The sequence below is a fragment of the Vibrio paucivorans genome, from assembly GCF_054053395.1.
Map to the genome: position 1 here is coordinate 1957099 of NZ_CM133230.1, position 57671 is coordinate 2014769.

The window sequence follows — 57671 nt, forward strand, 5'->3', positions numbered from 1 at the left end:
AAGAAATTACAGCTCAAGATTTACAGCACCACAACTGGGAACTGACTCAAATTGACGGCCAAGACGTTGTAACTAACGAAAAGCAGCAAGCACCTCGCTTAGAGATCGGCGAAAACATGACTGCAAACGGCAACGCTGGTTGTAACAACTTCTTCGGTCAAGGTGAACTGAAAGACAACAAATTCCGTGTCGAAAAAATGGGCATGACGATGAAAATGTGTGTTGGCGACGTAATGGACACAGAGCAAGCGTTCTCTCAAACGCTATCTGACTGGAGCGACATGACGCTAACTAAAGATACACTAACGCTGAAAAACGACGTTCACACGCTAACGTTCACATTGAATGACTGGAAAAACTAATTCAGTTTTTTCCTAATCCATTTTTAAAGGAGCCTTATGGCTCCTTTTTTGTGTCACTTAAGCCGCCTATTTACATCTTCTAACACCTCACCCAACAATTTTCTCCACTTGAATGAAATTATTTCTACTGAAATAAGGTCTATACGCCTGAAGAATCCTACGCTCTGTTTCATCCTTATTAAGGATAGTAATTGATTGAATCTATTATCGAATTACAATGAATCATAGGACTTAGTGAACTGTCTGTGTTTTTATGCTGACATCACATAATTAGAACAATTCAAAATGGACGAAAATATGAAAAAGCTACTCAGCACGGTAGGGCTTGCGGCCACGGTCTTTTCTACCTCTTCACTACTATCTACTTCCGCCTTCGCCACTGATTGGCAAGAAATTGAAGCCCAAGCTGAGGGACAAACTGTTTACTTTCATGCTTGGGGAGGCAGCCAAGAGATAAACCGCTATTTGCAATGGGCTGATACTCGCTTACAGCAGCAGTATGGTGTGACTCTAAAACATGTAAAAGTGACTGACATTGCAGAAACGACGACCCGTCTTATCGCTGAAAAAGCCGCAGGAAAGAATACTGGTGGCAGTGTTGATATGGTTTGGATCAATGGCGAGAATTTCAAATCGATGAAAGACAATGCGCTATTGTTTGGCCCATTTGTGGAATCCCTACCAAGCTGGCAATACGTGGATAAATCCTTGCCTGTCGATGTAGACTTCTCTGAACCAACAGAAGGGCTAGAAGCCCCTTGGGGTGTTGGCCAGTTGGTATTTATTCACGATAGTGAATCGCTCTACAATCCACCACAGTCTTTTTCAGAAATGCTCAGCTACGCTAAAGCTTACCCGAATCGTTTGACTTACCCTCGCCCACCGGAGTTTCACGGTACAAGCGTACTTAAATCTATGCTGATCGAGCTCACCGACAACGACCCTGCACTGGCTAAACCGGTTTCAGAGGCGCAATTCGATGCGGTCACAGCCCCACTTTGGAAATACTTAGATGAGTTTCATAAAGTGGCTTGGCGTGGTGGTAAGCAATTCCCTGCTGGCACATCAGAATCCATTCAGCTTCTCGACGACGGTCAAATCGACTTAGCGGTTACGTTCAATCCTAATGCGGTGTATTCCGCTCAGGCAAGTGGCAAGCTAGAAGAGTCGACCAAAGCTTACGCAATGCAATATGGCGCGCTATCTAACATTCACTTCCTCGCCATTCCATGGAATGCAAAGTCGAGTGCTGGAGCTCAAGTCGCGATCAACTTCCTATTGAGTCCAGAAGCACAATCACGCAAAGGTGACATCAACATTTGGGGCGATCCATCTGTACTGAGCAGCGACTACCTTACTGGCAGCGCAAAGAATACTCAGCAATTCAAATCGGTGGCAGAACCTCACCCAAGCTGGCAAGCCGCGATCGAAAAAGAGTGGTTAAAACGCTACGGAAGCTAGGTTGATTAACCATAAGAGCCGCACTGAGTTACTAAAATAAACAATATGTTAAGAGCCCTTTATATCGTCATCATCGCCATTTGTATCCTACCAACCCTACCAGGGTTGGTAGGAGTGTTGGTGTCTGCATTTGGCTATGTGCCGCCCATTGGGCTAAATCAGTTCTCTCTTGACGGATTTGCACAGGTATTTGATTGGCAAGGCATATGGCAGTCGATTGGCCTCACCGTTTGGTCTGCGATTGCCAGTAGTTACCTCGCCTGCTTGCTCACCTTTGCTATTTTGAAAGCGAGTTGGGGAACGCGTTTTTGGCGTAAAATAGAACTGTCACTGTCTCCCCTTCTTGCGATGCCTCATATCGCGTTTGCGATTGGATTTGCATTCTTGTTTGCGCCAACAGGCATGGGGGTTCGTGCACTTCACTCCCTATTTGGATTTGAAGCTTCAGCCAGTAACGTCGACGCTATGGCGTTGCTTGTGAAAGACCCTTACGCGCTTGGGCTGATTGTTATGCTTGCGCTGAAGGAAGTACCGTTCTTGTTGTTGATGAGTATTTCTATTCTGGCTCAACTCAACATAGAGCAGACAGAAAAAGTCAGTGCATCTCTTGGCTACAGTAAGTCACAGATGTGGTGGAAATGTATCTTGCCTCAGTGGTTCCGCAAACTGCGCTTCCCAATGTTAGCAGTGATCGCCTATTCTCTATCCGTTGTCGATGTCGCGCTAATTATTGGCCCGACTAATCCACCTACCCTAGCGGTATTGGTTTGGCAGTGGTTTAGTGACCCAGATTTACAGTTATTGCCTAGGGCCGCGGCCGGAGCAGTCGTATTGTTTGTAATCGCTTCGCTTTTGATTGGATTCGCTCGTGGATTTGAATGGGCACTGACGAAAGGGCTTCGCCGCTGGCAATATTCCGGCCGTTTCGGAGTTGCACTCCCTGGAAAGTCTATTTTTGCTGGGCTGCTATCATTAGCCATCATCATGTTGCCATTACTTACTCTATGGAGCATAGCTCAGCGCTGGCGCTTTCCTGATCTTTTACCAAGTCGATACAGCGAACGTTTCTGGCAATTCGAGTGGCAGGGGCTAATAAGCACAATCAATCAAAGTGTTTCTATCGCTCTGATTAGTGCGACGATTGCGTTGTTTCTGGCTGTCTTGGCTCATGAATATCGCATTAGATATCGCTTACAGGTACCCGGCTACATTATTGCTATCCCAATGTTACTGCCCCAGTTATCGCTACTGTTTGGTCTTCAAGTCGCCACGCTATACATAAGTAGCGATGCGTACTACTTATGGGTTAACTGGGCGCATGTTTTCTTCGCATTTCCATTCGTCTATCTATCGCTAGATGGGCCTTGGCGCAGCTTCAATCCTACGCTAACACGCGTCGCACTAAGTTTAGGAAAAACGCCACTTCAAGCTTGGTATAGCGTTAAGCTACCAATCTTATTACCTGCGATAGTGTTTGCTTGGGCGGTCGGGATCAGTGTCAGCCTAGCACAATACTTACCAACCCTAATGCTCGGAGGCGGAAGGATTAGCACCATCACTACCGAGGCCGTTGCTCTTTCTAGCGGGTTCGATCGCCGTGTCACCGCTATATACGCTATTTGGCAGGCAATTCTGCCACTATTATTTTTCTCCTTTGCGATAATAATCAGCCGCTTACAGGTTAGATATCGCCGTTTATCTATCAAAGGTCTAATTCCGAATGAGTCTTTGTCTCGAAAACCTCGCCATCCGTAAAGCCGGTGGCGATGCATTGTTTTCCTCTTTAAATATGGAAGTACAACCAGGGGAAGTACTTACCTTGATGGGCCCTAGTGGCTGTGGTAAATCCACCTTACTTGATGTGATCGCTGGCCATCTATCGGATGAATTTACTTACACCGGTTCAGTACGACTTAATGGGCAGTCACTGTGTGAGCTCGCCCCCCATCAGCGAGAAGTCGGGATATTATTCCAAGATGATTTGCTGTTTCCCCATCTAAACGTTTGGGAGAACTTGGCTTTCGCACTGCCAAACTCAGTCAAAGGCAGTGAGCGTAAAGCTCAAGCCATGCACGCGCTTAAAAGTATCTCACTTACTAAACTGGCCGAGTCGTTTCCAGACCAAATCTCAGGGGGACAGCGAGCCCGTATTAGCTTGACGCGTATGTTACTCGCCAAACCTAAAGTGGCACTGCTCGATGAACCTTTCAGCAAGCTCGACAAAGACCTACGAATCCAGTTTAGGGATTGGGTTATTGAGCAGTTAAAACAAGCAAATATCCCGGCACTTATGGTGACTCACGACGAAGACGACATTCCAGACAATGGAAAGGTTTTACACTGGCCTTGGGAGAACACACATGCTTGATAGTGTTAGTATTAAAGTGATTCGTTGGCCACTGGCTCAATCGGCAAAAGTGCTCAATCGATTCAACGTCACCGCCAATCAAGTTACCTTGTTCGGATTTGTTTTAGGCTGTTTGGCGTTTCCGGCGCTGATAGCCGAACGATACGACATTGCTTTGGTATTCATTCTGTTAAACAGAGTGTGTGATGGACTTGACGGTGCATTAGCAAGGATTCAGGGCATCAGTGATTCCGGCGGCTTTCTGGATATTAGCCTCGACTTTCTATTCTACTCGCTCATCCCATTTGGCTTTGTGTTAGCCAACCCAGAGAGCAATGCCATCGCCGGAGCATTCCTTATCTTTTCTTTCATCGGTACGGGAACCAGTTTCCTTGCTTTTGCCGTCATGGCAGGAAAACGCGGTATTGAAAACCCTGTCTACAAACACAAATCGCTCTACTACATGAGTGGCTTAACAGAAGGAACAGAAACCATTGGATGCTTCATCCTGTTCTGCTTATTTCCTGCTCATTTCGCCATTATCGCTTATGTTTTCGGTGCAGCTTGCTGGTTTACGACTTTCACTCGCATTTATTCAGGTTTTCACACTCTGAAGTGAGCAAAATTAGCCACTGCAAAGATATAAATATCCTTATATAACACCGGAAATTCATCAACCAAAAGCCAGCTCTAGCAAATAAAGCTTATCGCACTAATTTAAGAGCTGGCATCTTTTAAGGAGTTGTGAAATCTATTGTTATATACATCAGTAAGCCATCGCCGATAGTTTAAGCGGATATATACTAACCCTTATGCAAGCTCGCACTTTATACGTCATAGGGGTTCTATGAAGAGATTTTCAAATTATATTGTGACTCTTTATCTACTTTCGACAACAGTTCCACTCGTCTTACTTTTATTGTTGGTCTCCTACCTGAAATACCAAGAACAGCAACAGCTACATACCGACAGAATCAAAGAAGCGATAAATCTACACAAGAAGTCGGCCACGCAAGCAATCTACGCCAATGACAGAGCGATGGGGAAAGCGGTGGTCAACAATCTGTCCGCGATTGATTATGTCGCTTCCGCCACCTTATTTAGTACTTATTCTCAGGATATATTCGCCCGTACTCGGCTAGATTCTAACGTGGAGAGTTCCAGTGGCATGGCACTGGATTTGATGGTTGATGGTGAGCATATTGGAACACTCTCCATTCAAAGAACCGACGCCCTATTTCTGCAAGACGCTGTAAGTAGCAATGTCCTTTATGTGCTTTCAGCGCTCGGGGTGATTATTCTCGCATCCATTGTTTTTAGCCGTGCGATCATTCGAGCACTCAAACAGCCCTTTTACGAAGCTCAGCGCTATGGATATTTATCGATAAAAGGGCACACGGCACCAACTCCGCGACTTCATCTGTTTGAAGAGTTCAGTCAGCTATTTGCGTCCATGGACCGCCTACAAGACAGAATGCTCGATAGCTTAAACACAGCTAAAGCGGCCCGGAACCAGTATCAAACCACTTACAACCTCACGCAGGTTTGTCTGTTTGTTATCAACACGCAAGACAAAACCGTGACGCGAGCAAATCAAAAATTCATCAACGTATTTGGTTCTTGTGAGGTGGTCAATGCGGTCGGCAACAAACAAAAGAGAGAGCAGCTATTATGCCTGATTGCGTCTAACGAGTTTAAAAGTGGCGATACCCTAAAAATCGACCTCAATACAAAATCACGCTATTACAAAATCAATAAAGTAGACATTTCTCACCACAGTATTGAATGTTCAGGCTTAGAAGTAACCCGACTAGTGAACACACAAAAAAGGCTGGAAAAGAAAGTCCTGCTAGACCCATTAACCGGTGCATATAACCGTACGGGCTTTAGGCAAAAGATCTCTGAATTGGCGAAACGGCCCGAATCAAACAGCACCGTCTTGATGATTGACTTGAATGGGTTCAAATCCATCAATGACACATACGGTCATGCAGCGGGAGACCACACTCTTTGCCATGTTGCCAGCCGTCTGAAAACAGCCGCTGGCGACAGCGCTTCTGTCTATCGATTGGGTGGTGATGAATTCGTACTGGTATCGGAATCGCTGGTAAACAAAAAACAGATCCAGCAGTTGGCAATCAACATCGCCAACTGCATCGAAAAGCCTACCAACTTTAAGGGTACAGCGCTGAATGTGTCTGCCAGTATCGGTATTGTGTACCAGCAAAGTGCAGCGCAAATAAAAGATTCAACGACACTGGCAGACAAGGCTATGTATTATGCCAAATACCACCAGTTTCGTTTTGTGTTCGCAGATGAACTGCCGTCGGCGTAGTTATCTCACCCTTCGTTTTATAACGTAATATCAACACGCCTATTAGCGGCGCGCCCTTCACGATCGTTGTTATCTTCAATGGGCTGAGACGCACCATGCGATACGCTTTCAAGCTGCTCAGCGTTCACACCTTCAGAAACAAGGTATTGTTTCACTTCATCCGAGCGGCGCAGGCCTAACTGGAAGTTGTATGCCTCGCTCCCTGTCGAATCGGTATGACCCTCCACTTGCAGTTTCGAAGGCGTTGCCTGAATTTGCTTAATCAGGTTATTCAATACATACAACGAGTTATCGGTTAATTCCGATTTATCGAATGAGAAGTGGACCCTCGCAACAAGCTCACCTTGGTTGAGCTCAGAGTACTCCCCCTGCTTAGAAAAATACTCACTGCAGCTGCTCGATACCCCTATCGATTCCAATTCACTGGCTAGCATCTTTTGGCTTTCAGGTGGTACATCTTCCGATACCTGTAAAAATGTACCCTGATCTAAGTGAACCCGCACACCTTGTAGCGCTTTTGCGGTTATCTCGTATTGGCCATTGTCTGAGCCACAGTACAGCTGTAAGTCATTAGCTGCTAAAGGTGATGAAGCCAAGCCAACTAAGCTCGCCAACATGTTCAATTTAACGTTCATTGTGTCCCTATTTGGAGTTGAATGAGGCTGATGTAAAATAGTTCGTCACTTCTTTAGCCATTGCCAAGGTGGCCGATTTCTTCTGTGATTAATTCGAGGATGTTGTTTAGGATTTCGTCCCGATTCTGTGCCTCGTAAACATTGTCTTCGCCTGCACAATACATAAGTGCATCGTTGTCATTAACGTCGTAGTCAAAACCAATAACAGCAATTTTTGCTTCAATCTTGGTTCCATCAGGCGTGTACGCATCCGAAAGCCCACTACGGATAACATCACACATGTTGTAGTTAATCATTAACGTCCGACCAATTGTTTCAAAAGACGGTCGAGAACCGTACGAAGGTTCTCGGTATTTGCTCGGGCCCCAATCAGGATTATCTTCACCATCAGAAAGGATAATGAGCAGTCGTCTAGGGCTTTCTCCTTTTTGGAGCATCTGTGCAGCACGTATCGTTCCAGCCACTGATGAGGTCCCTCCTCCCGCTCGGAAGTATCGGATATCTCGACGGAACTGCTCAAAATCATCCGTTAGCTCAACATTGTTTGACCTATCAGCATTGCTATTGCTCACTTCTTGGCTTTTCTCAATGAAAACCTGTTCAACCGTTCGACCGTAATCAATACTGTTACCACTGAAAATCAGTTCACTAATATCTTTCTCGCGACCACCGATCATGTTGCGCGTATAAAAGTCGAAAGGTGCTATCCCGACATGGTTCGCTTCTTCTTGGTGGTTTTCATTGAACTTCTCCAACTCGGCCACCACCTCTTCAATCACGTCCATCAAGTCTTGGATCTTCGTTTGATTTCCGCCATTCCAACCATCGTCCATCGAACCTGAAAAATCCGCTGCAAATACCACATCTACTGCTTGATTCTGATATTTTCGCGCCATGGAAGCGCCCTTTACATCAAAGGTTTCATCAAAGCCTTCAAAGCCATCACTTTTGGGAAACCATGCTTGATGGCGAGTAACAACGTCGAGTTCATATTGGAAAAACCGCGGTTCGTCCTGTGCGAGACCATCCAAACACTCTGGAATATCCTCACAATTCAGTCGACGTACGTTGATTCTTTCTATTGAAGAAAGATCGCCTAGGTAATAGTTGACGTATCGGCTAGCAATTTGTTGGTTCACCGCGCTCCCTTGGCCCAACTCACTTTGCCCAATGTTGTCATCATTGTGCGCTGCAATCGCAAGCACAGTAACTTCTGAAGCATCTTCAATGCGGGCTTTAGACTGTATCGCCCGAGCTCCGTCACTGGCCAAAGCAAATAGCCCAAATAATGCAGGAATGATCATCACAAACAGTAACGCTGCATGCCCTCGCTGTTTAGAAATTCGCGTCATGTTATCTCCCAATAATCACAGATGACGATTGAACCCGAGTGTAGTCGCCATCCACCAACCGACCGAACCAGTTATCAGTTTGGTAACACAGCGTCACTCGGTACAAAGGCGCTTGCCTGCCCCATGACGTCACAACAGAAAGCTCCTCTAAATCAGCCATGTTGCGTGACAATTGACACTGATAGGCGCCAAACTGGAAACGACGTGGAGAGTTGGCTTCACCAATTCCTCTAAAAGATAAAGACTCGATCACAACACCAAATCGCTCAGCTTCATAAGTCCCTAACGTTCGGCGCAGGGAGTTTTCGGCAATCAGATACAAGTCATCGACATCTTGGCGTTGAATATCCTGCCCTTCAGAGAAAAACTGAGTTCGCTCTTTGAGCATATTAACTAACGAAAAGCTCAATCTATCGAGCTTACCGTTGTGCGACAATTTAATGATCACATCGCCGCTAAACGCTAACAGTAGGGCAAAAAACACACCGACAATCGCAAACTCTACGGTGAAGTTGCCTCGTTGCTTACGCTTTCCAGCCTGACGGTTACAGTTCAAATTCATCACGCTCATATTCCTGAATCACTATCACCTCTCGCGTTAGCAAAGAGCTCGTATCTAGAAAGTAAGTAAAGATGGGTGAAAAATCGTATTGAACACGATAAATGGCTATCGCACTTTGGAACGGCTCGCCACAAGCGACAACGGGTTGATCCTCATCACCCTCGCAGGCCTCTTCATATGCTTTAAGTGCTTCAATATCTTTGAGGAACTGAACCGACAGGCGGAAATTACTTTCCGACACCAGCGAGGTCCATAACGAGTCACTATCGTGAATGGTATTATGAAAGACCTGCTGGTAGTTCTGTTCCGACTTTTTAGCTTGCCTTGCAGCTTCAGATACCGACAAATCTCCGATGGCCGATACATAAGACAGGTAGCTCATTTCAACCCATGCCATACACATCAGCCAGAACGCCATAAAACCCATTACGAATTCAATGGTCGCAAGGCCTTTTTGCTTGCGTCGAGATGGCCTCTTTGTTCTCGCTTGTGTGTATCGATTTATTCGCATCATCATGGCATCGTTACTCCGCAGCGGCTGGGTCTAACGATTGCAATTGAGCCAGTTGCTCAACGTAAAGTGCAGCTTGTTTTCGGCTCCCTTTTGCTGCAACTAACCTCTTGGCCTGAGCTAACTCGCCACTTTTTACTAGCGCTAGCACTAAATTGGCTTGCATGGTGTCATCGGCAACCCCTTGAGTGTAAAGCGGCTGTAAACGAGCGACTGCGCTGGCATAGTCGCCTTCCAATATGTCCAATACCGCGAGGTTGTTGTCCACTTTTACGTCATCGTAGAAACGGCGTTTTGCCGCCACAAAATACTCCCGAGCGACGTCAAGCTCGCCTAAATGCGAATATGCAACTCCAAGTTGATTATTGATTTCGCCAGTACTTTGCACCTCAAGTGCTGATATAGCAGTATCAATGGACTGCTGGGTTCGACCTAGTTTGAATTGTGATTTTGCTTTCACTAACAGCACTTCATAGTTGTGTTGCTGCTGGCCTAATGGCTCTAGAACAAAAAGAGCTGAATCGTACCTTCCGGACTGGTAATAAGCCGACGCTAAGTTGATACGATTTTCCAACGTATCTTGCGCTGCCACCCGCTGTTTGTACAAGCTCACCAACTCAGTATGATTGTTGGTTTGCTGGTAGATCATCTCTTTGTTGTCATCATTCAGCGTAGTTTCGTTCGACACACAACCAGTCACTACAGCCAAGGACACGAGTACAGTAAAAATGTGTTTAAGCATTAGACATCATCCTCATTACACCTGGAGCTGCGATCAAAATAACCAATGGGATCATGATAAAAACGATCAATGGAATGGACATTTTGGCCGACAACTTGCCAATTTTTTCTTCTAGTTCAAGCATCTTCACTTCTCGAATATCCGCGGCCAACCCGGTAAGAACCTGATAGATCGAAGATCCGTACTGCAAACTTTGCTTCAAAGTCATCACGAAGCTGCGCATAGGGTTAGAAGGCACAGACGTATACAGCTCATCCAACGCCTGCTCTAATCCAACAACACGCGAGCGCTCATTCGTTCGACGTAGCATCTGCGCGAGGTGCCGATCAAATCCTTTCATTTCCTGAGCGAGGTAACTCATCGAAGACTCGATCGTCATACCGGTTTGCACACATACCGCCATTAAGTCGAGCAGATAAGGCAGTTGGTTAGATATTTTGTTGAGCAACCATTTTTTGCGGTAATTCAGATACCAGTCCGGCGCTACAATACACACAAGCGCAATACTTGAAATCGCTATGACCAGTGTTTCCATCGCAAGCGGGTGAGCACGGTGATAGAGCACTATGCCTACCACTCCTAACGCAAACCCCACTATTTTTACTGGCATATAAAAACGCGCGTAAGAGAAATCGTAAAATCCCGCAGCAACAAAGCGTTGCTGGGCTTCATCGACATTCGTAGTCAGCAGTTGAGAAAAGGAAACGTCTTTCAGCCCCCACCATTTTTTGCTCGAGGCGTTATCCTTGTTATGTGAAAAGCCCGAAATGACAGATCTACGTTTGTACGCGCTAAACACAATCATCACAAATGCGATCAAGGCAACGGCTGTAATCATCAAAAGTAGAAAAATATAAAGCTGGCGGTCCATTATGATTTCACCCCGCGCATTAGGCTCCAAACGATGAGCAGCCCGACACATTCACTGATGATCACGTAGTAAAGAATCGGCTTACCGTCGGGATGAAACATAACGTATTCATAGTTTTCCGGACTTAGGAATTGCAGCATAAACAGGAAGAAAAAAGGGATCGCTGCCACTATCTTTGCCGAGGTTCGCGCTTCAGCAGTTAACGCGTATTTCTTCTTTTCAATCGCTCGCGATTCAAACATCAATCGATTTAGGCGAGAGATCACCTCTTTTAGCTGACCACCACGTTGGAGGTTCGCTCTTAATGTGATGACAAAAAACTGAAACTCCGAATATGGAAACCGACTGCATGCTTTTCGAAATACGCTGTCTGGCGACTCTCCGAGCTGCAAGCGCTCCCCCATACGTTTAAACTCTTTGCCCACACAGCCATCAAGCGAGCGACCAACAAACATGATCGCGTGGGTGATACTTTCCCCGGCACTCACTGCACCCGCCAGCATATTGAGCGCATCAGGAAACTCTCCATCAAAACGCTTCTTTTCACGCTTACTCAGCCAAAGGTATCCAACTGGAATGCTCACGAGGAGTACAATGCTACCCACCCACTCCATAGGCGCGCGTAAAAAGTTGCTGTTGAAAAACATCGCCACAAACCAAACTGACACTAAGTAGGCGGTGATTTTTAGGCCTGCCATTTTGCCAAGCATGTTGGTGGTATGGCTGAGCACACGTTTGAATGACTTTGCGATGGAGTCTTCTGTTAGGCTTTTAAGATCAATAGCTTGTTTATCGCTCTCCATTGAAGACACCAACAGCGTAGTATTCGCTTCTGAAAGATACGTTTCAATGTTCTTACGCTTTTCAGCACGAAGAGTGCGCCACATTAGCGCACCTCCTGCTATAACAAGGAAAAGCCCCCAAATCATGCGACTTCTCCCTGCCTAAAGATCTCGGTCAGCTGCTTATCCAAACCGAAGTATTTGGCTTTCTCGACTAGAACGGAGCGCTGCATTAGGCCAGCAGAGATGTACCTACCTGTAATTTTTTGGTCTTCGCTAGAAATAGACATCGGCTCGAAACGGAAAATTTCTTCCATCACTACGTTACTGCCCTCAATGCCGACCACTTCCGAAATACTCATCACGCGGCGACTACCATCGTGCAATCGGCTGATCTGCACAACAATATCGACAGCGCTGACAATCATGCGACGAATCGCCTCCATAGGTAGCGTGCTGGTCGCCATCATTACCATGGACTCGACCCTAGCAAGCGCGTCACGCGGTGTATTGGCGTGTAACGTCGACATAGAGCCATCATGGCCTGTATTCATCGCCTGTAACATTTCAAATGCTTCTGCACCACGACACTCACCCACGATGATGCGATCGGGACGCATACGCAGCGAGTTAATCACCAAGTCACGTTGTGACACTGCACCCGAGCCTTCAATTCCCGACGTTCGAGTTTCTAAACGAACCACATGAGGCTGAAGCAGTTTTAGTTCCGCCGCATCTTCTATGGTGACAATACGCTCTTTCTCCGAGATGTACTGAGACAGTGCATTCAGCAAGGTTGTCTTACCTGAACCTGTTCCCCCAGAAATCAGCACATTCAAGCGACAGCGGGATGCCACCATCAGAATCTGCGCCATCTCTCGGCTCATCGCACCGTACTCGGTTAGGATTTCAAGATTCAAAGAGTGCTTTTTGAACTTACGAATCGAGATGGACGTACCATCAATCGCAATCGGTGGGATAACAATATTCACACGGCTGCCATCGGGTAATCTGGCGTCACAAGTAGGTTGAGATTCATCAACTCTACGCCCTACACGTTGCGCAATTCGTTTTGCAATTTGTACCAACTGTTTTTCGTCAATAAACCCTACTTTTGCTGGCTCGACTAATCCGTTCCTTTCGATGTAAATTTGTTGATGGCCGTTGATCATGATGTCACTAATGGTATCGTCATCCATCAGCGCTTGAAGCGGCCCTAAGCCATGCAACTCATCGACGAGGCTTTTTACAAAATCAGCCCTGACGACATTAGCAACAGACAAGCTTTCCTGTTCGATGATCAAGTCAACCGCGCTACTCAATTGAATAGCCAACTGTTCACGAGTCAGCGTATTCACTGCTTCAGCGTCAAGGGCATCGAATATCCTATCTCGGATAAACACGTATACAGAAACAAACTGCTCCATTGTCATTGACCTCTAAACAGGCGCTTGAAGATTGAATCACGCTTTTGCTTGATCGCTTCACCCAATAGCAAAGATGTCAGAGTGTTGAGGCTACTGCTGATGGCCTGTTTCTCTTGGAAAATAGCTTTCCCTTCCAGTACCCATTTACCCAGTTGAGGCTCGTAGGGGCAGACAACATCAAGCTTTCTATTTAAGAACTTCTCGACATCTTTGACGGTCACAGTTGCGCTGCGTTCATGCATTGTGTGGTTGAGAACCGTAATGCAACGCGTGGTTGAACCGAGCTCTTCCATCTTCGCTTGGATAAACGCAGCCTCACGTAGGCTAGAAACGGTAGGCTCTAATACCAACACTAAAACGTCAGCTTGTTGGCCAACATAAGTCAGGTCTGAAAGCGAGTTTGCAGAGCTCGACAGGTCTTCAACAATAAAATTGTATTGCCCTGAAAGGTTCTCAGAAATAGTGCGAACGTAGTCTTTCATTTCATGATCGGCGATGTCATTCGACTCAAGAGCCAATACATGCAACATCTCGTGGATCTTACGTGTCATGCTCAATGCATAGGTTTCATCCAAGCTGTTTGCCAGTGCGCCACGGCTAACCTCGCGCTTTTTGAACTGACTCACGGCTAGGAAAATATCGAGATTTCCGCCAGAGAAATTGTGTTCGACAACTAGGCAAGAGCTGTTTTTGTCTTTCGACAACTCCATAGACAGTGCTGCTGTGATAAAAGAAGCACCAACACCACCTTTAGCCCCCCATACACATACTTTTTTAGCTGCTCTACCCTTACCCAAGCCACTATTTTTGTTGCGGTTTTCGTTAACATTACGCACAAAGTCGATAAGCTCTTGCTTTGAAATTGGCCAAAATACGTAATAGTAGCCAAGCGACTTAAGGTTGCGGATAGTCGAAATAGAGTCTTCAGAGCCGATGACTATCACCGAAGCACTATTCGGTAATAAGTGGCTGATGCGGTGCATATCATCCATAACACTCTTACTCTTATTGAGCTCGACTATCACAATTTCGATGTTCTCTTCTCGAACATGTTGTTGAATCAACGAATCTTGATTCTCAAGCACGCTAGGAGCAGCAATGTCTTCAAACCGGTAGGCTTCTTCGATCAGCTGTTTGCACTCTTCAGTCTGGTGAAACAGGACCGTCGTCAGTACTTCTTTTTCTTTTTCCGCCGAGGATTTACTTTTAATTACGTCAACTAGATCAAACATTGTCACCTCTGAGCTTCAGCATTAGGGAGATTTCTGTGAGGGTGCGTCATAGATTGCCAACGAGCGTTCTGAACAAAGCAGCCATAAGGCTCTGCACCAAAATCACCAATACGTGGGTACTGACAAAATTCGACCTGAGTGCGATATTCGACCACTTCTAACATCATCGTAAAACGGCCAAGTGCTTCGTTTTCTAGGCGAATAGCATCGGCTGCAATCCCTTGGCGAATCAACGCATCTTGAAGCTTCCTAGCTTGTCGTTTGTCGCCTGAATAACTTATCGTCATGCCATTATGAGCAATCGCTTGCCAGTGCGTTGAAACGAAGTTTTCCACTTTTTCCGACATTTCCGGCTGGCTGCTAACCTTCAAAGTGTGATGAATCGGCGTGATGTCTACCGATGTACCATCGCGCTCTGCTACACCGCTGACACAACCTTGTAGAAGCGTTACAGCTGCCACCAGCAGCAAGACCACTTTAGTCATACTTGAATCCTCCGGTTGATAGGATATTTCCGACCCATTTTTCGCTTGAGGTTTGATAACCACTTTCAAGTCCAAAATATCGGCTCAGGGTGCTGGTTTTCTGCATCATTGGTAATTGAATTTGTGAGGCTTCAACGGGTTGCACTAAATTAACCGTGGCAACAATGATGAGCTCCATTTTGTTGCGTTTGGTTGAGCTTTTTCGAAACAGCGCACCGAGTACGGGAATGTCACCAATGTAAGGAATCTTGCTCAGTGACTCTTGGTCTTCAGAGCTTAATAAGCCAGCTAAAACAAAACTTTGACCATCACCCAACTCCACCGCTGTTTGGGCTCGGCGGGATTTGAGGGCGGGTAAGCTATATCTTCGATCTTCATATTGAGTATCGAGAGAGCTTACTTCTGGCATCAGAGCTAGCTTGATCTTTTCGTCGTTCAGCACTTTGGCCATTAGGTCTAGGCGAATACCAAACTCTTTGTATTCGATATTGGTCCCACCATCGACCACAGTGACAACAGGGATTTCCCCACCTACCAAAAAGCTGGCGTTCTCGCCGGAAATGACCGATAAATTAGGCTCTGCTAGCACATGGCCCACCGTGTCATCACCAATGGCGGTGATCACCGACAAGATATCCGAAGAACTGAAGTCTTTAATTGGATTAACAAAAATGCCCGGATTCGCTCCCGAGCTTCCATACTGCACACCAATTTCTTCCATAAAGCTTTGCGATACTTCGGCGATGGTCAGCTTTACGTTAACCTGCTTCGTAGTTACCACTTCGATATTATTGACCAGCCCTTCGAAGCTACGGCGTGTCATAAAACTGACTTCGTTATCATTTTGATCATCTAAATCGCCAGACCACTCGACCAGTTTCTCCTCAGACTTCTTAGCCAGCAACTCACCAACCATCACACCTAAATCATCTTTGAGCTGTTCGTTTGGCACCGTACCTGTCAATACAACTTGGTCACCAATATTCGAGACGCTGACCTCAACATTGGGGTAATGGATCTCAAGTTGCTGACGAATAGGCTCTAAGCTTTTATTGACTTGAATGTTCTTGGTTACAATGATTTCGCCATTCTCATTAAAGGCCAGTAACGCCGCTCTCCCCGTTTCTTTGGCATAGACCACGATGTTTCGGCTATCAATCACTTGATAGTCGGCGATTTCTGGCTGAGAGATAAAAACAGAAGAGACATCCTGTTTTACCGAAATGGTCTTTGCCTGCCCTTCATCCATCTTGACTAGTTTTTGTGCTAGTGCCGAATTTGAGATGAGCAAAACCAACCCAAGGGATAGCCACCTACCCAGGTTTATAGTCGTTTTCATTATGTTTCTGAGCTCTAGTTAATGGATAGTTCGCTCGCGCGAAATTCTCTTACGGCATTAAAGCCTGGGAGTACGTCACCAGCATTGGCGCTCATTGCGGCTTTGTCTGGTACCCCTAATGCATGATGGACTTCGAGATCCGCCACTTTTCGTGCAATGGTCAGTTTCGCGACTTGTTTTCTTTCAAGTTCTAGCACAAGATCCACGCTGCGAGACTCTGGAGAGTTACGTGTCGCTCCTGTGACCTTGGTATCCAGCTTGAGAATCTTGACGCCCATTAATACGGGCGAGACAGAGATTGATTCATTAGCCGCTCGACTTGAACTGCCAACATTCACTGCTGCGCGCGTTTTGGGAGAGGTGATGGCTACAACGTCGACATAACTGCCAACACTTAGATCTTGCCCGATCGCTGACTCAGCAGGGAAAGATAAATAAAACGGCACCTTGCCAGGCTCTATCGTGAGCTCAACGTACCCGTTATCACCAGGTTGGATGATAGACTCAGGGTAAACCAACTCTCCTTTCTCAAGCGGACGGGCATAGACAGATAATCTATCAAAATCGACTGACATATCCTGATTGACGCCCAATGCATTGGCTTGTAGTAACGTCACCCGCTCTAAAATGAAGTCTCCGCGTTCAATGCTTTCGCCAGATTCAACGTTTCGGCTTAATTTAACTAACACGATTTCAGGCTCTTTCTCGTCAATGATATGTGGTGTTTCGGGTTGAGCCGTGAGCTCGATAGATAACACGTACATCCCAAAAGCCAGTACTAAAAACGAGAGTAATAGTGGTATTTTTTTATTCATTAGATTTACGCAATTGAAGCAGCAATACAAAAGATTCCGGATACCCCTATCGGCAGTCCATAAGGAAGCCCTTCTTTAGGGTTAGTTACATTTCCGAACACTCGGTGACATCCCCAGTAAAAGGTCGCCAAAATACCACCCAATAACAGAATGATTACGATATATAGCAGAGACAATTCAGGTTTAATTGCAGTAGAATAGGCAAGTACCAGTTTGATATCTCCACCACCCAAGACATTTTTTGAATGTAGAACTAAGCCAATGATAAATATCAATATCGTTACATTTAGCGAAGCATAGCTTTCATTTAATATCATCAAAGATATTGCGGATACCGCAACAAAAACCACAATACAATTGGGTATTAACCGGTGAACTATGTCGGATAAAAAGATAAAAAGGGTGGCTATTATAAGCCCCCCTATTAACAACCATTTAAGATCCATCTACCTTACGATTGTACATTATCTCCGGCTTCACCAATGTGATCGCTAATAGTCGTCATTGCACCTTCTAATGCATCTTGAAGGCTACCATTAAATACTGCTAGTACGATTGCAGACATTGCAACACCAATGATTGCGTATTCGATCGCTGTTACACCGCGCTCATCATTTTTTAAAGCTAATAGTTGGCAAGCAAACTTATTCAACATGACAATTCTCTCTTATTATTTATGGTTTTACTCGATTATTAACACGTACAAAATTTCGAATATTACTTGTACGTTTTGTTTGTTTAATCAGCGCAGTCAAAATTCTAACGCTTGAAAACAAACGCAACGTTACCTGAAGCAAAATCACACGCATACAACCTGAAAGCTAAAATCACATTTTCACCAAGAAAATACCTATATACCATTGATTATCAACGATTTTCAAAAGTTGTGAAGTGCCTTTTTCACACCAACATATTTGGTTATTTACCGTTATCGAGAATGATTGAGAATATTTATGCATTTATATAGAAGTTCTAGCCACGCCTTGTATTTCATTAGTTATATTGATGTTTATATTTAATATGGCCGTGCTATAGTTGGGAGCAACATCAACAAACCAAACCGATAACGCTGTGCAATGGATAATCAACGGTCGACTTTTTGACGCCGATAAAAAACAGATAACCTACAAAGATAAATCCATTTCTTTAGGTTATTACGACACAAGGTTGTTATCGATATTATGCGAGAGTGAAGGAAAAGTAGTGTCGAAAGAGACACTTCTCGCGGCATGGGCGCCTAAAGTAGTATCTGATACCAGCATTACACGCTCTATTTCAACACTACGTTCTCATATTGGGGACGATGGAAAGCAACAGTTAATCTTACAAACTGTTGCTAAGAAAGGCTATTGCCTGAACCACGCGCATTTAAGCTTGAACCAAGATAATGTTCAACAAGATGAAGGCTATAATTCAGTCGTAAAAGTGGAAGTCGATTACGAAACTAAACCACAAGAAGAAATTAGTTTTGAAGATTCCATTATTACCACTAATAAAGCACATCAACATAGTCATATACAATTATTGAAATACACCAAGGTAATAACGTCGTGTTGCTTTTTGTTACTTGCTTTTTATATTACGTTTGATCGCCCTATTGGTATGTTCATATTTAAGAATAATCAGTTAAATTCTATTAACGCAACCAAGATTTTGGAAACAAATAGAAATACTTTCCGCCATACATTCTATGCCAAAGGGGATACATCAACACTCCAACCGATTGCTGAGTTATTAGATATTCAGGTCGAAAAACACTTAAACCTATACTTCAACATACAGCGTCATAACCTAAATGTTGCAGTGATTGATGTCGACAGGCCAGATAAGTCATTCACTATCACGGTTAAAAACCATCACACAGATCAAGCGTATACCGTTAACACGATAGAACACGCTATCAACGCTGAGTTTTGAGGCTCCAGGCGGATAGAATACCCACAATACCGGGTAGGCGTTGAAACGCTGTAGGAAAAGAAAAATAATGATTAAGAACAAGACAAACACTTTGTTGCTTTTCAGCAGTGCTGCACTTCTAGTAGCTGTCGTGTTGGAGACTTTCGTGGAACCGATTACTTTGCACGGTTCTAGCAAAATGTATGTATTCGATGCCGACTGCAAAAACTACAAAGTTACCCTAGTTTCGCACTTAGTGCTCACCGAAGACCAGTTCGATATAACGGCTTCGTTCGAAGAAAGCGGGGTCGACGGGTTATTTCATGTCAACTACCAGATACCGGTAAAGCGCTCTCTGCCGTTTTCACTGGACACAGTGAACATTCGCACTAATGTAGACACCAACAACATTACAGTGAACAGCTTATTTGAAAGCCATTGGTATCGACTTTCTTTAAGAGAAGGGAATCGTGTGTTCTTACACAAAAGTTTGAGCCACTACGATTTAGAGCTTGAACCGAAATCTCGTAATGTTCTATTCGACATTAATGGATATTGGTTCACCACTAAGCCTGCGATGTACTTGTAATCGCAGGCTCAGTTCGTATAAGGCGCTATATAGATTACGAGAACACCAACGCTTTTAAACTTGCTTCACTGTCAGAGTCAGCAAATTCAGGCGGGTTATCTAAGCGGTATTGGTATTCGAGCGTTGGCGCTTCTTCTTTCATGCTATCAATGAGAAACGCGCAATTCACTACTGGAGAGTTCACACAGGCAAGCACTTGGCCTCCTTCGCTAAGCAACTCAGGAAGCTTGCGTAGGATTCGCTTATAATCTTTTGTTAGGGCGAAGCTGCCTTTTTGGAATGAAGGTGGATCGATAACAATCAAATCGTAAGGACCGGATTTTTTTATCTTCCCCCAAGATTTGAAAATATCGTGGCCTAAAAATCCCACTTGATTCAAATTGTGCTGGTTTAGCTTATGGTTTTCACGCCCCTTATTTAAAGATGAACGCGCCATATCGACATTGAGAACTTTGTCAGCCCCACCCGCAATCGCCGCAACTGAAAATCCACAGGTGTACGCAAATAGGTTAAGTACATTCTTGTGCTTGGCCTGATTCTGAACCCATTCACGCCCTAAGCGCATATCGTAAAACAAACCAAAGTTTTGGTTTCGACCAATATCCAGTTGGTACTTCAGTCCGTTCTCAGTAACAACCGGACGTTCATCGAGCTCACCGACCAAAACTTCAGACGGTGCGCCTTGCGCGTATCGGTGTTGAATGAGAATACAAGAGCCTTGTTTTTTTTCCCACAATCCACTTTGACTAAGAGCAATGAGCCCAGCCTTTAAGGACGCTAAAAAACTTTCATCCACTTCCTTGAACACATTCACGATAAGTTGGCCTTGCAGCCAATCGCAAGTAAGCTGCTCTAGCCCTTGCCAACAACGACCTCTACCATGAAACAAACGGCGTACTTCGTTGGGAGCAGAGACAAGTTGTTCGGTGATATGTTCAAAAAACAATTCCAGTTGAGATGTTTGCATTGGTTTCTCGAAGTTAATGAAGTTAGTGTTGAATCGACGTAGGAAGCTTTGGCCAAGATAGTGCCCACGGTGTGAGCCAAGATTCGATCCCATTTGAAACAGGCTCACTTGTCCACAGTTGACCAAAGTTTTCAAAGGATCGCGGGTCACACACAAATTCGTGTTGCTCGCCACTATAAGCAATCCTCAGAGCAAACGCATGTAAATAACCACGATCTGCCTGAGAAGCGGAATTGTAAATTGGGTCACCCTCAATACCAGAGCCCACCGATTTAAGTGCGACACGGATTTGGTGAGTCTTTCCTGTGTATGGTTTACATAGAAACAGCCTTTGCCTTGGATCTCCTGCAAGTGAGAAAAATTGAGTCACAGCAGGGTTAGATTGAGAGCTCACTAATTTCCATGATGAACGACGTGAGCGTTCCATATCCCCAACAATAAGCCCCTGCTTCTTCTTCGGCTTTTTACTGCCTATCGCTAAGTAAAACTTTTCCACCAGCCTATCTGCGAACTGTTTCGATAGCTCGCTGGCCGCTTGAGCATTACATGCCAGAATCAACAGCCCAGAGGTCATCTTGTCTAAACGGTGCACTAAGTAAAGTTGTGAGTCCCCAGATACTTTGGCGACTTCTTGCAACAGCATAGTGTCGCCGTCATCTTTATGGACAGATACATTAGGGTGTTTATTGATCACCAGAAAGTCGTGATGAGTATAGAGAATATCGAACATTGACTCGCTCCAAAGCTAGAGCGAGGAGTATACCTAGAATTGCGTTAGATGCTAGTGTTTGCCTAGCCTGATATCTAGCGAGACAAACACTACCCAGCCATAGAACTTGCTTTAGGCGAGTTTAAATTTACCAATCAATTGCTCAAGCTCAGCCACTTTGTGATTTAGCCCAGACGTGCTTTCAGAGCTTCGATTCGCTAGGGTCAATGATTGTTCTGAAATGTCGCTAATAGCCGTAATATCCGCTGCAATCTCTTTGGTCACCGCAGTTTGCTCTTCTGCAGCCGTGGCAATAGAATTCACCATACTTTGCACATTGGCGGCACCAGCAACGATCTCTTCGAGCGCACTCACTGCTCCGTTACTTTGCTCAACACCTATCTCCACCAAACGGCAGTTGTCATCGGTGTAAGTGACCGCTTCTTGGGTCCCCGTTTGAATGGCTTGGATAATCCCTGACACTTCTTGTGTTGCTTTGGTTGTCCTTTCAGCCAGCGCTCGAACTTCATCTGCTACTACAGCAAAACCGCGACCAAATTCGCCTGCTCGCGCAGCCTCTATCGCGGCATTCAAAGCCAACAAGTTGGTTTGTTCAGCAATATCTTCAATTACTTTGATCACACTGCCGATTTGTTCACCATGAGAGCCAAGCTGATTCATTTGCTTCGACATATCCGTCATCTGTTGAGACACTTGCTGAATGCTTGCTACCATCTCGACGATGACGTTACGCCCTTCTTCTGCAGATGTTTCTGAGCGCTGTGCTTCTTCATAAGTAGCGGAACCTTGCTGCGCGACTTCTGATATCGTCAAACTCAACTCTTCTGCGGCAGTAGCAATTAGGCTTGCTTTATCCGCTTGTGCGGAAGCGCCATTTACAATATCGCTACTGATTGACGACAGCTCACCCGTCACCGTTTGAACCTGATCGGTCACCGAAGAAATAGAACCAATGAGATTCACAAGTGAACTCTGCATTTGGTTAATTGAAGCACCCAGATTTGCCAGTTCATCACCCGAGTCATCGACGATATTTTCTGCGGTTAGGTCACCACTGGCGACGCGCTGCGCTACCTGCTCCAAATTGGTTAAACGCGAGGTGATCGATTTGGACAAAATAAACGCGATAAGGCCACCTAGGATGAGCGCGATTGAGGACATAATTAAAATCGAGTTTTCGATCAAATTAAATGACTCATTAAGTTCTAGTAACGCCGTGTTAGTTTGCTGCTGCTCATTGGCAGAAGCTTGGTCAAGCAACGCCTCTATAGGCAATAGATACTGCTCGTAAAGGCCACGTAGTTCTCGAATATCGAACACTAAGTCACCTTGGCCAACATTCGGCACTATTTCATTTTCGAAAACTTGGGTAAAGCTATTCATCAGCGATTCGATACGCTCGATACGCTGGTAATCTTCACTTCCACGATTCTCTAAGCTTTTAGCTTTCTCAATCGCCTGCGCAAACTCTTTTTTATTGTCTCTGTAATCTTGAATGCCATTATCAACGCCGGTTACCGTTCCCATAGCGTCACGATATACATCTCCAGCTTCATCTATCAGCACCAAATACGTAACCGCTTCAGGCACATCATCGGTACGAATTTCCGTTGCGACATTGTGCGAACTGAGCACTTCAAACCATATGATGGTAACCAGTATTAATAGTAAGGCGAGGATGGAACCAAAGCCTGCATACAGTTTTTTTCCTACTGACAATTTCACGTGACACCTTCCCTAAGTAAAAAGTCATTCGCTAAAAGTGCGAGTTCATCTATTATTATCGGCGCCTATACTGATACCTTTAGCAATAAACTAATAATATGCTAATTAAATCATTGATATACCAGTACTACGGGTGTTGCTTGCTGTACGCTGTTGACCCAAATAGAAAGCACAAAAAAAGGCGAGAAACCTAAGTTTCTCGCCTTTTCGTATTTTATCTATCTAAGCGTTATAGCTTCTTAGATATGATACCTGTTAGAGCAATGATACCAATACCAACTAGCATGATGGCACCTTTACCGCTATCGAAGCCACTAGAGATACCAACGAATGCTACTACCGCTACCGCTACTGGGATTACGTACTTAACTAGGTTGTACCATAGACCGAACAGTGGGAACTTAACTTCACCGTCGTTTGTGATTTCTTTTTCAAGCTCTTCGCGAGATAGTCTCCAACCAGCGAAGATACATACAAGCATACCACCAACAGCAAGGAAGATTTTATCAGTAAGTAGGTCGAAGATATCGAACGCACCAGTACCGAATAGTGTTGGACCAACGCCGCCAAGTGACAGAGAAGCAAACACACACAGTACCGCCATTACTGCACCTGCAGATAGAACAGCCGTCGAACGCTTCATACCTTTCTCATCGATTAGGTAAGAAACCACTACTTCTAGTAGAGATACTGAAGACGTTAGTGCCGCTACTGTTAGACCTACGAAGAATAGTAGAGCGAAGATTACGCCTACACCGCCCATTTCAGCAAATAGCTGTGGTACAACAACGAATACTAGACCTGGGCCAGCTGCTGGCTCCATACCAAGTGCAAACATTGCTGGGAACATTGCGATACCGGCTAGGATAGCAACACTTGTATCCATTGCAGTAACCATACCTGTAGTTTGTACTAGGTTTTCTTTCTTCTTCAGGTAGCTACCGTATGTAATCATACAGCCCATACCCAGACTTAGAGAGAAGAATGCTTGACCAAGAGCCGCTAGAATTACGCCGCTGTCTACTTTCGAGAAGTCAGGGCTAAATAGGAACTCAACACCAGCCATTGCGCCAGGAAGCATTAGACCTTTCACTGATACGATGATCAGGATAAGGAATAGAATTGGCATCAGAATCTTACCCGCTTTCTCGATACCACCTGAGATACCACGGCTAACGATTACGATGTTCATTAGAAGGTAAATACCCATCCACATAAGTGGTTGTACAGGGTTAGTGATAAAGCCACCAAAGCTATCACCGATTGCTTCAGGAGTGCTTAGTAGGCCCCCTGCTACTTTCTGAACGTAAGCAAGAGCCCAACCACCCACTACAGGGTAGAAGCCCATGATCAATAGGCCACTCAGTACGCCAATAACGCCGACGAAAGTCCAGCGACCATCGGTCGATTTGAATGCACCTACTGCTGCACGACCAGTCTTACGACCAACCGCAAATTCAGTCAGCATTACGCTAAAACCAATGAAAATTACGAACGCAAGATAGATAACGATGAATGCACCACCGCCATTTTCACCTGCTGTGTATGGGAATTTCCAGATGTTACCTAAGCCAACAGCAGAACCTGCTGCAGCCATTACGAATCCTAGTTTCGATCCCCAGGTATCACGGGGTTTCGTGGTTGAATTGCTAGTAGCCACTTTATCTCCAAAATTTTGTGTTGTGTTTGCATTATCTGTGGCGTCAAATTTTTTAGTGTAAATTAATATTTACGCTTATTAAAAGTTATAGGTGACGCTTCTACGGTAGCAAGTAAACCAGTTTGAGATTAAAATTGGAACCCCGCAAAGTCTATTTTACGGCTTTATCTATAGTTCTATAGCTTATTTGTTGCTTTTTTGAGCTAATAACGTTAATGAATCCTGTCATTTACACTTTAGTAACAATTTCCGACTAGTTCTCACACTTTGATACCAAATAATTCCGTTTCCAAACGCCATTTTTCTATTTAATATCAACCTCAACTCATAAAACATGAAATGGATGTATGGATAAGTTCTATCACTTCCTCACTTTAGCTAGCATTGCTCTTTACTGGCTGCTTGTCGCAGGTGTCACTTTACGTGTGGTCCTTAAGCGTCGCTCAGTCAGCGTTTCCCTTTCTTGGCTAATGATTATTTATATTCTTCCCGTCGTCGGTGTTGGCTGCTATTTTCTATTCGGCGAACTCAACCTAGGTAAGAAGCGAGCAGACCGCGCACGCGATATGTTCCAGCCGTTTGGTAAATGGTTTGGTCAATTGAATGATTGCCACGCCCACCTTCCCGAGTCTATGGGCGCGCATATCTATAAGATTGACGAGTTATGTAACAACCGCATGGGGATCCCTGCACTCAGCGGTAACACTCTATCTCTACAGAATTCACCCAGTGAAATCCTCCACTCCATAATTAATGACATCGAACAAGCAGAGCAAAGCATAAGGATGGTGTTCTACATCTGGCATCCTGGTGGGCTTGCTGATTCTGTCGCCTCTGCACTTATTCAAGCGACTAAACGCGGGGTGGATGTAAAGCTATTGCTTGATTCAGCCGGCAGCCCTCGTTTTTTCCGCAGCCCGTGGGTTTCGATGATGAAAGATGCGGGTATCGACGTTGTTCAAGCATTAGAAGTGAGCCCATGGCGTATTTTCCTGCGTCGTCTCGATCTACGTCAACATCGTAAGATTATTGTCATTGACGACAACGTTGCTTACACAGGCTCAATGAATATGGTCGATCCTGCTTATTTTAAGCAGAGCTCAGGCGTTGGTCAGTGGATAGACATCATGGTTCGCGTCACTGGCCCAACCGTCAACGTGCTTTCAGCCATTCATTGCTGGGACTGGGAAGTTGAGACGGGCTCTCGTACCCTGCCTCAACTGCCACAATGCAAAATTGACCCAACTCTACAACAGCACCCGGTACAAGTGGTGCCATCGGGCCCGGGGATGCCTGAACATCTGATTTCCCAAGTATTAGCTTTGGCAATCCACCAATCCAACAAATCCGTTCGCATCACCACTCCTTATTTTGTCCCAAGCGCAGACTTGCTTGAAACTCTCAAAATGACGGCGCAGCGTGGGATTAACGTGGAACTCATTATTCCACATAAGAACGACTCAATGATGGTGCAATGGGCGTCACGAGCTTTCTACGCTGAGCTGCTAGCAGCTGGGGTCAAAATCTATGAGTTTTACGGAGGACTACTGCATACCAAATCCGTCGTGATTGACGACCAATTCTGTTTGGTCGGTACAGTCAACATGGATATGCGCAGTCTATGGCTTAACTTTGAAGTTACCCTAGCAATTGACGATCAAGCCTTCACCCAAGAAATGCGTTGGCTACAGCAAAGCTATATTGAGCAATCTTACTCCATCGATGAAAAGCAGTGGAAACAACGTTCATTGCGTTCACGTTTCCTTGAACGCCTGTTCTACCTGTTTAACCCTCTTCTGTGATCTTTTTAAATCATGGGGTTGCAAATATAGGCAGCTCCATGGTTTAAATAAGTGATACAACTCAGCCAAGGAACTCTTATGTCGGAAGGCAAACAAACCAAATATGTCACCGCTGGCCGTGACAAAAAGTGGACTAATGGTGTAGTAAACCCACCAGTCCAACGCGCTTCTACCGTAGTTTTTGACACGGTTGCCGAAAAGCACAAGGCAACGGTCAACCGCGCGAACAAAACGTTGTTTTACGGGCGCCGTGGTACCAATACACACTTTGCTTTCCAAGATGCAATGGTTGAAATCGAAGGTGGTGCGGGCTGTGCGCTATACCCGTGTGGAACGGCGGCTATTTCTAACGCCATCTTATCGTTTGTTGAAACAGGCGATCACATATTGATGGTCGATACCTGTTATGAGCCGACCCGTGATTTTTGCGACAAGATCTTGAAGAAGATGGGAGTGGAAACCACATACTACCAACCGACCATTGGCGAAGGCATTCGTGAACTGATTAAGCCAAATACGCGTATTCTATTTACCGAATCACCGGGCTCTATCACTATGGAAGTCCAAGACATCCCTACTCTTTCTCGTATCGCTCACGAGCACGATATCATCGTTATGCTCGATAACACATGGGCGGCGGGCGTTAACTTCTCACCTTTTGAACATGGGGTGGATATTTCGATTCAAGCCGCGACCAAATACATTGTCGGCCATTCAGACGTCATGTTAGGAACGGCAGTTGCCAGCGAGAAGTATTGGGACCAGTTGCGCGAGCAAAGTTACTTAATGGGGCAATGTGTATCTCCTGACGACGCTTACCTCGGCTTACGTGGGATCCGCACACTCGATGTACGTTTACGCCAGCACGCAGAGAACAGCTTGAAAGTCGCAGAATGGCTACAAAGTCGCCCGGAAGTGGATCACGTTCGCCATCCAGCTCTAGAGTCATGCCCTGGTCATGAGTTTTTCAAACGTGACTTTACTGGCGGTAATGGCCTATTTTCATTTGTACTCAAATCTAGCTACCCGCGAGCGACAACGGCTCTGCTTGATGAGATGAAGCATTTCAGTATGGGCTACTCTTGGGGCGGGTATGAAAGTTTGATTCTTGCCAATGAGCCTAAGAGCTTTAATAGCCTTCGCACCATTTCGAATCCAGAGTTTGAGGGCACGCTAATCCGTCTTCACATTGGTCTAGAAGATGTCAGTGACCTCATCGCCGATCTAGAAGCAGGCTTTGAGCGTTACAACACCCTCGTAAAGCAATAAATAGCCTCTACGTTGTTCAAATAAAAAAGCCTGACCGTTGTCAGGCTTTTTTATTAGTGATTGTAGCGCTTGCGATTCTGATAAGTATCTGGGTCAAAGTCCGAGTACGCTGCTGTTCTCATCACTAGCGCAATGGTCGAAAACACTTTCACCCAAGCATTTCTGGTTCTGTCGTCAAAGTCTGCGCCAAGTCCTGTTTTCAACGTATACAAAAGTGCATTTCCCACGGGAGTGTAATCGTCAGCTTTCACACCGTAAGCAACATGCCGGCGAGCCAAATCCTGCAATATAGGAACCAAAGCTTCTAGATCATCTAACCCCTTTACGGCAACGGTTAAGGTGGCCATGAGTTTACGCCCCTGATCTTTTAAATTGGACTTGAATAAGCGACGTAAACTCGGATCGTATTCAAATAGCTTGGCATAAAAAATTTCTGCTGCTTGTTCAGCTATAGGCTCAACTTTGGCAAAACTTTTCTGAATCAATTGCTTTTCAATCGCACTAATCGACATTGTCACTCCTAGCCTTTTATTATTTCTTAAGAGTAGAAGTAATTCATAGCTTTAGCTCAGATAATTACCTGCCTTAACCTCATTTTTTATAGCAAGGACATGAAACAAAGTGATCATTCACCATGCCTGTCGCTTGCATAAATGCGTAGCAGATTGTTTCTCCGACGAACTTAAAGCCCTTCTTCTTGAGAAACTTACTCATAGCGAGAGATTCCGGTGTCGAAGCTGGGACTTGATCCATCGATGTCCACGCATTCACCATTGGTTTACCATCAACAAACTGCCAGAGAGCTTTGGATAATGAACCATATTCTTTCTGCAACTCTATAACAGCCCTCGCATTACCGTATACTGAAGCAATTTTGCCTTTATGCTTCACCACATCAAAGTTCTCAATGATCTTCTCTACGTTACGTTCATCGAGCTTTGACAAAGCTTCAATATCGTAATCAAGAAAGGCGTGTCTGTAGCCATCTCGCTTTTTCAAAATTGTAATCCAGCTCAGGCCAGCTTGAGCTCCTTCAAGTGTAATGAACTCAAATAATACTCGGTCGTCATAAACCGGTACGCCCCACTCAGCATCGTGGTATTCACGCTCTAGCGGGTGATTCATCGCCCAAGCACACGTTGTATCTTTTGTCATAGTCTGTTCCTTACAAAAACGCCTCTGCAAGCAGAGGCGTTTACATCAATTTTCAATTAGGCTGGTATCTTCACTCTGTGGAAAATACGATACAACACTGGCACGACAATTAGTGTCAGTACGGTAGCAAAACCTAAACCAAACATGATGGTTACTGCCATTGGCTTAAAGAAGATATCAGGTAGTAGAGGGATCATACCAAGAATAGTCGTGATCGCCGCCATACATACCGGTCGTACACGACTTAGCGCCGCATCTACCACTGCCACATATGGGTCTTTACCTGACTTCATTTCAATCTCAATTTGGTCAAGCAACACGATACCGTTTTTCAGCAGCATCCCAGACAAACTCAAGAAACCAAGTAGAGCCATAAAGCCAAACGGGGTATTCAATGCAAGTAAACCAGTGGTAACCCCAATAACGGCGAGTGGTACAGTTAACCAAACGATTAATGGCTCTTTCACCGAATTAAACAAGAACACGGTAATCAAGAACATAAATAGGTAACCAAGCGGCATTGTGGTGAACAGAGATGCTTGAGCATCACGAGAAGACTCGTATTCACCGCCCCACTCCAAAGAGTAACCTGGTGGCATTTCAATAGCTTCAATGGCAGGCATCAAACGTTTTTGCAGTGTTGACGCGGTTTCTTCACCAAGAAGGTCTGGATCTGCCATAACGGTCAACATGCGCTTACGATTCTTACGTACTATGATTGGATCTTCCCAAAGTACATCGTAACCCAAGGTGACTTGCTGCAGCGGAATAAACTCACTTTGAGCTGGGCTCCAAATCTTCATCCCTTCGATATTACGAATATCGATACGCTCGTCTTCTGGCAAACGCGCTACGATCGGCATCAAGGTCGTACCATCACGATATACACCAATAGACTTACCCGAGAAAGACATCGACAAGAAATCATCGATATCTGACTTAGTGATGCCGTAACGTCTAGCCTGACTCTCGTTGAATTGAGGCTCAAGTACTTTGGTACGTTCACGCCAGTCGTGTCTAACATTGGTCGCACCTGGATCCGCATGCATGATGTCCACTACTTGAGAAGCAATACTGCGCAAAACGGTTGGATCTGAGCCAATGATTCGCGCTTCTATCTTAGCGCCACCACCAGGACCTAACTCAATCTGTTTGAGCTTGTAGTTCACTTCTGGGAAGTTATCTTCAACATGCTGTCTAAAGTTGGTCATGAGCTCGTCGAGCGCTTCATAACTGTCGACACGTGTTGTGATCTCACCGTAGGCTGCATAGCTCTTTTCTGGAGCATAAGTCAGCATAAAACGCTGTAAACCTTTACCTGCGGTTGTGGTGATATGCTCAACATGATCTTGCTCAGAAAGCCATGACTCCAGTGCTTTTAACTTGGTGTTGGTCGCACGAATATCTGTCCCTTCCGGCAACCAAATATCCGCTTGAAACATTGGTGTCGTCGAAGATGGGAAGAAAGCTTGCTTCACAAGCGTAAAGCCGTGCAAGCTCACTCCTAAACCAACAACCAATACTACAACCGTGAGCCATGCGCGTTTCATGCAGAACTCTAAGAAGTTCTTGTAGATGACAAACACCATGCCATTGTAAGGATCACTATCTTCTCCACCTTCTGGCGCTTTTTGACCTTTGAAGAACATATCGGCAAAAAACGGAGTGAGAGAGATAGCGGTAAACCAACTCAGCATTAGCGAGATAAGTAATACCGTAAACAGAGTTCCACAGTACTCACCGGTCGAGTCTTCCGACAAGCCAATCGGAGCAAAGGCTGTAACAGCAATGACCGTAGCACCCAGTAGTGGCCACTTAGTCTGTGTCACGATGTCGGTCGCAGCTTGCATCCGCGTCCGCCCTTTCTGTGTCCCTATGAGTATCCCTTCGACCACCACTATGGCGTTATCCACCAGCATACCCAGCGCGATCACCAAAGCACCTAACGAAATACGCTGGAGATCGATTTTGAAGTACTGCATGAATATGAAAGTGCCCAACACTGTTAGCAACAGAATCAGGCCGATAAGAAGACCAGAGCGAAGCCCCATGAAGAACAGCAATACGATAATAACGATCGCGACCGCCTGCCCTAGACTGACGACGAACCCACTTACCGATTTATCTACTTCCTTCGGCTGGCTGTATATTTCGGAAATCTCTACACCGACAGGTTGCTGGAACTTGAGCTCTGCAAGTCGCCTATCAAAACGTTCGCCCACTTCAACAACGTTGACGCCTTGAGCGAACGACACACCGACGTTCAGTGCCAGTTTACCGTTATAGTTGATAATGTTGGTTGGAACTTCGATATAACCACGCGTGATTTCCGCCACATCGCGCAAGTAGATTAAGCCTTGAGCACCACTTTCAGTGATGATCAAGTCACCCAGTTGGTCGACATTCTTGAACTCACCAGTTGGGTGAATACGAATGTACTCGTCACCAATTCGAATAGCACCAGCATCAGATACGATGTTTTGAGTCGATAGCAGGTTAAACACTGTGTTTGGCGCAATACCTAAGCTGCTCAAGCGTTTCATCGATATTTCAATGAACACTTGTTCCTGCTGCTGACCTGTCACCGAGATTTTGCTGACCCCATCGACCAGCTCCATTTCACGGCGCAGATAATCAACGTAGTCCAGCAACTCTTTGTAGCTGTAGCCTTCACCTGTAACTGCGAGCAAAATCCCGTACACATCACCAAAGTCATCTATGACGCTTGGCTCATTCACTCCTGGTGGTAACGAGCCTTTTAAATCATTGACCTTACGACGAAGCTCATCCCAGATTTGCGGTAAGTCGTCCGGGCCATAGTTATTCTTCATCGTCACAGTAATTTGCGACAAACCTCGGCTCGAAATCGAGTTGACTTCATCCACATAGGTTAACTGCTGGATGGCCTTTTCAAGGGGATACGTTACTTCTTCCTCAACCTGTTGCGGAGTCGCACCAGGATAAGACGTCACAACCATGGCATCTTTGATGGTAAACGCTGGGTCTTCTAATCGTCCTAAGCCAAAGAACGCCGATACACCACCAATCAGGAAGATCAGTGAAATCATCCAGCTAATCACACGGTTACGAATAAAGTATGCCGCAATACCGGTTACGTTTTCGTCTGACTGAGACAAGTTCTTTTGTTCGTCACTCATTACTTGTCTCCCTCTGAAATTACATCCACTTTCATTCCTTCACGCAGTTTCGATACGCCCGCAATCACTACGGTATCTTCCGTATCAAGCCCATCAAGGATCTGCAAATCTCTCTTAGACGCTTTACCTACTATCACTTTACGCTTCGAAACCGTCTTGTTATCGTTCACAACCCACACAAACTTTTCGGCTCTCTCGAGCTCATCACCATCTGCATTAAAAATGGCTTCAATCGGTACTCGTACACCGATATTCAAGCCGAGGCCGATACTTTGACCACGAGAAGTAACTTCTACCGCCATACCATCAAGAATGTATTCATCTTCAGGCATCGGCAGGGTCAGCGTGACAGTAAAGGTCCTTGTAGCCGGGTCAGGTTCCGTCGTGAACTCTTTGATTTCAGCTTGATATTCGTTACCGCTAGGCACTCGAACAATGGCATTAATCTTCTCTAGCTTTTCCTGGCTAGGCTGATTCGAATACAAACGGTCAGGAAGTTGGATTAATACCTCAACACTGTCAACACTGTGGATGTTAACGATCTGCTGTCCCACTTGGATATTTTCAAATTGGTCTACAGCGACACGAGATATGATGCCATCTACCGGAGCGCGTAGCATGGTGAACGACAATCGAAGCTTCGCTAACTGGAGCTCCGCAAGTGCAATTTGACGCTGCGCTGCTATTTCATCGAACTGCGACTTGGCTAATAAGCCTTTTTTGACCAGCGGGCTGGAACGTCGATACTGGCTATCAATTACTGTGTAGCGAGCGGAAGCATTATCGACATCGAGTTGATAATCGGTCGGGTCGATCTCAGCAAGGATATCGCCTTTTTTAACTCGGTCCCCCTCTTTCACGTTAAGTAAGCTAATTTCACCTGAAACTCGGAAACTTAAGTGTGAACGCTCCGCAGCATTTGCTACCGCTGGGAAATACAGGCTATCGCTAACTACTTTGTTATCTAAGTTAGCGACCCTCACCTTGGGAAGCGCTGGTTCTACGTTTTCAACTGGCTTACCACACCCCGCCAATAGTATCGGCAAGGACAACAGACATAAGCTTTTAATTGGCTTCATCATTACAGTCCTCGCTCTTTAATCCATTCACGAACTTTGATACCAGACTCGATACCACTTACGCCGGAAACAATGATTCTGTCACCGTCGTTCAAGCCAGCAAGAACTTGTCGTTTGTCGTTAAGTTCAACTTCTACCTGCTCAACGATACCCTCTTCGGTAACTCGCCAAACGTTTTGTTTCCCTTCTACTTCAAACAAAGCCGCTTTAGGGATATGCGTAGCACCTGCTGAATCAACAACCGCATGCACACTGCCTGACATACCTGGCAAAATACCGATATCCGTTGGGCGCTCCATCACCATCGTCACTTTGTATGAACCAGTTTTCGGGTCCGCTTCGGTATCTATTTCTTGGAATGTCAGGGGATAAGAATGTTCAGGGAAAGCATCAAACGTCATTGTAACCGTTGGTTCCAACTGGCTAGCAAATCGGTTTAATAGGTAATCGGGCAACAAGAACACCACTTTCAGTAGCTGGTTAGTTTGAATATTCATAACGCCAGTTTTGGCAGCAACGTATTCGTGATTTTCAGCAGGGATCAGCGAAATGGTACCGTCGTATGGCGCAATCAATTTGGTGTAGCGGAGATTCGCTTTAGCTTGATCTGACGTTGCTTTAGCAGAATTGTGGTTGGCTTTGGCTTGATCAAAATCTTGCTCAGAAACCACTTTATCGATACGCAGCTTTTTGTAACGCTGATACTGAACGTCAGCAAGCTTGTAGTTAGCCTGAGCTTGCTTGGCCAGAAGAGAATACTCGTCTGGATTCAGCGTTGCGAGTAAATCGCCTTTTTTGACCATTTGGCCAGCGGTCACATCGATAGATTGCAGCTGCCCCGGCACTCGGAAAGCGAGAACGGCTTTATCACCGGCTTCAGATGTGGCAGGAAAATTTCGTTCAAACTGGTTATTGCCGACTGAAACAGAGAAGAGTTTGGCTGGCCGCGAGTCGGGCTCGGGCACCGGAGGAAGTTCCTTCCCACAACCGCCGAGTACTGCGGCAGCTGAAAGGAGCAATACGGCTTTTTGCATCGTAGTTCGTCCAATTGAATCATTTAGTTACAAAGATAGATGAACGGTGGGATGACTTCCAGTGATATGAGTGTTAATTAGTTGAAAATTAACAAAATGAGAGCGGTATTCATTACCGCTCTCAATAGGTTTGCTCTTAAAGCAGACGGAATACGGATTTTATAGCTTACTGAACTCTCGATTTACTTTGTACGCATCAGAGGTCACGTAGGCTTCCATATCGCGAAGTTTCGTTTCCATGTTGTCAAAGTCTTTCTCAAGTGTCCCCAATAAAGCATTGGCTGTTTGCCCCTGTTGCCAAGGCTTACTTTTTAGTTTGTGCTCTTGCTTTGCCTTTAAGGTTTCAACGTAGTTAGAGGGCTGCTTTTCTAACATTAACGTCATTGCCACATACGCAAGCAAGACTAAAAAACTCCCGCCGAGAAGCGCTGCAGATATCACTAATATGCGAATCAACCACACTTCTGCACCAAAGTAATTCGCGATACCAGCACACACTCCAGAGATCTTGCCGTTCGCGGTGTCTCGGTATAATTCACGATTACTCATAGTTACGTCTCCAATTTGGCGACTCTGCATCAAGAATACGCTCTAACGTATCCACTCGAGTTTGCATTGACTCAGCTCTCGCTGATAACGCTTGCAAACGTTCGTAGTCGTCTTTTGACAAACCACCGTCTGTTTTTCGCTTGCTGCGGTAATGCAAAAACAACCATAACGGAGCAACGAAAATCAGAAAAACAATTAACGGACCTGCAATCAGAAATGATGACATACGTGTCTCCTATTTTTTCTCTTCTACTTGCTTCTTCAGCTTCTCAAGTTCTTTTTCGATTTCGTCTTGCGCCTGAAGTTCAGCAAATTCTTGATCCAGCGACTTTGCTTGCCCGCTTTTAGCAAATACATCTGCTTCGGCTTCTAACTCGTCAATCTTACGAGAATATTGCTCGAATTTCGCCATCGCTTCATTAGTTCGAGCTGTGTGTAAGTGCTTTTGAACATCACGTCTGTTAGAAGCAGTTTGGCTACGAATCGCTAACGCTTGCTGCTTAGCTCTGGTCTCAGTGATTTTGGTTTCAAGCTTACTGATTTCACCAGTCAGTTTTTCAATGGTTTCTTCAACCAACGTTTGTTCAGTATGAAGCCCTTTGATCATGTCTTGCAGCTTCTGTTTTTCTATGAGAGCAGCTCGAGCGAGATCATCGCGCTGCTTAGTTAAAGCCAAAGTAGCTTTTTGCTGCCAATCGTTGATCTGTTCTTCAATCGACTCTACTTTACGAGCAAGCTCTTTTTTATCAGCAATAGCCTTCGCAGAGTTAGTGCGAACTTCTACCAATGTGTCTTCCATTTCTTGAATGATGAGGCGAATCATTTTCTCTGGATCTTCCGCTTTGTCCAAGAGAGCGCTGATGTTTGAATTTACGATGTCTGCAAATCGAGAAAAAATACCCATGATGGTTCTCCTGTTAGCGTGAGTGAAAAATTGTCTCAATAGTTTTATCTACTGCTTTACCTATAACCAAGTTACGTGCCAACTTTTTAGTTACTATTTTTCAACGACTTAAGCATTGCTGGGTAATTAGAATAAGTATGCTATGATGAATTTAACCAACCATTGGTAAATTTAACCAACTTTAGGGTAGTCACTTATGCAGCAAAACCTTATCGGCGAATCTCCCGCGTTTTTATCGGTATTGGACAAAGTATCCAAGCTAGCGCCAATTGAGCGTCCTGTGCTAGTGATTGGTGAACGAGGAACAGGTAAAGAGTTAATCGCCCAACGCTTGCACTATCTTTCTAAACGTTGGGACCAACCACTTATCTCCTTGAATTGCTCTACGTTAAGTGAAGGATTGATCGATTCTGAACTGTTTGGCCATGAATCAGGCTCATTTACCGGTTCTAAAGGGCGTCATCAAGGTCGGTTTGAACGAGCAGAAAATGGCACCTTATTTCTCGATGAATTAGCCACAACCCCACTTTCCGTCCAAGAAAAGTTGCTAAGAGTCATTGAATACGGCCAGTATGAACGCGTGGGTGGACACAAGGCACTAAATGCCAATGTTCGCCTAGTCTGTGCGACCAACGCTAACCTGCCAGAAATGGCCGAGCAAGGTTTGTTTCGCCCAGATTTACTCGACCGTTTAGCTTTCGATGTTATACAGATACCGCCGCTGCGCGAGCGTAAGGAAGACATTTTGCTACTCGCCGAATATTACGCAATCAAGATGTGTCGAGAGCTTCAGCTCGATCTGTTCACTGGTTTTACACCTAATGCAGAACAATCACTTTTAGATTACCAATGGCCGGGTAATGTGCGGGAACTTAAAAATGTGATTGAGCGAGCGGTGTATCAAAATGGTACTGCTGATACACCGATTGACCAACTGGTCTTCAATCCATTTGCCAGTGATTGGGAAAAGTCCACGCAGAATGACAACAGCGAAAACAGCGACCATACTGAAACTACTACTTTTACTTTCCCTATGGATTACAAACTTTGGCAAGAGCAGCAAGATCGATCGTTGCTTGCTCAAGTTTTGGAAGAGAGTAAATTCAACCAACGAAAAGCAGCCGAGATGCTTGGTTTGAGTTACCACCAGCTTAGAGGAATGGTACGAAAATATGACTTGGCTGGACAAAATAACGAATAACCTTATTTCGGCTACCGTTTTGATATGGTGACAGCTAATAAACAATGGTAAATTACTGAGATCTTAAGGCATAATAACAGGCTTTATTTTTGCCTTGTTTCTCAAAACAGTTCTTTCTATGAAAGCTTTTTTACGACTCACACTTGGAATTTGTGGCTTTAGCCTACTGGTAGGCTGTAGCGATGAAATCGACCATAACAAAATTCGACAAAGTGGTTTTGTTTATTGCGGTCAAGGCAGTCCACAGACCTTCAACCCTCAACTCGTCGATAGCGGAATTACATCTGAAGCACTAAGCCCTCAGATTTTCGATACCTTAGTGACTCTCGACCCGACCTCGCATTTGCCAGTAGCAAGCTTAGCAAGCAGCTGGAAGGTCAATAAGAGTCGGACTGAATACATCTTCCAATTACGTAACGACGTAAATTTCCAGACCACAGATTGGTTTACGCCCTCGCGCAAACTCAATGCTGATGATGTCGTATTCAGCTTTCGCAGAATCATAGATTCAACCCACTCGTTCCACTATGTCAGTAATGCTCAGTATCCTTGGTTCAACGGGATCGATTTTAAGAACTTGTTGATTGATGTCCAAGCTATCGACAAACACACTGTGAAATTTAGTTTGAGTCGCCCAGATAACACCTTTCTATCTAACATAGCGACTAGCCACGCGGTGGTACATTCACAAGAATATGCACATCAATTGGAGCTGTCAGGTCAAAAAGAACGTTTGGATAGTCACCCTGTTGGCACGGGGCCATTCTACCTCGATGAATATCAAGTTAACGATCTGATTCGTCTACGCCGCAACAACGCATACTGGAATCAAGTCGCTAAAGTCGAACAAGTGGTATTTGATATTTCACACCGCGGGACTGGTACCTTGGCAAAACTGCTGCGAAACGAGTGTGATGTGCTCAGTTCTCCAATTTCTAGCCAAATTCCTATTATCGAACAGCAAGATTCACTGGAGCTTACTGCAAAACCTGCGATGAACGTGGCTTATATTGCGGTCAACACCTTGCACCCAGCGCTGAATGACTCTCGCGTTCGCAAAGCACTAAACTTCGCAATTAATCGCCAAAACATTTTAGATTCTGTGTATTACGGTACTGGCAGTCTTGCCCATACTATTCTTCCACCTTCTTCTTGGGCATACCAAAAAGACGAGACGCACATTCGTTTTGACAGAAACTACGCAATTGCACTGCTAAGAGAAGCGGGATACAGCAAAGGGCTTGAGCTTACCATGTCGGTTCCTCTCGAGCCTAAGGCCTATAACCCTAGCCCTCGAAAGACTGCTGAGCTTATCCAAGCAAACTTCGCTGATATAGGGATTACCCTCCACTTAGTCACAGAAGAGCGTGCTAAGCGTAGTGATGCCACCTCTAAAGCGAATATAGACCTATTCCTCACAGGTTGGTTCGGCGTGACGGGAGACCCTGACAACTTCTTTAGACCACTGCTTTCCTGTGACTCTGAACGTGCAGGGCTGAATATGTCGATGTGGTGTGACGCCGATTTCGATTTCTTGCTCGACCTTGCTCTCGAAGTCGATAAACCACGGTACCGAACTAATCTATACAAGCAGGCGCAAAACATCTTGAACGAAGAGTTTCCTGTTATTCCTTTGGCACATGGGATGCAATTTAAAGCCTACGATAAGACTCTGACTGGCTTTAAATTCAGCCCATTTAATGTTCAGCCATTTAACCTAGTCGAAAGGGTGAACTAATGCTGCTTTATACAGTTCGTCGATTAAACCTTTTCATCATCACGCTGTTGATTCTAACTATGGTCGGGTTCAGCATCTTGCGCTTGAACACCACATCTCCTTGGGCTCAATACGATTTTTGGACCGGTTGGATGGCCTACGTAGGTGAGCTGACTCACTTTAACCTAGGGGTAAATCGCAACGGAGTCCCTATCATTGAAGAGCTTGCGATTGTTTTCCCGGCCACACTTGAGCTCTGCTTTGCCGCATTTGTGATTTCGATGCTGATCGGCATCCCATTGGGCACGCTCGCAGGCATGCGTCAGGGGAAATGGGTAGATACCATTATCTCTTTCACCTCGATGACTGGCTATTCTGCACCACTTTTCTGGGTAGCTCTGCTTCTCATCATGGTGTTCTCGCTGCACTTCCAAATGCTGCCTGTGTCCGGTCGCTATGACCTACTCTACCAAGTCGAACATGTTACTGGATTCGCCTTAATTGACGCGTTTTTTGTCGAGGGTAAGTATCGTGCCCACACGTTGCAGAGCGTTATTGAACATATGATTCTGCCAAGCTTAGTATTGGCGCTAGCTCCAACTACTCAGGTTATACGCTTGATGAGAACGTCTGTTACGGAAGTCATGGGGCAAAACTTCATTCGCGCCGCACGTATCAAAGGTTTAACTACGCATGAAATCGTAACGCAGCACGTGCTGCGTAATGCTATCCCGCCTATTATTCCTAAGATTGGTGTTCAGCTTTCAAGTATGCTAACGCTTGCCATAGTGACTGAATCTATTTTCAACTGGCCAGGTATTGGTCGCTGGCTGCTCGATGCATTAGCAAACCAGGACTATGTCGCGATTCAAGCCGGCGTTATTGTTGTGGCTACACTGGTACTCACCGCCAATATTGTGTCTGATTTATTGGGTGCCATGGTCAACCCGCTAGTAAGGAAAGAGTGGTATGCTAACCGATAACGTTTATCAAGAAGAGCGCATACCGACACAGTTCGAGCGTTTTTGGCGCAGTTATAAAGCCAACAGTTTAGCCATGTTTGGCTTATGGTGTTTGCTGCTTTTAGTGATCATTACACTCGCTTCACCTTGGTTAGCGCCTCATGACCCTCAGGCGCAAACCGGACAACTGCTTGTGCCGCCGTCTTGGAACACAGTTGGTACAGTCGAATACTTCCTTGGCACCGATGACCTTGGCCGCGATATTCTTTCACGCCTCATCGTAGGCTCACAGCTGACGTTTGGCGCTGCTATTATCATTACCGTTATCGCTGCCTTGATAGGTTGCGCGATTGGTATTTTAGCGGGTATGACGAAAGGCCTGTTGTCGAGCACCCTAAACCACTTACTTGATACGGTGATGTCTATCCCATCTCTGCTGCTGGCGATTATTTTCGTCGCTTTCTTGGGCTTTGGTGAATTCAATATATTGCTCGCGATCTGTTTGGCTTTGATCCCTCGCTTCGTCCGCTCTGTTTATATCGCGGTTCACACTGAAATAGAAAAAGACTATGTGATGGCCGCTCGGCTTGATGGTGCGAACAACTTTTACTTATTGTGGAACTCTATTCTGCCCAACATCTTGGTGGTCATCGCCACTGAAGTAACTTTCGCCTTGTCGATCGCTATTTTAGATATCACTGCTCTGGGTTTTCTTGGCTTAGGTGCCCAAGCACCAAGCTCTGAATGGGGAGCGATTCTGGGCGACTCAGTGGAGCTTATTTACCTTGCCCCTTGGACAGTAACCTTACCGGGCTTAGCGATTATGTTTGCAGTCATTGTGGTCAACTTAGTTGGCGAAGGTGTTCGCCAAGCACTCAATGCGGGGACGGAATAATGCCTTTACTCGATATTCGTCACCTCACCATTGAGATAGATACGCCGCAAGGGCTCGTTAAGGCCGTCGACCGGATGAGTATCACACTGAACGAAGGTGAAATCCGCGGTTTGGTAGGTGAATCAGGTTCAGGTAAGAGCTTGGTAGCTAAGGCGATTGTAGGCGTCTGTAAAGACAACTGGCGCGTCACTGCTGACCGAATGCGCTTGGGTAACATAGACTTACTGCAACTCACACCGAAAGAAAGGCGTCGCGTGATCGCACGTGATATCGCGATGATTTTCCAAGAACCATCCACATGCTTAGACCCATCTGAAGAGGTTGGCAGGCAGTTGATTGAGTCCATACCTTCTCATTCTTTTGATGGTAAGTGGTGGGAGCGATTTAAGTGGCGCAAAAAGCAGGCCATTGCCCTACTGCATAAAGTGGGCATCAAAGATCATAAAACCTTGATGGAAAGCTACCCGTATGAGCTAACCGATGGTGAGTGTCAGAAGGTCATGATCGCAATGGCGATTGCGGCCAAACCAAAACTGCTTATTGCCGACGAGCCAACCAACGACTTGGACCCAATTACTCAATCGCAGATTCTGCGTCTGTTGAGTCGCATGAATCAGGTGAACAACACCACTATAATGCTGATTGGTCACGACTTGACGACCATTACCCAGTGGGCCACTCGAATCACTGTGATGTACTGCGGTCAATCTGTTGAATCGGCTGATACGAAGAAAATCCTTAAGGCGCCAAAACACCCATATACCGTTGCATTGCTCAAAGCTATGCCCGATTTCAGTGATTGGATTCCGCATAAAGAGAAGCTGCAGTCTCTACCAGGCTCAATCCCTCCGCTTCAGCATTTGCCGATTGGGTGCCGCCTAGGTCCTCGTTGTCCATATGCTCAGCGCCAATGTGTGGAGATCCCACCAACACGTCGCGTTAAGCACCACAAATTTGCGTGTCACTTTCCGCTCAATATGGAGAAAAAATCATGAGTGCTTTGCTTGAAGTAAATGGCTTAGCCAAAGATTTCGTGACTCGCTCTGGCTTGTTCCGTAAGAAGGTACAACACGCAGTAAAACCCGTTAGCTTCTCTCTAGAAGCAGGACAAACCATCGGTTTCATTGGCAAAAATGGTTCTGGCAAATCAACCTTAGCCCGAATGCTGGCGGGCATGGTAGAGCCGACAACCGGTGAAATCCGAGTTAACGGCGAACTACTCGAGCACAAGGACTACTCAACACGATGTAAATTGATTCGGATGATATTCCAAGATCCGAACACGTCCCTCAATCCACGTATTCAAATTGGTCGTATTCTAGAGGGGCCTCTTAAAAGAAATACTAATATGCCACCCGAGGCCCGTATGAAGCGAGTGAAAGAAACTTTGCTTCGGGTTGGTTTGCTCCCTGAGCACGCTTACTTCTACCCTCAAATGCTCGCGACAGGGCAAAAGCAGCGTGTCTGCTTAGCAAGGGCGCTTATTCTCCAGCCTTCGATTATCGTCGCAGATGAAGCGCTCAACGGCTTAGACATGGCAATGCGTTCTCAGATCATCAATTTGTTCCTAGAGTTACAAGAAGAGATGGGCGTTTCCTTTGTCTATGTGTCTCAGCATATCGGTATCGTCAAACACATCACGGATAAAGTCATGGTGATGCATGAAGGTAACGTTGTAGAAGCTGGCGATACTCAAACTGTACTCAGCCACCCAGAGCATCAAATTACGCAAAGAATGGTCGAAAGCCACTTCAACAAAGCGCCATGTTTTAAGTAGCGTTAGTGTTTTAAGTAACATGCGCACAGGGAGTTAATTTTGCTAAGGATAGCAGTATTACTTTTTACTATATTTAGTGCGACGAGCTCCGTACTTGCCGCGGGTGAGACTTGGTATGACTCTTCTTTCGTTAAGCGTGCATTCTTTGAAGTCGCGTTAAAGAACGAATACCGAACCGGTTATAAGCCATTAAATAAGTGGGATACACCAGTAAAAATCTGGGTGATTCATCAAGTTCCAGACGTTGCTCTGCACGATGAACTTACCGACCTTCATATCCAACACCTTACCGACATCACTTCATTTCCGATTGAACGTGCAAAATCAGAACAAGAAGCCAATATCCGCTGGATATACACCAATGAAAAACAATGGGTCGGTGACATAGAAAAAGAACTTGGAAAGCCTTCAACCAAAAATTTGCGTGGCGTGGTTTGCAAAGCAGGCTACCGAGTCAACTCAAGTACCAAAAACATAGTGCAAGCATCTATTATTATTCCGGTCGACCAAGCCAGAGAGCGTGGCAAGTTATTAGCTTGTATCGTTGAGGAAATAACTCAAGTTCTAGGACTGCCCAATGATAGTCCTCATGCCTACCCGTCTATCTTTAATGACGAAACACCGGATGATTTGCTTTCACCGCTTGATATCGTGTTACTGCAGCTTCTGTATGAGCCAGAACTCAAAAGTGGGATGACTAAGTCGCAGCTAGAGCCAGTCGTTAGCAAAATACTCAATCGCTATCAGAGTCAAGGGGTATTAAGCGGTGCTGTGCAGGAAGCGAAAGGCGCACCGCTCTATCAATTACTCAGGTAATAAGAAACTACCTAGTGGTTCGAGGCTTACTAACGAGAGGCTTTCTTTAGTTCAAAGTCAAACTCGTCAGGAAATAACACCACACCTTCTTCTCGCTCATTAGGAAATACCACTACAGACAACTCATCATCTTCGAGGCCGTATGTCCAACGACTGTGCCATTTGTTGAGAGAAATCGGTTCTGGTACACACTCTTCCCATTCGCCTGTCGCCCATGCTTGAGCGAACTCTTGATTCGGCCATACTGGCACACAATCATCGTCTTCTGTATTCAGCATGACACAACCATGCTCATCTTTAAGAATCCACACGGTACGATTCGCGACGATTTCTTTAATACAGTACTTAAATCGCTGCTCTTCATTGTAGCGATTAATGGTATCGATTTGTTCTGTAGTCAAAGACTTAGACATGCTTCTACTCCAATTAAAAACGCCCATAGTGTTGTCACTATGGGCGATAAATATCAACTTTACTAGTCGATGCCTTATGCTAGCTCAGTTTGTAGCCAAGGCCAGCCTTGCTTCTTACGGCTTAGCGTATTTTCCATCATAAGCACGCCATCTTTTTCGTGCTTAACGAGTTTCTCGGCCCACTCACCTTTGTAAAGTAGACGAGTTTGAGCTGTTGTAATGTCAGTCAGCATAACTGCAGCAAATGCTAGACCGTCTTTCTCACAGCGAGCTTCCAGATCCGCTTCTAGTGCTTCGATCATACCATCTACTTGCTCTAACGTTGCAAGTTCAACTTGGCCAACAACTACATCACGACCGTTGAATGGGTAACCTTTCAGGTCTTTTTCTACAAGTTCAGCCGCAGATAGGCCTTCGATGTTTGTCTTAGCGATCAATAGATCTTTGATGAATGCATTAACGTCTTGTACATCTGCAATTTCAGCCAATTCAGCCACTGCGTCTTTGTCTTTTTGAGTACAAGTTGGAGAAGCAAAACCAACGGTGTCAGAAAGAATTGCAGACATCATTAGCTTAGCGATTTGTTGTGAGATTGAGTGACCTTCAATCTTGAACATGTTGAACAGTACTGTGTTGGTACAACCAACAGGCCAGATCCATGCTTCCATTGGGTTCACAGTCATCACGTCACCTAGACGGTGGTGGTCTACGATACCTAGGATTTCAGCGTCAGCAACGTCGTCAGGAGCTTGTGCTAGATCAGAGTAGTCTACTAGCCAAATTTTCTCACCAGCTACAGATGTACGTAGCTCTGGAGTTGGTGCACCAGCAACTTCCAAAATGTGCTGAGTTTCACGGTTAATTTCGCCTTGGCGAATTGGCATTGCATCAAGACCACGCGATTTAAGTAGCTCAGTTGCTACTAGTGCACTACAAATACTATCGCTATCTGGGTTCTTATGACCGACAACTAGAATCATCTTTCTTCCTATTCAAGTCTGTTAAAGGCCTATTTCTAGGCAAATTGCTCACAAAGGCCGTTACTTTACCTGATTTTGAAAATTTGTCATCGGTTGTTGATGGATTAGACGTAACAATTCATCGCACCCAAGACAATCTCCCCACTCCAAACCATCTCGAAGTGAAATTAGAAATTACGACTAAACTTAGGAGAATGCTGAAAGGAGTCGACGATGCTGAAAAAAATATTCGTTCTTGTTCTGTTGTTGCATGCTCCCTACGTTCATTCAAAACTTATCAAAGCGACTCAAGCGGTATGGCCACCGTACATATTTGAACAACAAAACTCAGGGCTCGCAGTCGAGATCGTTACCGAAGCATATCTATCTCAAAACTACCACTTAAAGCTCGAAGTTAAGCCTTGGCTTCGCTCACTGAAGGAAGTTCGCAACAAGCAACAAGATATTCTGGTGTCTATCTGGTGGTCTGACGATAGGACGGAACTACTTGACTACAGTGTCCCCTACCTTATGGTTCAGCTTAAGTTTATTGTGCTGAAAGAGAACGCTTTCGAGTATGAGGACTTTAGCTCATTGTCTGGAATGAAAGTCGGCATCATCCAAGATTATGGCTATGGTGAAGAGTTTAATGCATCCAGCAACTTTACTCGAGTCGTCGCCGAAGACCTCAGCACTAACATAAAGAAGCTTAAAGCCAAACGAGTCCATGCCATCATTGCCGACGAGCGGGCGGCCATCCACACCATCCGTCAACTAGAGTTAAACCAAGACGACTTTTACTTCGTCCATAAGAGCTTAATGATCAAACCTGTACACTTGGCCATTGCAAAAGATCATCCTGATAAACAAAAGCTCATGGTGAAGTTTATGATTGGCTTGCACCAACTCAAACAAAGCGGCCGTTACGATCAGCTGTTAGAAAAATATCGTTAGTGCCTCGATAAATAGAGTTGCGAATAATTCCCACTTACATATAATGAGAATTATTCGCATTCTCATGAGGCAATTATGGATTTCGCTCGAACTGCTGTTTCATTACCAAGTTGGTTATCGCTTTCCCAGTTTAGATTAGCCTACAAACGCTTATTACTGCCTGTAATCCTGATAGCCCTATTGGTGGCGCCAATCACTCGTGAGGTGACCGTCTCCACCCTTTCTGACGCGTTTTGGGCCGTGTCTAGCTACGTAGCTTTTACGTTAGCTATATACCACTACCTCTCTGTCTTTATGAATAAGCAGAGCCGAGTCGTCGATTTATATCAAAATTCTCGTGGCTACCAAGTCATGTTCGCCTCTATTCTCGGTGCGCTTCCAGGCTGTGGTGGCGCAATCATAGTCACAACCCAGTATGTGAGTGGACGTGCTGGTTTTGGTGCTTTAGTCGCAGTGCTAACTTCAACCATGGGGGATGCGGCATTCTTGTTGTTGGCTAGCCAACCTGAAACTGGCTTTGTTGTTATCGCGCTCGGTGTTGTTGTCGGGTGCCTGTCTGGTTGGGTAGTCAATCTAGTCCACAAAGATGATTTCCTTCGCCCGGAAATAAAAAAAGTCGCTCCTCAGGTATGCCAACGCAAAGAAGGGGCGAAAAGCAGCCTCGAAACTAACGCCATTAATTTACAAGGTGCGTTTTGGAAATGGTTGCTGCTTCCAGCCACCATCGTTGCAGTGCTCGGCTCTTTCCAAGTCGACGTGAACGAATTACTGCAATTGCCCGCCACCAGTATCGAGTGGACAGGAGCACTGCTCTCAGTCACCTGTATGCTACTTTGGGCATTGACTCAAGAGATCAAAGATTACGAATCGACCGTATCCGAAGACGCAAAGTGCGTATCTTCACACCCTATCCAAAAAGCAGCGCAAGACACCAACTTTGTTTCTGCTTGGGTAATCGTCGCTTTCTTGGCTTTTGAGCTAACGACCTTTTTTGGTCAATTAGACCTTGCTAATTTGTTCAACGGTTGGGGAATATGGATGCCATTGATGGGCTTAGCGGTTGGAATGCTTCCTGGCTGTGGGCCACAGATATTGGTGACTAGTCTCTATATTAGTGGCGCAGTACCGCTATCTGCTCAGCTCTCGAATGCCATCGCTAACGACGGTGATGCGCTATTCCCAGCTATTGCTCTCGCGCCGAAGGCTGCCCTAGTGGCCACGATATACACCGCGCTTCCTGCACTTCTGGTTGGCTATGGTTATTACTACTTATTCGAAATTTAGACTTAGTCAGATAGAGAAAAAGAGAGACGAGCCTCTCTTTTTCAGTCTTTACTCTCAACTTTTAAGCTAAGGTGAAGTAATAATTGCTCGGCTGGTTAACCCCGCCTCTAACGGAACTTCTACTACTTGAACCGGCTCCTCGGTCAGCTTCTCGCCCGTCCAATAGTCATACCAATACACTGGATGATCAGAGGTTAACGTCACCTCTTTAGCATCCTCATGATAGTTAAACAAACAGTGAAGTTGATTACGATCGGTTAACTCCAGAAATGCGTGATGCAATGAGAGCGATGTAAAACGCGCCGCATTTTGGTTGTGGCGCTGACGTAGCATTAATTTACTTAATGCTGTCTTAGCGAAAGGAGTCAATTCTGGCAGTGGATCTCCAGACAACAATAGCCCACCACATGTTAGGAGGGTATTGCGGTGAAATTCGTAGTTACTTCTGTCTGTCGCTTGGTTGGCCAATGACACGAAAGTCGCACAATCTGGGTCGATCTGCCATAGCTTGCGATGTTGCCAACTTCGATAAAAGGTTTCTTTGGCGATCTGCTCAAAACGTTTTGGGTCACGTTCCACATCGTCGGATACACGCATAGCGTCTACTAGCCCTAGTGAGGGCCACATCGGTGCATTACATCCTAGTAACCATGCATCTTTCGCACCTTCCGCTATCGCTTCCATTCCTAATCGATAAGCCTGTACACCTGTCACCCCACTCACGTGTCGCTTACCCTTGAGTGTTCCCCAGTAATTGGCATCAAGTTTAAACAGTTCAACTCCCCACTCTTCACGCATTACACGTACAACATGGGTTAGGTGTTCTTGCACTTCAGGGTGAGACGCATCTAACACATACCATGGAGTGCAACGCCATCCACCATAAGTGACATCTTCAGCTTTCAGCAGCTCACCATTCGGATGTCGAACAAACCAATTCGGATGCCGTTTAAACACCTTAGACTCTGGCTGAGCAATAAACGGGGCGAGCCAAATTGCAGGTTTCTTACCCTTACGTTTAATGTCAGATATAAGCTCTTTCACACCGCCAGAAAACTTATCTGAAGGTGTCAGCCAATCCCCCATAAACGCTTGGTAGCCATCATCCAGTAACACCCATTCGAGATTACTTAAATCACCTGACATCACTTCCAAGTTTTGTCGAATATTGTCTTCATTTACATCAGCGTAATAGGCGTACCAAGAACACCAGCCAATCGGCGCTTTGGATTCCACACCTGCTCTTGGTGGGTGGCGCAGTGAGATCAAATCAGAGTATCGTTGGTACAGCCCTGATAACGACTCTCCATTCAGCACAACTACAGACTCTAGCTCGGTACTATCCCAATCTAGTGGATAGGTATCTTCACCATCAATATTCGCTGAAATCTGAACGGAATGTTCCTCTTGGCTTACTTCAAAGTAGCCCGCAAAACGTGAGCAACTAGTAAAACCAAACAGGGTATAACCCACTGAGTCCTCAACCACCAAATAGTTGTAATAGCGCTTATTTTGTTGTTGGCCATAAATCCGGTATGAAGGGCTGTTATCTGGGCACCGGCCAATATCGACTGGCTGCTCAAATGTCCCCGTCGTTTGCGCCAACATTTGGAACCCATCGCCAAGGAGCGTCGCACTGTGCTCGAAATCGAACTCACAGGTAAATAGTTGGTAGTCACTTGGAATGGGATGATTGTGTAAACCAATATAGCGGAAGGTCACTTCGTTGCCTTGGACTTCATCCAGCAAATCAGGATTCACAACAACAATATCTCGATGACAAGGAAGATGAATGGTATGAGACATAAGCACCTATAAAGTTTGACCCGCGAAAAACCACACTAAATTATTGACTCTATTATCTATGTGATTCATTCCCCATAGCGTTACTCCAATCACGAATTCAGCGAATATTACAACAAAAAACCTGCCGAATCGGAGATCAGAGCCAGCAGTTCATGGATAGCTCCACCGAAGGTACATTCATGCATTGCTCAAGTGACCTACACTTAAACTAATCTGCCGCTTCTAGGATTAACATAAATTAGAGTGACATGTTGAACACGCTACGACTCCTGCTCATCACTTCTGTCTTCATTTACTTTCCTCAAGTAAATGCCAATGTTGTGACGGCGGCACAAAATGAATGGCCGCCTTACATCAACGACTCAGGTGAAATGCCCGGCCTCGCATACGAAGTCGTGCGAAGAGCACTACGAGTGGAGGGGTTTAAATTACGTTTTAGGCTCAAGCCTTGGAGCCGAGCATTCAAAGAAGTGTCCAATCAAAAAACCGACCTATTGATCTCGGTTTGGTACAACGAAGAAAGGGCAAAAACCTTTCTTTATAGTCAGCCATTTATGATTAACACCGTACGTTTAGTGACACTAAACGCTGACAAATTTTCCTATCGGACGCCTAACGATATCCGCAATAAAAAGGTCGGCATACTCGACAATTATTCTTATGACGAAAACTTCTTAGCTTCCGAGGCTTACACTAAGGTAATAGCCGTCGACCTTATCGCCAGTATTAAACTGCTCAAATCAGGTCGAATCGATATGTTTGTTTCAGATGAGTTGGTTGCACGTTGGACGATCAATTCCCTAGCCTATAACGTTAGTGACTTTGCTTTTATTCATAATGAGATCGCTTCCCAGCCACTATACATTGCTATTAGCAAGTCACACCCTAAGGCAAATCAAATAATCGAAGCATTCAACCAAGGTTTACAGTTTCTAGTGGAATCAGGAGAGATGAAAGCAATCTACAAACGCTACCAGTTTGATTTCGACCAACAATACTGGGATGAATGGCGCAGCGAAGCGATGCGTGCAAAATAGAACAGCATAGGATCAACCCAACTGTGTATCGCCCAACCTAGATTACGGACATAAAAAATGCCGGCTTATAGCCGGCATTTTGATTTAAGGTTCTAGCAATTATGCTACTTCAATCGGACCACCGAACGAAGTCACTGGTGGAAGCTTGCCTGTAAACTTCTCAAAGTCCACCAAACAAGTATTTGCAGAGGTTGCTTGCGCTAGTTCAGACGTTGGGATGTCTTGAGTCAATGTGTTTGGATCGCCGTATGTATCTAGAGCGCCAACTTTTTCATTGATTGGGCCATACCAAGCACCTTCTTCAATACGCACAACACCAGGCGCATAGCTATCCATTAGGACAGCACCAGCAAGCAGTTGACCACGGTCGTTAAACACACGTACTACATCGCCATCTTTAATGCCTTTCTTCTTAGCATCTTGTGGGTTGATGTAAATAGGCTCACGACCTTGTACTGCATATGTCGCACGGAACTCTTCAGACTCACACATTTGCGAGTGAAGACGTTTGTCTGGGTGACAAGATTGCAGCCAGTATGGGTGCTTGTTAGAACCAGGGCCACCATGTGAGCGCTCAGACTTCTCGAACCACATAGGGTGCTCCTGACAGTGCTCGTAACCCATGTTGCCGATTGTACGGCTGGTAATTTCGATAAAGCCTGATGGTGTACCCAGCGCGTTGATCTCTGGATCTTCACGGAAAGAAGCGTGACGTGTCCAAGGCTTACCTTTACCAAAGTCTAGGAAACCTTTTTCCCAGAATTCTGCAAATTCTGGCATTTCAAAACTGCCTTCGTTCGCAGCACGACACTCGTTGTAAAGCGATTTCACCCACTCCATTTCATCCATACCACGCGTGTAATCATCGAAACGACCCCAGCGCTTGGTTAGGTTCGACATGATTTCAAAGTCAGTCTTAGATTGGAATAGCGGGTCAACTAGCTTGTGCATTGCAATCAAGCCACGACCTGAGTATGCACCGTAGCCATCAATATCGTTACGTTCCCACTGCGTACAAGCTGGAAGTACAATATCAGAATGGCGACACGTCGCTGTCCAAGCAAAGTCGATCGCTACGACAGTTTGCAGAGTTTTGAACGCTTTACGCATCTTGTTGCGATCTTGGTGATGGTGCCATGGGTTGTTACCACTGAATACCATCATCTTAAGATCTGGCAAGGTTACCGTCGCACCGTTCGCTTTGATCTTCTTACCAGGCTCTAGCAAGCTGTCTACCCAACGTGCTACTGGGATTACACGGCTATAACCTTTGTAGTCAGAGTTAGTGTACTTAGGCTCTTGACCTTGGTCGATATTAAGCGGGAACGAACCCGGAGCAGCGAAACCAGTTGATGATACACCGATACCTGAGTAGTGGTGACCGTAAGAAATACCACCGCCAGGAAGACCAATTTGGCCAACCATTGCAGCAATGACAGCACACATCCAGTAAGGTTGCTCACCGTGTTCTTGACGCTGAATACTCCAACCTACCAAGATTTGTGTACGACCGCTTACCAACATCTTAGCAAACTTACGAATAGACTCTGCGCTTGTGCCACAGATCTCTGCAGCCCATTCTGGTGTCTTCTCGACTTTATCTTTCGTTTCACCTTGAACGTACTTGATGAAATCATCGAAACCTAGACAGTAAGTTTCGATGAACTTCTTGTCGTATAGGCCTTCGTTGTATAGCACGTGCGCAACACCCAGCATGAACGGTACGTCCGTTTGTGGGTTGATGTACATTTGCTCGTTGTCTAGGAAGCGACCTGTTTTATTCTTAACAGGGTCAACAGACACAACATTCACTTCTTTCTTCGCAACTTTTTCTTTTAGTTGCTCAAGGTATGCGAACGACTCGTGAGTTTCACATGTCCAGCCCACCTGTAGGTTCTTAACAGGATCGTTACCCCACAAAATAATGTTGTCACTGTTTTCTAGAATCAGCTCCCAAGATGTACCTTGTGCATAGACTTCTGTTGAACCCAGAACGTAAGGCATGATGGTTTGACCCGCACCAGTCGAGTAGTCACCAATCTTCTTCACTGAGTTGCCATGTAGTGCCATCGCACGTTGCATGTGGTTAGTACAGCTGTGGAACTGACCTGTTTGTCTCCAACCAGTTTGACCCGTGTGCAGCGCGTATGGACCGTAGTCTTTCTGGACACGCTCAAGCTCGCGGTAGAATAAGTCTAGAGCTTCGTCCCAAGTCACACGGATGAAGCGGTTGTTACCACGAGTATCCGCGCTGTATTTATGCTTCTTAAGCCAATCTAGGCGAACCATTGGGTAGCGGACACGTGATGGGCTGTAAATGATGCCTTTAATACCATTCAGCATATCGGTTGGATGCTTATCGATTTCTAACGGCTTAATCTCTTGAACTTTACCTGCGTACACTCGAGCGCGGAATGCGCCCCAGTGTGAACCAGATACTTTCCAAGTACCGTCAGTTTCTGCTGCAGAAGCAGATGCCGACGCCAATAGGCTTGGGCCAATAACCGATGCCGCGCTGGTAGTAGCGACACCTTTCAGAAAACTTCTTCTTGTAATTGCCATTGTGTTACTCCAATTGACGTCTTATTAGTGATGGCCGTCAGAAAAATCTGATGAGTGCTTCTGTAGATACTTAAGAACAAGCGCTTCTGTATCAGTATCGAAGTTAACGAATGCAATCATACCGTCTAGCATGCCTACCCAACCGTTAGCACTGAAGTGCGCTTCGTCTGGCTGAGAGTGACAAGTTGAACAGTTCGATTGGTATGCTTGACCCGCTGCGTTCCAGATTGGATCGAAGTTATCAACCATAGACTCTTTCTTCATCCAAAGCGCTAGGTTTACTTCTTCCCATGGAAGACCCGTTAGCTCATCTTCTTTCTTCTCGCCCACTGTGATCACGTCACTTTGAGATACTTCTTTCGTTAGGATCGCTGTTGAGATGTTCATACCAAACTCTTCTTGGATTACACGGCCAAAGCCTTTCGCTTTACGCCATCCATCGATTTGGATTTTGATCATGTCGCCTTTCTCATCGATCACCGCTACTTTACTCGCAGGGCTTAGTAGGCCTGCCTCAACTGTTGCTGACTCGTCGGTGTACATAGGTAGGTGACGGATAGAAATAACGTCGTTGCCTGAAGAGTAAGACGTGCTGCTTGCTACTTGCTCTAGCTCACCTACGATACCGCTCGCTGATTCCATATCGAGTGGAAGGTTATGCGCAATACCCTTGTGACAATCCACACAGCTTTGGTCACGCTCAGCAGCGTTCTTCATTTGAATGCGAGCTGTTGGACGCATGTTGTCGAAATCCATAGAGTCGTAGTTGTGGCAGTTCTTACACTCTAGAGATTTGTTTGCAGAGAAACGATCCCATTCGTGTTTTGCTAGGTCGATACGACGCTCTTCGAATTTTTCTGGGGTGTCTAAGTCGCCAAATACTTGTGCGAACACTTCCTTAGAAGCTTGCATCTTACGCGCGATCTTAGCTGTCCATTCGTGTGGAACGTGACAGTCTGGACACGTTGCACGAACACCAGATGTGTTTTTCCAGTGCACAGTGTCTTGCAGTTCTTGATATACGTTGTCACGCATGGTGTGACAGCTGATACAGAATTCTTCTGTGTTGGTCGCTTCTAGTGCGGTGTTAAATCCACCCCAGAAGATTACGCCGGCAATAAAGCCGCCCATTGTTAGTACACCTAAACTAATGTGTACGGCTGGGCGAGTCATTGTACGCCACAGTTTAACTAATAATGACTTCATGATTAGCTCTCTTAAAAATTGATTCTATATAAAATGTGGATGCGAGAAGGCATTACATGCCGCCATGTGCACCAGGAGGTCCGAATACAAACACTTGCAGGGCCCAAACAAGGAAGCCGTAACCACCTACGAAAGCCACACTTAATACGGGAAAAAGAACTACGGTAATGAAGAGGAAAGACTTCCACTCCAATGAGCGCTTCTCACCACTCTCAATTTTGTTAACATCACTCATACATTTGCCTATTTTGTATTTAGTAATTGGAACTGCCCTGTGCACCAGAGCAAAAGTTTTTTCATTTTCTAATGGGAAATGTTAGACCATACCAAGAGTAAGGTTCAATGAAATACACACCTCCCAACCTTGTTATCAAACACTTTTTTGAGCTCATCCAGAGATGTGTTTGATTAACAAATCATGTATAAAAATATTAATAGATGTGAAGAAAAAAGCAGGTTACCACTTAGTTAAATTCATCACATGAATTTAACGCACATTGATTTAGATCAATTTAAATCAAGGCTTTAAGCACACTTTTTGCGTGCTACCTAGTAATTAAGTGTAAATCAATTGTTAGTAAATGTGTTAAAAACTTATCTGAGATTCACTTCTAAGAAATTCACACAGTTAGGTGGAAATTCAGTACAATAGCCAAAGCTATTCGAGGACCCCGCATGGACAGTGTTGTAGACATTTCTTTCTGGCAATTAGCGCTATTTAGCCTCACCCTTCTCATCCCAGTTTCAATTAATCACTATTACCAGTTATCACTCGGTAGAGACATTGTGATTGGAGTGCTACGCATGACGATACAGCTGCTTGCTGTTGGTGTGTATTTGGAATATTTGTTCCAGCTCAATAGCTTGTGGGTGAATATGCTTTGGCTGGTGTTGATGATAGGCATTGGAAGCAGTTCGATTATCAGCAAAGCGAAGTTAACCAAACCTTACCTCTTCCTGCCTGTTTCCCTTGGCTTGACGGTTAGCTTAGTTCCTTTATTGATTTTGATTTGCGTCGTCGTTGTGAAGCCGACTCCACTGTATAACGCGCAATACCTCATCCCTCTTGCCGGTATGCTATTGGGGAATTGCTTAAGCGGAAACATCGTTGCGTTACAGAACTTATTCACTGCCTATGACGAACGAAAGCACGAATACGAGGCAGCGATCTCGTTAGGGGCAACTCCAATTTACGCCTCTATACCATTTATGCGCGCTGCGATGCAGAAGTCCTTTGCGCCGATTCTGGCGACAATGATTACTACAGGGTTGGTGACGCTGCCCGGAATGATGACAGGCCAGATTTTGGGGGGTGCTTCTCCAATGGTCGCCATTAAATACCAGCTACTGATCATGATTGCGATCTTCGTGATGATGAGCGTCTCAATTACGTTATCACTAAGGCTGACAATAGCTCGTGCTATCTCTCCAGAAGGGCGAATTCTGGTCACTCGCATTGATAAGTCATAGCCGATAGCAACTGATTACTTTACAACCACTTATGACTTGCACACCGACTTTGAAACACGTTATCCACAGAAAATGTGGATAACCTTAATAAAGAGCGGTGAATGCTTAGCTGCAGCATTTAAGCTAAACAGTAAAAAGGCGGCTAATGCCGCCTTTTTAATCTCTTAGATAGATTAACCAGTACCACATGCCAACAAAAACTCCACCGCCAATAATGTTGCCCAATGTCACTGGAATCAGATTATTGAGGAAAAAGCCCATCAGATTTAAGTCTGCGTAATCTGCGATGTTTGCGCCAGTCATCTGCCAGAACTCGGCTGGAGCAAAGTTTTTGATTGCTATTGCCATTGGCACTTGAAACATGTTGGCGATGCAGTGTTCAAAGCCCGCTGAAACAAACATGGCAACAGGGAGGATCATCACCATTATCTTGTCTGTTAAAGTGCGGCCACTGAATGTCATCCACACAGCTACACATACTAACACGTTACACATAATGCCCAATGCCACTGCAGACAAAAACGTATGGTGCAACTTGTGCTGAGATATGGCCATTGCATTGATGCCGACTTGACCATGATCGAACATGTATTGCTTGGTAAGCAGCATACATACCACCAGCAGCAATGCTCCTATCAGGTTACCTGCATACACCACTAACCAGTTGTTAAACAACATTTTCCATGTAATTTTTCCACTTGCACGTGCTACCAGCGTTAATACCGAGCTTGTAAACAGTTCACCGCCAGTAACAACAACCAGAATCAGGCCAAGGCTAAATGCCAAACCGCCAACAAACCGAGTCATTCCCCAAGGCATATCCCCCGCACCGGTAGTGACTATGGTGTAGAACACGAATGCAATACCAATATGAATGCCAGCCGAAATAGCAAGGAGAAAGGATTTAACAGGATCTTTGGTCGCCTTACCCACGCCAATTTCTGCAGCGCGTTCCGCCATTTGTGGAGGCAATAAAGAGTCGAAGTGATTGAGGTCCATAGGTCTGTTACATTTTGAAACAAGTGAAAAAGTGCGCGGATAATCGCTTTATTTCCCTAACAATTCAAGGGAGAAATTACATGTTCACTTAAATTGTTTTTATCATGACATCAATTGCATTATATTCAACACCCTCACGGCCTAATCGCACGTGAATATTTATCACATAAAGCTTTGTATTAAAAAGACATTTACTAAAAAACCATCACCCACCAATTCCTATAGAAGTAACTATTATAACTACGCAAACTATTAGATAATTTTGGTATTAGAGTGACTGGTACGCTAAATTAATGGGGGACAACGATTAATTCTCCACCAATTTGGGTATAGGTAACACTTCTTTCTTTAGGTATTTGCAGAGCTCAGTAACCAGGCTTAATGTGTCTGTAATCGCTTATAAATAAGGACGATAGAATGAAATATTCTCCAGAGCATATCTCCGAACTCAATCTTCTGCTGCAATTCGATTTAAGTAGTGCTGCTACCGGTATTAAAGTTCATCACGACGCCTCAGAAGAAATGCAGTCAGCCGTGAGCCGACTATATGAAAAAGGGTTATGTACCTTGCCTGATGGAGGCTACCTAACCGACGAAGGCATTGAAGTTGCTGAACATGCCGACAAGATCCTACGAGTTTTGAGTTCTTAATTCTTACTCACAACAAAGGGCTAGATTGAAATAATCTAGCCCTTTGTCTTATTCAGCGATACTTCGCTTATGCCCAAATAGGCGCTTATAAGGCTGGTACTTGTCGTAGACCCAGTTGAAACCCGTTGCGTAGAAAAAGAAGAAGACCAAGAACCCAGCTTCAACCGCTAAAGCCCCCAACCAACTGATATTGAGAAACCATGCAATCGCAGGCACAGTGACAAATATCAGCCCTCCTTCAAACCCAGCAGTATGGGCTAAGCGTAACTTCAGCGACCGGTCATTTCGGTTATCACCAAAAAGCTTATCGAAGCCAATGTTATAGACATAGTTCCATACCACCGTGAAGATGCTGAGCCCAACCCCAACAACCAACAGTTCATTACCACTTTTACCCGTAAGCAAAGAAGTGACCGGCACAATTATCGCCAAAGCCACCATTTCAAACGTAATCGCGTGGAATACTCTTTCATTCGTTGTCATCAAATTGCTCGCTCTTGTTTTTGCGTTGGTGGGATTATCATCTATAGTAGAGATAGTTAATAATTAGATCCCATCAGTAAAAACGATATGTTTAGCATCGAACAGCTCGAAGCATTTATCGCGACCGTAGAAAGCGGCTCGTTCTCTGGTGCCGCACGTAAACTTGGCAAAGTTCAATCAGCCGTAAGCCAGCACATTATCAACTTAGAAATCGATACCAATGTCGCCCTGTTTGACCGCGAAGGTCGATACCCTAAGCTGACTGGTGATGGACACAAACTTCTCCCCTATGCACGTGCGACGTTACTTCAACATCAAAGGCTGAAGAACACAGCAAAAAACCTGTTTAACGAGCCCGATAACCGGTTAGTTCTAGGAATCGACGAAGGTATTCCTTTGAAACAGATTTCGCTACTCATACAGCAGTTGGAACAAGACTACCCTAATATAGACTTAGAGTGCCTCAGCGCTTCAAGTACGGATGTGATTGATCTGGTTGAGTCAGGAAGAGCGACCACTGGGCTTGTTTTCAGTGAGCTATCACTCCCCTCATCACTCGACTTTGAAAGCATCGGAACTGTTCACTTCGATGTGTACGCAAGCCCTAATCACCCTTGTACAAAGCGCACTCAGGCCAATATTGATGAGTTGCGTTTGTTCAGGCAACTTATCATCCGTTCAAAGAACCAAACCACATCATTCTT

The 57671-nt window shown here is 45.2% G+C and carries 57 protein-coding genes (2 of these 57 only partly in view); 23 read left to right on the plus strand and 34 right to left on the minus strand.

What is annotated here, in order from left to right; genetic code table 11:
- From ACXABW_RS08945 to ACXABW_RS08970, 6 genes are all read left to right on the plus strand, one after another.
- Nucleotides 1-362, plus strand: the 3' portion of a protein-coding gene (locus ACXABW_RS08945) for an META domain-containing protein (protein ID WP_252027460.1). Its footprint begins 85 nt before the window's first position; the window shows 362 of its 447 coding nt (coding positions 86-447); its start codon lies off the left edge, out of view; its stop codon occupies nucleotides 360-362.
- Between the two features lie 297 nt (nucleotides 363-659).
- Entirely contained in the window at nucleotides 660-1823 is a 1164-nt protein-coding gene (locus tag ACXABW_RS08950) for an ABC transporter substrate-binding protein (protein WP_252027461.1), read from the plus strand.
- Nucleotides 1824-1868: 45 nt separating this feature from the next.
- Nucleotides 1869-3578, plus strand: coding sequence for an ABC transporter permease (locus tag ACXABW_RS08955; RefSeq protein WP_457522278.1), 1710 nt, complete (start codon nucleotides 1869-1871; stop codon nucleotides 3576-3578).
- A complete protein-coding gene (locus tag ACXABW_RS08960) occupies nucleotides 3544-4191 on the plus strand; it encodes an ATP-binding cassette domain-containing protein (protein ID WP_265687028.1) in 648 nt (215 codons plus the stop codon). Before ACXABW_RS08955 ends, ACXABW_RS08960 begins: the two co-directional genes overlap by 35 nt.
- Complete coding sequence (locus ACXABW_RS08965; RefSeq protein ID WP_457522281.1) at nucleotides 4184-4789, plus strand: CDP-alcohol phosphatidyltransferase family protein; 606 nt, start codon at nucleotides 4184-4186, stop codon at nucleotides 4787-4789. Before ACXABW_RS08960 ends, ACXABW_RS08965 begins: the two co-directional genes overlap by 8 nt.
- Before the next feature lie 228 nt (nucleotides 4790-5017).
- Nucleotides 5018-6505, plus strand: a complete 1488-nt coding sequence (locus tag ACXABW_RS08970; RefSeq protein ID WP_457522283.1) for a GGDEF domain-containing protein — start codon at nucleotides 5018-5020, stop codon at nucleotides 6503-6505.
- 17 nt (nucleotides 6506-6522) lie between these two features.
- On the opposite strand, the gene ACXABW_RS08975 is transcribed toward ACXABW_RS08970, so the two are convergent.
- From ACXABW_RS08975 to ACXABW_RS09040, 14 genes are read right to left on the minus strand one after another with little or no spacing between them, the layout of a single operon-like run.
- Nucleotides 6523-7140 carry an OmpA family protein gene (locus ACXABW_RS08975; RefSeq protein WP_457522284.1) on the minus strand — a complete coding sequence of 206 codons (618 nt, stop codon included), beginning with the start codon at nucleotides 7138-7140 and terminating at the stop codon, nucleotides 6523-6525.
- Nucleotides 7141-7193: 53 nt separating this feature from the next.
- On the minus strand, nucleotides 7194-8492 hold the full coding sequence (locus ACXABW_RS08980; protein ID WP_457522285.1) for a TadE/TadG family type IV pilus assembly protein: 1299 nt from the start codon (nucleotides 8490-8492) through the stop codon (nucleotides 7194-7196).
- A gap of 1 nt (nucleotide 8493) precedes the next feature.
- Nucleotides 8494-9063, minus strand: a complete 570-nt coding sequence (tadF, locus tag ACXABW_RS08985) for a tight adherence pilus pseudopilin TadF (RefSeq protein ID WP_457522286.1) — start codon at nucleotides 9061-9063, stop codon at nucleotides 8494-8496.
- Entirely contained in the window at nucleotides 9038-9571 is a 534-nt protein-coding gene (locus ACXABW_RS08990) for a TadE/TadG family type IV pilus assembly protein (protein WP_457522288.1), read from the minus strand. The genes tadF and ACXABW_RS08990 overlap by 26 nt, the downstream gene beginning before the upstream one ends.
- Nucleotides 9572-9578: 7 nt before the next feature.
- Nucleotides 9579-10307 carry a tetratricopeptide repeat protein gene (locus ACXABW_RS08995; RefSeq protein WP_457522289.1) on the minus strand — a complete coding sequence of 243 codons (729 nt, stop codon included), beginning with the start codon at nucleotides 10305-10307 and terminating at the stop codon, nucleotides 9579-9581.
- The gene (locus tag ACXABW_RS09000) at nucleotides 10300-11178 is read right to left on the minus strand and encodes a type II secretion system F family protein (protein ID WP_457522290.1); all 879 of its coding nucleotides are present in this window, start codon (nucleotides 11176-11178) and stop codon (nucleotides 10300-10302) included. The genes ACXABW_RS08995 and ACXABW_RS09000 overlap by 8 nt, the downstream gene beginning before the upstream one ends.
- The gene (locus tag ACXABW_RS09005; RefSeq protein ID WP_390903527.1) at nucleotides 11178-12065 is read right to left on the minus strand and encodes a type II secretion system F family protein; all 888 of its coding nucleotides are present in this window, start codon (nucleotides 12063-12065) and stop codon (nucleotides 11178-11180) included. The genes ACXABW_RS09000 and ACXABW_RS09005 overlap by 1 nt, the downstream gene beginning before the upstream one ends.
- Before the next feature lie 38 nt (nucleotides 12066-12103).
- Nucleotides 12104-13387 carry a CpaF family protein gene (locus tag ACXABW_RS09010; protein WP_457522292.1) on the minus strand — a complete coding sequence of 428 codons (1284 nt, stop codon included), beginning with the start codon at nucleotides 13385-13387 and terminating at the stop codon, nucleotides 12104-12106.
- Nucleotides 13388-13389: 2 nt separating this feature from the next.
- A complete protein-coding gene (locus ACXABW_RS09015) occupies nucleotides 13390-14619 on the minus strand; it encodes an AAA family ATPase (RefSeq protein ID WP_457522293.1) in 1230 nt (409 codons plus the stop codon).
- Nucleotides 14620-14621: 2 nt separating this feature from the next.
- Nucleotides 14622-15104, minus strand: coding sequence for a hypothetical protein (locus ACXABW_RS09020; protein ID WP_457522294.1), 483 nt, complete (start codon nucleotides 15102-15104; stop codon nucleotides 14622-14624).
- Nucleotides 15097-16443 carry a type II and III secretion system protein family protein gene (locus tag ACXABW_RS09025; RefSeq protein WP_457522295.1) on the minus strand — a complete coding sequence of 449 codons (1347 nt, stop codon included), beginning with the start codon at nucleotides 16441-16443 and terminating at the stop codon, nucleotides 15097-15099. The genes ACXABW_RS09020 and ACXABW_RS09025 overlap by 8 nt, the downstream gene beginning before the upstream one ends.
- 14 nt (nucleotides 16444-16457) lie before the next feature.
- Complete coding sequence (gene cpaB, locus ACXABW_RS09030; protein WP_457522297.1) at nucleotides 16458-17258, minus strand: Flp pilus assembly protein CpaB; 801 nt, start codon at nucleotides 17256-17258, stop codon at nucleotides 16458-16460.
- A gap of 5 nt (nucleotides 17259-17263) precedes the next feature.
- Complete coding sequence (locus ACXABW_RS09035) at nucleotides 17264-17704, minus strand: prepilin peptidase (protein WP_457522299.1); 441 nt, start codon at nucleotides 17702-17704, stop codon at nucleotides 17264-17266.
- Nucleotides 17705-17709: 5 nt separating this feature from the next.
- Nucleotides 17710-17913: a Flp family type IVb pilin gene (locus tag ACXABW_RS09040; RefSeq protein ID WP_252027478.1), complete on the minus strand. Its 204-nt coding sequence runs from the start codon at nucleotides 17911-17913 to the stop codon at nucleotides 17710-17712.
- Nucleotides 17914-18329: 416 nt separating this feature from the next.
- On the opposite strand from ACXABW_RS09040, the gene ACXABW_RS09045 reads away from it, so the two are divergent.
- Nucleotides 18330-19175, plus strand: a complete 846-nt coding sequence (locus tag ACXABW_RS09045) for a winged helix-turn-helix domain-containing protein (protein WP_457522301.1) — start codon at nucleotides 18330-18332, stop codon at nucleotides 19173-19175.
- 67 nt (nucleotides 19176-19242) lie between these two features.
- Nucleotides 19243-19743, plus strand: coding sequence for a hypothetical protein (locus ACXABW_RS09050; protein ID WP_457522303.1), 501 nt, complete (start codon nucleotides 19243-19245; stop codon nucleotides 19741-19743).
- A gap of 34 nt (nucleotides 19744-19777) precedes the next feature.
- Here the strand turns inward: ACXABW_RS09050 and ACXABW_RS09055 are convergent, their stop codons facing one another.
- The 4 genes from ACXABW_RS09055 to ACXABW_RS09070 form a co-directional block, all read right to left on the minus strand.
- A complete protein-coding gene (locus tag ACXABW_RS09055; protein ID WP_457524989.1) occupies nucleotides 19778-20710 on the minus strand; it encodes a class I SAM-dependent methyltransferase in 933 nt (310 codons plus the stop codon).
- A gap of 22 nt (nucleotides 20711-20732) precedes the next feature.
- Nucleotides 20733-21440 carry a TIGR01621 family pseudouridine synthase gene (locus ACXABW_RS09060; RefSeq protein WP_457522304.1) on the minus strand — a complete coding sequence of 236 codons (708 nt, stop codon included), beginning with the start codon at nucleotides 21438-21440 and terminating at the stop codon, nucleotides 20733-20735.
- A gap of 111 nt (nucleotides 21441-21551) precedes the next feature.
- Nucleotides 21552-23165 carry a methyl-accepting chemotaxis protein gene (locus ACXABW_RS09065; protein ID WP_457522305.1) on the minus strand — a complete coding sequence of 538 codons (1614 nt, stop codon included), beginning with the start codon at nucleotides 23163-23165 and terminating at the stop codon, nucleotides 21552-21554.
- Between the two features lie 229 nt (nucleotides 23166-23394).
- Nucleotides 23395-24825 carry a sodium-dependent transporter gene (locus ACXABW_RS09070; protein ID WP_457522306.1) on the minus strand — a complete coding sequence of 477 codons (1431 nt, stop codon included), beginning with the start codon at nucleotides 24823-24825 and terminating at the stop codon, nucleotides 23395-23397.
- A gap of 347 nt (nucleotides 24826-25172) precedes the next feature.
- Between ACXABW_RS09070 and cls the strand changes: the two genes are divergently transcribed.
- Nucleotides 25173-26627, plus strand: coding sequence for a cardiolipin synthase (gene cls, locus ACXABW_RS09075; protein WP_457522308.1), 1455 nt, complete (start codon nucleotides 25173-25175; stop codon nucleotides 26625-26627).
- Between the two features lie 78 nt (nucleotides 26628-26705).
- Entirely contained in the window at nucleotides 26706-27896 is a 1191-nt protein-coding gene (locus tag ACXABW_RS09080) for a cystathionine beta-lyase (RefSeq protein ID WP_457522309.1), read from the plus strand.
- A 53-nt stretch (nucleotides 27897-27949) separates the two neighbouring features.
- Here the strand turns inward: ACXABW_RS09080 and ACXABW_RS09085 are convergent, their stop codons facing one another.
- From ACXABW_RS09085 to pspA, 8 genes are all read right to left on the minus strand, one after another.
- Nucleotides 27950-28408 carry a globin family protein gene (locus ACXABW_RS09085; RefSeq protein ID WP_252027486.1) on the minus strand — a complete coding sequence of 153 codons (459 nt, stop codon included), beginning with the start codon at nucleotides 28406-28408 and terminating at the stop codon, nucleotides 27950-27952.
- A gap of 79 nt (nucleotides 28409-28487) precedes the next feature.
- Nucleotides 28488-29051, minus strand: a complete 564-nt coding sequence (locus ACXABW_RS09090) for a DNA-3-methyladenine glycosylase I (RefSeq protein WP_457522311.1) — start codon at nucleotides 29049-29051, stop codon at nucleotides 28488-28490.
- A gap of 56 nt (nucleotides 29052-29107) precedes the next feature.
- Entirely contained in the window at nucleotides 29108-32209 is a 3102-nt protein-coding gene (locus tag ACXABW_RS09095; RefSeq protein WP_457522313.1) for an efflux RND transporter permease subunit, read from the minus strand.
- Nucleotides 32209-33288 (minus strand): efflux RND transporter periplasmic adaptor subunit, encoded by a 1080-nt coding sequence (locus ACXABW_RS09100; protein ID WP_252030815.1) that lies wholly within the window; start codon nucleotides 33286-33288, stop codon nucleotides 32209-32211. Before ACXABW_RS09100 ends, ACXABW_RS09095 begins: the two co-directional genes overlap by 1 nt.
- Before the next feature lie 2 nt (nucleotides 33289-33290).
- The gene (locus tag ACXABW_RS09105; protein ID WP_457522315.1) at nucleotides 33291-34322 is read right to left on the minus strand and encodes an efflux RND transporter periplasmic adaptor subunit; all 1032 of its coding nucleotides are present in this window, start codon (nucleotides 34320-34322) and stop codon (nucleotides 33291-33293) included.
- A 159-nt stretch (nucleotides 34323-34481) separates the two neighbouring features.
- The gene (gene pspC, locus ACXABW_RS09110) at nucleotides 34482-34901 is read right to left on the minus strand and encodes an envelope stress response membrane protein PspC (protein WP_252027490.1); all 420 of its coding nucleotides are present in this window, start codon (nucleotides 34899-34901) and stop codon (nucleotides 34482-34484) included.
- A complete protein-coding gene (pspB, locus tag ACXABW_RS09115) occupies nucleotides 34864-35097 on the minus strand; it encodes an envelope stress response membrane protein PspB (RefSeq protein WP_252027491.1) in 234 nt (77 codons plus the stop codon). The genes pspC and pspB overlap by 38 nt, the downstream gene beginning before the upstream one ends.
- 9 nt (nucleotides 35098-35106) lie before the next feature.
- A complete protein-coding gene (gene pspA, locus ACXABW_RS09120; RefSeq protein ID WP_252027492.1) occupies nucleotides 35107-35775 on the minus strand; it encodes a phage shock protein PspA in 669 nt (222 codons plus the stop codon).
- A 196-nt stretch (nucleotides 35776-35971) separates the two neighbouring features.
- On the opposite strand from pspA, the gene pspF reads away from it, so the two are divergent.
- The 7 genes from pspF (at nucleotide 35972) to ACXABW_RS09155 (ending at nucleotide 43143) form a co-directional block, all read left to right on the plus strand.
- Nucleotides 35972-36976 (plus strand): phage shock protein operon transcriptional activator, encoded by a 1005-nt coding sequence (pspF, locus tag ACXABW_RS09125; RefSeq protein ID WP_457522317.1) that lies wholly within the window; start codon nucleotides 35972-35974, stop codon nucleotides 36974-36976.
- 118 nt (nucleotides 36977-37094) lie between these two features.
- A complete protein-coding gene (locus ACXABW_RS09130; protein ID WP_457522319.1) occupies nucleotides 37095-38714 on the plus strand; it encodes an ABC transporter substrate-binding protein in 1620 nt (539 codons plus the stop codon).
- Complete coding sequence (locus ACXABW_RS09135) at nucleotides 38714-39676, plus strand: ABC transporter permease (RefSeq protein ID WP_457522321.1); 963 nt, start codon at nucleotides 38714-38716, stop codon at nucleotides 39674-39676. The genes ACXABW_RS09130 and ACXABW_RS09135 overlap by 1 nt, the downstream gene beginning before the upstream one ends.
- Nucleotides 39663-40550 (plus strand): putrescine export ABC transporter permease SapC, encoded by an 888-nt coding sequence (gene sapC / locus ACXABW_RS09140; RefSeq protein ID WP_252027496.1) that lies wholly within the window; start codon nucleotides 39663-39665, stop codon nucleotides 40548-40550. Before ACXABW_RS09135 ends, sapC begins: the two co-directional genes overlap by 14 nt.
- Nucleotides 40550-41545: a peptide ABC transporter ATP-binding protein gene (locus ACXABW_RS09145; protein WP_252027497.1), complete on the plus strand. Its 996-nt coding sequence runs from the start codon at nucleotides 40550-40552 to the stop codon at nucleotides 41543-41545. Before sapC ends, ACXABW_RS09145 begins: the two co-directional genes overlap by 1 nt.
- Nucleotides 41542-42327, plus strand: coding sequence for a peptide ABC transporter ATP-binding protein (locus ACXABW_RS09150; RefSeq protein WP_252027498.1), 786 nt, complete (start codon nucleotides 41542-41544; stop codon nucleotides 42325-42327). Before ACXABW_RS09145 ends, ACXABW_RS09150 begins: the two co-directional genes overlap by 4 nt.
- Before the next feature lie 39 nt (nucleotides 42328-42366).
- The gene (locus ACXABW_RS09155; protein ID WP_457522322.1) at nucleotides 42367-43143 is read left to right on the plus strand and encodes a DUF2927 domain-containing protein; all 777 of its coding nucleotides are present in this window, start codon (nucleotides 42367-42369) and stop codon (nucleotides 43141-43143) included.
- A 29-nt stretch (nucleotides 43144-43172) separates the two neighbouring features.
- On the opposite strand, the gene ACXABW_RS09160 is transcribed toward ACXABW_RS09155, so the two are convergent.
- The gene (locus ACXABW_RS09160; protein WP_252027500.1) at nucleotides 43173-43556 is read right to left on the minus strand and encodes a DUF2750 domain-containing protein; all 384 of its coding nucleotides are present in this window, start codon (nucleotides 43554-43556) and stop codon (nucleotides 43173-43175) included.
- 74 nt (nucleotides 43557-43630) lie between these two features.
- Nucleotides 43631-44536 carry a manganese-dependent inorganic pyrophosphatase gene (locus ACXABW_RS09165; RefSeq protein WP_457522324.1) on the minus strand — a complete coding sequence of 302 codons (906 nt, stop codon included), beginning with the start codon at nucleotides 44534-44536 and terminating at the stop codon, nucleotides 43631-43633.
- 213 nt (nucleotides 44537-44749) lie between these two features.
- Between ACXABW_RS09165 and ACXABW_RS09170 the strand changes: the two genes are divergently transcribed.
- Together ACXABW_RS09170 and ACXABW_RS09175 are read left to right on the plus strand one after the other, a co-directional pair.
- Nucleotides 44750-45469, plus strand: coding sequence for a substrate-binding periplasmic protein (locus ACXABW_RS09170; protein ID WP_457522326.1), 720 nt, complete (start codon nucleotides 44750-44752; stop codon nucleotides 45467-45469).
- Nucleotides 45470-45544: 75 nt separating this feature from the next.
- The gene (locus ACXABW_RS09175) at nucleotides 45545-46753 is read left to right on the plus strand and encodes a putative manganese transporter (RefSeq protein WP_457522329.1); all 1209 of its coding nucleotides are present in this window, start codon (nucleotides 45545-45547) and stop codon (nucleotides 46751-46753) included.
- A gap of 66 nt (nucleotides 46754-46819) precedes the next feature.
- On the opposite strand, the gene ACXABW_RS09180 is transcribed toward ACXABW_RS09175, so the two are convergent.
- Nucleotides 46820-48559: a glycoside hydrolase family 36 protein gene (locus ACXABW_RS09180; protein ID WP_457522331.1), complete on the minus strand. Its 1740-nt coding sequence runs from the start codon at nucleotides 48557-48559 to the stop codon at nucleotides 46820-46822.
- A gap of 248 nt (nucleotides 48560-48807) precedes the next feature.
- Here ACXABW_RS09180 and ACXABW_RS09185 point away from each other — a divergent pair, with 248 nt between their 5' ends.
- Nucleotides 48808-49596, plus strand: coding sequence for a substrate-binding periplasmic protein (locus ACXABW_RS09185; protein WP_457522332.1), 789 nt, complete (start codon nucleotides 48808-48810; stop codon nucleotides 49594-49596).
- 99 nt (nucleotides 49597-49695) lie between these two features.
- Here ACXABW_RS09185 and torA read toward each other — a convergent pair whose 3' ends face one another.
- The 3 genes from torA to torE are packed head-to-tail and all read right to left on the minus strand — an operon-like array spanning nucleotide 49696 to nucleotide 53599.
- On the minus strand, nucleotides 49696-52158 hold the full coding sequence (gene torA, locus ACXABW_RS09190) for a trimethylamine-N-oxide reductase TorA (RefSeq protein ID WP_457522334.1): 2463 nt from the start codon (nucleotides 52156-52158) through the stop codon (nucleotides 49696-49698).
- A gap of 24 nt (nucleotides 52159-52182) precedes the next feature.
- Nucleotides 52183-53364, minus strand: a complete 1182-nt coding sequence (gene torC / locus ACXABW_RS09195; protein WP_252027507.1) for a pentaheme c-type cytochrome TorC — start codon at nucleotides 53362-53364, stop codon at nucleotides 52183-52185.
- A gap of 52 nt (nucleotides 53365-53416) precedes the next feature.
- Nucleotides 53417-53599 (minus strand): trimethylamine N-oxide reductase system protein TorE, encoded by a 183-nt coding sequence (gene torE / locus ACXABW_RS09200; RefSeq protein ID WP_252027508.1) that lies wholly within the window; start codon nucleotides 53597-53599, stop codon nucleotides 53417-53419.
- Between the two features lie 440 nt (nucleotides 53600-54039).
- On the opposite strand from torE, the gene ACXABW_RS09205 reads away from it, so the two are divergent.
- Nucleotides 54040-54834 carry an ABC transporter permease gene (locus ACXABW_RS09205; RefSeq protein WP_457522336.1) on the plus strand — a complete coding sequence of 265 codons (795 nt, stop codon included), beginning with the start codon at nucleotides 54040-54042 and terminating at the stop codon, nucleotides 54832-54834.
- Between the two features lie 156 nt (nucleotides 54835-54990).
- Here the strand turns inward: ACXABW_RS09205 and focA are convergent, their stop codons facing one another.
- The gene (gene focA, locus ACXABW_RS09210; RefSeq protein WP_457522338.1) at nucleotides 54991-55833 is read right to left on the minus strand and encodes a formate transporter FocA; all 843 of its coding nucleotides are present in this window, start codon (nucleotides 55831-55833) and stop codon (nucleotides 54991-54993) included.
- 417 nt (nucleotides 55834-56250) lie between these two features.
- Between focA and ACXABW_RS09215 the strand changes: the two genes are divergently transcribed.
- Nucleotides 56251-56484, plus strand: coding sequence for a TIGR02647 family protein (locus ACXABW_RS09215; protein WP_252027511.1), 234 nt, complete (start codon nucleotides 56251-56253; stop codon nucleotides 56482-56484).
- A 48-nt stretch (nucleotides 56485-56532) separates the two neighbouring features.
- Here the strand turns inward: ACXABW_RS09215 and ACXABW_RS09220 are convergent, their stop codons facing one another.
- A complete protein-coding gene (locus ACXABW_RS09220) occupies nucleotides 56533-56967 on the minus strand; it encodes a PACE efflux transporter (RefSeq protein WP_457522340.1) in 435 nt (144 codons plus the stop codon).
- An 87-nt stretch (nucleotides 56968-57054) separates the two neighbouring features.
- Here ACXABW_RS09220 and ACXABW_RS09225 point away from each other — a divergent pair, with 87 nt between their 5' ends.
- A protein-coding gene (locus ACXABW_RS09225; protein WP_457522342.1) for a LysR family transcriptional regulator crosses the window boundary here: on the plus strand, nucleotides 57055-57671 show its 5' portion. The gene runs 268 nt beyond the window's last position; the window shows 617 of its 885 coding nt (coding positions 1-617); the start codon lies at nucleotides 57055-57057; its stop codon lies beyond the right edge, outside the window.

What these genes read in the sequence shown, in the direction of transcription:
- ACXABW_RS08950 (WP_252027461.1), top strand. Translation starts at nt 660, where the DNA reads ATGAAAAAGCTACTCAGCACGGTAGGGCTTGCGGCCACGGTCTTTTCT.
- ACXABW_RS08955 (WP_457522278.1), top strand. Translation starts at nt 1,869, where the DNA reads ATGTTAAGAGCCCTTTATATCGTCATCATCGCCATTTGTATCCTACCA.
- ACXABW_RS08960 (WP_265687028.1), top strand. Translation starts at nt 3,544, where the DNA reads ATGAGTCTTTGTCTCGAAAACCTCGCCATCCGTAAAGCCGGTGGCGAT.
- ACXABW_RS08965 (WP_457522281.1), top strand. Translation starts at nt 4,184, where the DNA reads ATGCTTGATAGTGTTAGTATTAAAGTGATTCGTTGGCCACTGGCTCAA.
- ACXABW_RS08970 (WP_457522283.1), top strand. Translation starts at nt 5,018, where the DNA reads ATGAAGAGATTTTCAAATTATATTGTGACTCTTTATCTACTTTCGACA.
- ACXABW_RS08975 (WP_457522284.1), bottom strand. Translation starts at nt 7,140, where the DNA reads ATGAACGTTAAATTGAACATGTTGGCGAGCTTAGTTGGCTTGGCTTCA.
- ACXABW_RS08980 (WP_457522285.1), bottom strand. Translation starts at nt 8,492, where the DNA reads ATGACGCGAATTTCTAAACAGCGAGGGCATGCAGCGTTACTGTTTGTG.
- tadF (WP_457522286.1), bottom strand. Translation starts at nt 9,063, where the DNA reads ATGAGCGTGATGAATTTGAACTGTAACCGTCAGGCTGGAAAGCGTAAG.
- ACXABW_RS08990 (WP_457522288.1), bottom strand. Translation starts at nt 9,571, where the DNA reads ATGATGATGCGAATAAATCGATACACACAAGCGAGAACAAAGAGGCCA.
- ACXABW_RS08995 (WP_457522289.1), bottom strand. Translation starts at nt 10,307, where the DNA reads ATGCTTAAACACATTTTTACTGTACTCGTGTCCTTGGCTGTAGTGACT.
- ACXABW_RS09000 (WP_457522290.1), bottom strand. Translation starts at nt 11,178, where the DNA reads ATGGACCGCCAGCTTTATATTTTTCTACTTTTGATGATTACAGCCGTT.
- ACXABW_RS09005 (WP_390903527.1), bottom strand. Translation starts at nt 12,065, where the DNA reads ATGTGGCGCACTCTTCGTGCTGAAAAGCGTAAGAACATTGAAACGTAT.
- ACXABW_RS09010 (WP_457522292.1), bottom strand. Translation starts at nt 13,387, where the DNA reads ATGGAGCAGTTTGTTTCTGTATACGTGTTTATCCGAGATAGGATATTC.
- ACXABW_RS09015 (WP_457522293.1), bottom strand. Translation starts at nt 14,619, where the DNA reads ATGTTTGATCTAGTTGACGTAATTAAAAGTAAATCCTCGGCGGAAAAA.
- ACXABW_RS09020 (WP_457522294.1), bottom strand. Translation starts at nt 15,104, where the DNA reads ATGACTAAAGTGGTCTTGCTGCTGGTGGCAGCTGTAACGCTTCTACAA.
- ACXABW_RS09025 (WP_457522295.1), bottom strand. Translation starts at nt 16,443, where the DNA reads ATGAAAACGACTATAAACCTGGGTAGGTGGCTATCCCTTGGGTTGGTT.
- cpaB (WP_457522297.1), bottom strand. Translation starts at nt 17,258, where the DNA reads ATGAATAAAAAAATACCACTATTACTCTCGTTTTTAGTACTGGCTTTT.
- ACXABW_RS09035 (WP_457522299.1), bottom strand. Translation starts at nt 17,704, where the DNA reads ATGGATCTTAAATGGTTGTTAATAGGGGGGCTTATAATAGCCACCCTT.
- ACXABW_RS09040 (WP_252027478.1), bottom strand. Translation starts at nt 17,913, where the DNA reads ATGTTGAATAAGTTTGCTTGCCAACTATTAGCTTTAAAAAATGATGAG.
- ACXABW_RS09050 (WP_457522303.1), top strand. Translation starts at nt 19,243, where the DNA reads ATGATTAAGAACAAGACAAACACTTTGTTGCTTTTCAGCAGTGCTGCA.
- ACXABW_RS09055 (WP_457524989.1), bottom strand. Translation starts at nt 20,710, where the DNA reads ATGCAAACATCTCAACTGGAATTGTTTTTTGAACATATCACCGAACAA.
- ACXABW_RS09060 (WP_457522304.1), bottom strand. Translation starts at nt 21,440, where the DNA reads ATGTTCGATATTCTCTATACTCATCACGACTTTCTGGTGATCAATAAA.
- cls (WP_457522308.1), top strand. Translation starts at nt 25,173, where the DNA reads ATGGATAAGTTCTATCACTTCCTCACTTTAGCTAGCATTGCTCTTTAC.
- ACXABW_RS09080 (WP_457522309.1), top strand. Translation starts at nt 26,706, where the DNA reads ATGTCGGAAGGCAAACAAACCAAATATGTCACCGCTGGCCGTGACAAA.
- ACXABW_RS09085 (WP_252027486.1), bottom strand. Translation starts at nt 28,408, where the DNA reads ATGTCGATTAGTGCGATTGAAAAGCAATTGATTCAGAAAAGTTTTGCC.
- ACXABW_RS09090 (WP_457522311.1), bottom strand. Translation starts at nt 29,051, where the DNA reads ATGACAAAAGATACAACGTGTGCTTGGGCGATGAATCACCCGCTAGAG.
- ACXABW_RS09095 (WP_457522313.1), bottom strand. Translation starts at nt 32,209, where the DNA reads ATGAGTGACGAACAAAAGAACTTGTCTCAGTCAGACGAAAACGTAACC.
- ACXABW_RS09100 (WP_252030815.1), bottom strand. Translation starts at nt 33,288, where the DNA reads ATGAAGCCAATTAAAAGCTTATGTCTGTTGTCCTTGCCGATACTATTG.
- ACXABW_RS09105 (WP_457522315.1), bottom strand. Translation starts at nt 34,322, where the DNA reads ATGCAAAAAGCCGTATTGCTCCTTTCAGCTGCCGCAGTACTCGGCGGT.
- pspC (WP_252027490.1), bottom strand. Translation starts at nt 34,901, where the DNA reads ATGCAGAGTCGCCAAATTGGAGACGTAACTATGAGTAATCGTGAATTA.
- pspB (WP_252027491.1), bottom strand. Translation starts at nt 35,097, where the DNA reads ATGTCATCATTTCTGATTGCAGGTCCGTTAATTGTTTTTCTGATTTTC.
- pspA (WP_252027492.1), bottom strand. Translation starts at nt 35,775, where the DNA reads ATGGGTATTTTTTCTCGATTTGCAGACATCGTAAATTCAAACATCAGC.
- pspF (WP_457522317.1), top strand. Translation starts at nt 35,972, where the DNA reads ATGCAGCAAAACCTTATCGGCGAATCTCCCGCGTTTTTATCGGTATTG.
- ACXABW_RS09130 (WP_457522319.1), top strand. Translation starts at nt 37,095, where the DNA reads ATGAAAGCTTTTTTACGACTCACACTTGGAATTTGTGGCTTTAGCCTA.
- ACXABW_RS09135 (WP_457522321.1), top strand. Translation starts at nt 38,714, where the DNA reads ATGCTGCTTTATACAGTTCGTCGATTAAACCTTTTCATCATCACGCTG.
- sapC (WP_252027496.1), top strand. Translation starts at nt 39,663, where the DNA reads ATGCTAACCGATAACGTTTATCAAGAAGAGCGCATACCGACACAGTTC.
- ACXABW_RS09145 (WP_252027497.1), top strand. Translation starts at nt 40,550, where the DNA reads ATGCCTTTACTCGATATTCGTCACCTCACCATTGAGATAGATACGCCG.
- ACXABW_RS09150 (WP_252027498.1), top strand. Translation starts at nt 41,542, where the DNA reads ATGAGTGCTTTGCTTGAAGTAAATGGCTTAGCCAAAGATTTCGTGACT.
- ACXABW_RS09160 (WP_252027500.1), bottom strand. Translation starts at nt 43,556, where the DNA reads ATGTCTAAGTCTTTGACTACAGAACAAATCGATACCATTAATCGCTAC.
- ACXABW_RS09165 (WP_457522324.1), bottom strand. Translation starts at nt 44,536, where the DNA reads ATGATTCTAGTTGTCGGTCATAAGAACCCAGATAGCGATAGTATTTGT.
- ACXABW_RS09170 (WP_457522326.1), top strand. Translation starts at nt 44,750, where the DNA reads ATGCTGAAAAAAATATTCGTTCTTGTTCTGTTGTTGCATGCTCCCTAC.
- ACXABW_RS09175 (WP_457522329.1), top strand. Translation starts at nt 45,545, where the DNA reads ATGGATTTCGCTCGAACTGCTGTTTCATTACCAAGTTGGTTATCGCTT.
- ACXABW_RS09180 (WP_457522331.1), bottom strand. Translation starts at nt 48,559, where the DNA reads ATGTCTCATACCATTCATCTTCCTTGTCATCGAGATATTGTTGTTGTG.
- ACXABW_RS09185 (WP_457522332.1), top strand. Translation starts at nt 48,808, where the DNA reads ATGTTGAACACGCTACGACTCCTGCTCATCACTTCTGTCTTCATTTAC.
- torA (WP_457522334.1), bottom strand. Translation starts at nt 52,158, where the DNA reads ATGGCAATTACAAGAAGAAGTTTTCTGAAAGGTGTCGCTACTACCAGC.
- torC (WP_252027507.1), bottom strand. Translation starts at nt 53,364, where the DNA reads ATGAAGTCATTATTAGTTAAACTGTGGCGTACAATGACTCGCCCAGCC.
- torE (WP_252027508.1), bottom strand. Translation starts at nt 53,599, where the DNA reads ATGAGTGATGTTAACAAAATTGAGAGTGGTGAGAAGCGCTCATTGGAG.
- ACXABW_RS09205 (WP_457522336.1), top strand. Translation starts at nt 54,040, where the DNA reads ATGGACAGTGTTGTAGACATTTCTTTCTGGCAATTAGCGCTATTTAGC.
- focA (WP_457522338.1), bottom strand. Translation starts at nt 55,833, where the DNA reads ATGGACCTCAATCACTTCGACTCTTTATTGCCTCCACAAATGGCGGAA.
- ACXABW_RS09215 (WP_252027511.1), top strand. Translation starts at nt 56,251, where the DNA reads ATGAAATATTCTCCAGAGCATATCTCCGAACTCAATCTTCTGCTGCAA.
- ACXABW_RS09220 (WP_457522340.1), bottom strand. Translation starts at nt 56,967, where the DNA reads ATGACAACGAATGAAAGAGTATTCCACGCGATTACGTTTGAAATGGTG.